Origin of the sequence: Neobacillus drentensis, from assembly GCF_036965645.1 — a bacterium.
In the GTDB taxonomy this organism is placed as follows: domain Bacteria; phylum Bacillota; class Bacilli; order Bacillales; family Cytobacillaceae; genus Neobacillus; species Neobacillus drentensis_D.
The window spans coordinates 1-57,671 of record NZ_JBALPZ010000049.1 but is presented as its reverse complement, the minus strand read 5'-3'; the positions used below and the strand labels follow the sequence as shown (position 1 = coordinate 57,671).

The 57,671-nt window shown below is 40.5% G+C and carries 51 protein-coding genes (1 of these 51 running past the window's edge); 9 read left to right on the top strand and 42 right to left on the bottom strand.

Annotated features, from left to right (window positions below):
- From V7266_RS10335 to V7266_RS10295, 9 genes are all read right to left on the bottom strand, one after another.
- A protein-coding gene (locus V7266_RS10335) for a sugar phosphate isomerase/epimerase family protein (protein ID WP_335467804.1) crosses the window boundary here: on the bottom strand, positions 1–583 show its 5' portion. 386 nt of this gene lie to the left of the window's left edge; only the first 583 of its 969 coding nucleotides appear in the window; its start codon is at positions 581–583; its stop codon lies off the left edge, out of view.
- Positions 580–1,758 carry a Gfo/Idh/MocA family protein gene (locus tag V7266_RS10330; RefSeq protein WP_335467803.1) on the bottom strand — a complete coding sequence of 393 codons (1,179 nt, stop codon included), beginning with the start codon at positions 1,756–1,758 and terminating at the stop codon, positions 580–582. The genes V7266_RS10335 and V7266_RS10330 overlap by 4 nt, the downstream gene beginning before the upstream one ends.
- Positions 1,759–2,829, bottom strand: coding sequence for a Gfo/Idh/MocA family protein (locus V7266_RS10325; protein ID WP_335467802.1), 1,071 nt, complete (start codon positions 2,827–2,829; stop codon positions 1,759–1,761).
- A 64-nt stretch (positions 2,830–2,893) separates the two neighbouring features.
- Positions 2,894–3,898 carry a sugar ABC transporter substrate-binding protein gene (locus tag V7266_RS10320; RefSeq protein WP_335467801.1) on the bottom strand — a complete coding sequence of 335 codons (1,005 nt, stop codon included), beginning with the start codon at positions 3,896–3,898 and terminating at the stop codon, positions 2,894–2,896.
- Between the two features lie 45 nt (positions 3,899–3,943).
- Positions 3,944–4,960 carry an ABC transporter permease gene (locus V7266_RS10315; RefSeq protein ID WP_144563621.1) on the bottom strand — a complete coding sequence of 339 codons (1,017 nt, stop codon included), beginning with the start codon at positions 4,958–4,960 and terminating at the stop codon, positions 3,944–3,946.
- On the bottom strand, positions 4,935–6,428 hold the full coding sequence (locus V7266_RS10310) for a sugar ABC transporter ATP-binding protein (RefSeq protein ID WP_335467800.1): 1,494 nt from the start codon (positions 6,426–6,428) through the stop codon (positions 4,935–4,937). The genes V7266_RS10315 and V7266_RS10310 overlap by 26 nt, the downstream gene beginning before the upstream one ends.
- Positions 6,425–7,273 carry a sugar phosphate isomerase/epimerase family protein gene (locus V7266_RS10305; protein WP_335467799.1) on the bottom strand — a complete coding sequence of 283 codons (849 nt, stop codon included), beginning with the start codon at positions 7,271–7,273 and terminating at the stop codon, positions 6,425–6,427. The genes V7266_RS10310 and V7266_RS10305 overlap by 4 nt, the downstream gene beginning before the upstream one ends.
- Before the next feature lie 17 nt (positions 7,274–7,290).
- Positions 7,291–8,136 (bottom strand): sugar phosphate isomerase/epimerase family protein, encoded by an 846-nt coding sequence (locus V7266_RS10300; RefSeq protein WP_144563627.1) that lies wholly within the window; start codon positions 8,134–8,136, stop codon positions 7,291–7,293.
- A 284-nt stretch (positions 8,137–8,420) separates the two neighbouring features.
- The gene (locus tag V7266_RS10295; RefSeq protein WP_335467798.1) at positions 8,421–9,923 is read right to left on the bottom strand and encodes a sugar ABC transporter ATP-binding protein; all 1,503 of its coding nucleotides are present in this window, start codon (positions 9,921–9,923) and stop codon (positions 8,421–8,423) included.
- Between the two features lie 225 nt (positions 9,924–10,148).
- Here V7266_RS10295 and V7266_RS10290 point away from each other — a divergent pair, with 225 nt between their 5' ends.
- The gene (locus tag V7266_RS10290) at positions 10,149–10,958 is read left to right on the top strand and encodes an AraC family transcriptional regulator (protein ID WP_144563631.1); all 810 of its coding nucleotides are present in this window, start codon (positions 10,149–10,151) and stop codon (positions 10,956–10,958) included.
- A gap of 78 nt (positions 10,959–11,036) precedes the next feature.
- Here V7266_RS10290 and V7266_RS10285 read toward each other — a convergent pair whose 3' ends face one another.
- From V7266_RS10285 to V7266_RS10230, 12 genes are all read right to left on the bottom strand, one after another.
- Positions 11,037–12,068, bottom strand: a complete 1,032-nt coding sequence (locus V7266_RS10285; RefSeq protein ID WP_335467797.1) for a zinc-dependent alcohol dehydrogenase — start codon at positions 12,066–12,068, stop codon at positions 11,037–11,039.
- A gap of 190 nt (positions 12,069–12,258) precedes the next feature.
- Positions 12,259–13,149 (bottom strand): AraC family transcriptional regulator, encoded by an 891-nt coding sequence (locus tag V7266_RS10280; protein WP_335467796.1) that lies wholly within the window; start codon positions 13,147–13,149, stop codon positions 12,259–12,261.
- 146 nt (positions 13,150–13,295) lie between these two features.
- On the bottom strand, positions 13,296–14,474 hold the full coding sequence (locus V7266_RS10275; protein ID WP_335467795.1) for a substrate-binding domain-containing protein: 1,179 nt from the start codon (positions 14,472–14,474) through the stop codon (positions 13,296–13,298).
- A 242-nt stretch (positions 14,475–14,716) separates the two neighbouring features.
- Entirely contained in the window at positions 14,717–15,559 is an 843-nt protein-coding gene (locus V7266_RS10270) for a sugar phosphate isomerase/epimerase family protein (RefSeq protein ID WP_026565962.1), read from the bottom strand.
- Positions 15,560–15,615: 56 nt separating this feature from the next.
- Entirely contained in the window at positions 15,616–16,650 is a 1,035-nt protein-coding gene (locus V7266_RS10265; RefSeq protein WP_335467794.1) for a zinc-dependent alcohol dehydrogenase family protein, read from the bottom strand.
- Positions 16,651–16,800: 150 nt separating this feature from the next.
- Positions 16,801–17,772 carry a sugar phosphate isomerase/epimerase family protein gene (locus V7266_RS10260; RefSeq protein ID WP_335467793.1) on the bottom strand — a complete coding sequence of 324 codons (972 nt, stop codon included), beginning with the start codon at positions 17,770–17,772 and terminating at the stop codon, positions 16,801–16,803.
- On the bottom strand, positions 17,769–18,947 hold the full coding sequence (locus tag V7266_RS10255; protein ID WP_335467792.1) for a Gfo/Idh/MocA family protein: 1,179 nt from the start codon (positions 18,945–18,947) through the stop codon (positions 17,769–17,771). Before V7266_RS10255 ends, V7266_RS10260 begins: the two co-directional genes overlap by 4 nt.
- Before the next feature lie 172 nt (positions 18,948–19,119).
- Positions 19,120–20,100: an ABC transporter permease gene (locus tag V7266_RS10250; RefSeq protein WP_335467791.1), complete on the bottom strand. Its 981-nt coding sequence runs from the start codon at positions 20,098–20,100 to the stop codon at positions 19,120–19,122.
- Positions 20,081–21,577 (bottom strand): sugar ABC transporter ATP-binding protein, encoded by a 1,497-nt coding sequence (locus tag V7266_RS10245; protein ID WP_335467790.1) that lies wholly within the window; start codon positions 21,575–21,577, stop codon positions 20,081–20,083. The genes V7266_RS10250 and V7266_RS10245 overlap by 20 nt, the downstream gene beginning before the upstream one ends.
- Positions 21,578–21,642: 65 nt before the next feature.
- Positions 21,643–22,812 (bottom strand): substrate-binding domain-containing protein, encoded by a 1,170-nt coding sequence (locus V7266_RS10240; protein WP_335467789.1) that lies wholly within the window; start codon positions 22,810–22,812, stop codon positions 21,643–21,645.
- 198 nt (positions 22,813–23,010) lie between these two features.
- Positions 23,011–23,886, bottom strand: coding sequence for a substrate-binding domain-containing protein (locus V7266_RS10235; RefSeq protein ID WP_335467788.1), 876 nt, complete (start codon positions 23,884–23,886; stop codon positions 23,011–23,013).
- 199 nt (positions 23,887–24,085) lie between these two features.
- Positions 24,086–24,799 (bottom strand): LytR/AlgR family response regulator transcription factor, encoded by a 714-nt coding sequence (locus V7266_RS10230; protein ID WP_335467787.1) that lies wholly within the window; start codon positions 24,797–24,799, stop codon positions 24,086–24,088.
- 249 nt (positions 24,800–25,048) lie between these two features.
- On the opposite strand from V7266_RS10230, the gene V7266_RS10225 reads away from it, so the two are divergent.
- Positions 25,049–27,601 carry a substrate-binding domain-containing protein gene (locus tag V7266_RS10225; protein ID WP_335467786.1) on the top strand — a complete coding sequence of 851 codons (2,553 nt, stop codon included), beginning with the start codon at positions 25,049–25,051 and terminating at the stop codon, positions 27,599–27,601.
- 229 nt (positions 27,602–27,830) lie between these two features.
- Here the strand turns inward: V7266_RS10225 and larC are convergent, their stop codons facing one another.
- The 8 genes from larC to V7266_RS10185 form a co-directional block, all read right to left on the bottom strand.
- Positions 27,831–28,214 carry a nickel insertion protein gene (gene larC / locus V7266_RS10220; protein WP_335467785.1) on the bottom strand — a complete coding sequence of 128 codons (384 nt, stop codon included), beginning with the start codon at positions 28,212–28,214 and terminating at the stop codon, positions 27,831–27,833.
- A 59-nt stretch (positions 28,215–28,273) separates the two neighbouring features.
- Positions 28,274–29,281 (bottom strand): LarC family nickel insertion protein, encoded by a 1,008-nt coding sequence (locus tag V7266_RS10215; protein WP_335467784.1) that lies wholly within the window; start codon positions 29,279–29,281, stop codon positions 28,274–28,276.
- A gap of 113 nt (positions 29,282–29,394) precedes the next feature.
- Entirely contained in the window at positions 29,395–30,156 is a 762-nt protein-coding gene (gene larB, locus V7266_RS10210) for a nickel pincer cofactor biosynthesis protein LarB (RefSeq protein WP_335467783.1), read from the bottom strand.
- A gap of 35 nt (positions 30,157–30,191) precedes the next feature.
- Entirely contained in the window at positions 30,192–32,000 is a 1,809-nt protein-coding gene (locus V7266_RS10205; RefSeq protein ID WP_335467782.1) for a sigma-54 interaction domain-containing protein, read from the bottom strand.
- 94 nt (positions 32,001–32,094) lie between these two features.
- The gene (gene larE / locus V7266_RS10200) at positions 32,095–32,919 is read right to left on the bottom strand and encodes an ATP-dependent sacrificial sulfur transferase LarE (RefSeq protein WP_335467781.1); all 825 of its coding nucleotides are present in this window, start codon (positions 32,917–32,919) and stop codon (positions 32,095–32,097) included.
- A 118-nt stretch (positions 32,920–33,037) separates the two neighbouring features.
- On the bottom strand, positions 33,038–33,823 hold the full coding sequence (locus tag V7266_RS10195; protein WP_335467780.1) for a 2-keto-4-pentenoate hydratase: 786 nt from the start codon (positions 33,821–33,823) through the stop codon (positions 33,038–33,040).
- A gap of 41 nt (positions 33,824–33,864) precedes the next feature.
- Positions 33,865–34,791 (bottom strand): molybdopterin-binding protein, encoded by a 927-nt coding sequence (locus V7266_RS10190; RefSeq protein WP_335467779.1) that lies wholly within the window; start codon positions 34,789–34,791, stop codon positions 33,865–33,867.
- A 45-nt stretch (positions 34,792–34,836) separates the two neighbouring features.
- Positions 34,837–35,676, bottom strand: a complete 840-nt coding sequence (locus V7266_RS10185) for a hypothetical protein (protein ID WP_335467778.1) — start codon at positions 35,674–35,676, stop codon at positions 34,837–34,839.
- 449 nt (positions 35,677–36,125) lie between these two features.
- On the opposite strand from V7266_RS10185, the gene V7266_RS10180 reads away from it, so the two are divergent.
- The gene (locus V7266_RS10180; RefSeq protein ID WP_335467777.1) at positions 36,126–37,325 is read left to right on the top strand and encodes a LarC family nickel insertion protein; all 1,200 of its coding nucleotides are present in this window, start codon (positions 36,126–36,128) and stop codon (positions 37,323–37,325) included.
- Positions 37,326–37,428: 103 nt separating this feature from the next.
- On the opposite strand, the gene V7266_RS10175 is transcribed toward V7266_RS10180, so the two are convergent.
- The 12 genes from V7266_RS10175 to V7266_RS10120 form a co-directional block, all read right to left on the bottom strand.
- Positions 37,429–38,139 carry an urease accessory protein UreH domain-containing protein gene (locus V7266_RS10175; protein WP_335467776.1) on the bottom strand — a complete coding sequence of 237 codons (711 nt, stop codon included), beginning with the start codon at positions 38,137–38,139 and terminating at the stop codon, positions 37,429–37,431.
- 118 nt (positions 38,140–38,257) lie between these two features.
- A complete protein-coding gene (locus tag V7266_RS10170) occupies positions 38,258–39,640 on the bottom strand; it encodes a UbiD family decarboxylase (protein WP_335467775.1) in 1,383 nt (460 codons plus the stop codon).
- A 286-nt stretch (positions 39,641–39,926) separates the two neighbouring features.
- Entirely contained in the window at positions 39,927–41,492 is a 1,566-nt protein-coding gene (locus tag V7266_RS10165) for an L-lactate permease (RefSeq protein ID WP_335467774.1), read from the bottom strand.
- 147 nt (positions 41,493–41,639) lie between these two features.
- Positions 41,640–43,043 (bottom strand): sodium:solute symporter family protein, encoded by a 1,404-nt coding sequence (locus tag V7266_RS10160; RefSeq protein WP_335467773.1) that lies wholly within the window; start codon positions 43,041–43,043, stop codon positions 41,640–41,642.
- Between the two features lie 26 nt (positions 43,044–43,069).
- Positions 43,070–44,248 (bottom strand): iron-containing alcohol dehydrogenase family protein, encoded by a 1,179-nt coding sequence (locus V7266_RS10155; protein ID WP_335467772.1) that lies wholly within the window; start codon positions 44,246–44,248, stop codon positions 43,070–43,072.
- Between the two features lie 30 nt (positions 44,249–44,278).
- Positions 44,279–45,745 (bottom strand): aldehyde dehydrogenase family protein, encoded by a 1,467-nt coding sequence (locus V7266_RS10150; RefSeq protein WP_335467771.1) that lies wholly within the window; start codon positions 45,743–45,745, stop codon positions 44,279–44,281.
- Positions 45,746–45,772: 27 nt separating this feature from the next.
- Positions 45,773–46,351 carry a UbiX family flavin prenyltransferase gene (locus V7266_RS10145; protein ID WP_335467770.1) on the bottom strand — a complete coding sequence of 193 codons (579 nt, stop codon included), beginning with the start codon at positions 46,349–46,351 and terminating at the stop codon, positions 45,773–45,775.
- Between the two features lie 32 nt (positions 46,352–46,383).
- The gene (locus V7266_RS10140; RefSeq protein ID WP_335467769.1) at positions 46,384–47,745 is read right to left on the bottom strand and encodes an MFS transporter; all 1,362 of its coding nucleotides are present in this window, start codon (positions 47,743–47,745) and stop codon (positions 46,384–46,386) included.
- A gap of 182 nt (positions 47,746–47,927) precedes the next feature.
- A complete protein-coding gene (locus tag V7266_RS10135) occupies positions 47,928–49,355 on the bottom strand; it encodes a hypothetical protein (protein ID WP_144567165.1) in 1,428 nt (475 codons plus the stop codon).
- On the bottom strand, positions 49,355–50,020 hold the full coding sequence (locus V7266_RS10130) for a (2Fe-2S)-binding protein (protein WP_144567164.1): 666 nt from the start codon (positions 50,018–50,020) through the stop codon (positions 49,355–49,357). The genes V7266_RS10135 and V7266_RS10130 overlap by 1 nt, the downstream gene beginning before the upstream one ends.
- 351 nt (positions 50,021–50,371) lie before the next feature.
- Entirely contained in the window at positions 50,372–50,506 is a 135-nt protein-coding gene (locus tag V7266_RS10125; RefSeq protein ID WP_335467768.1) for a hypothetical protein, read from the bottom strand.
- A 148-nt stretch (positions 50,507–50,654) separates the two neighbouring features.
- Positions 50,655–50,960: a hypothetical protein gene (locus V7266_RS10120; protein ID WP_335467767.1), complete on the bottom strand. Its 306-nt coding sequence runs from the start codon at positions 50,958–50,960 to the stop codon at positions 50,655–50,657.
- A gap of 1,614 nt (positions 50,961–52,574) precedes the next feature.
- On the opposite strand from V7266_RS10120, the gene V7266_RS10115 reads away from it, so the two are divergent.
- The 6 genes from V7266_RS10115 to V7266_RS10090 all read left to right on the top strand — a co-directional run bounded on the left by V7266_RS10115 (position 52,575) and on the right by V7266_RS10090 (position 56,134).
- The gene (locus tag V7266_RS10115; protein WP_335467766.1) at positions 52,575–53,561 is read left to right on the top strand and encodes a DUF3231 family protein; all 987 of its coding nucleotides are present in this window, start codon (positions 52,575–52,577) and stop codon (positions 53,559–53,561) included.
- Between the two features lie 256 nt (positions 53,562–53,817).
- Positions 53,818–54,063: a hypothetical protein gene (locus V7266_RS10110; protein ID WP_024030851.1), complete on the top strand. Its 246-nt coding sequence runs from the start codon at positions 53,818–53,820 to the stop codon at positions 54,061–54,063.
- A gap of 16 nt (positions 54,064–54,079) precedes the next feature.
- Positions 54,080–54,448 (top strand): spore coat protein, encoded by a 369-nt coding sequence (locus tag V7266_RS10105; protein ID WP_289983828.1) that lies wholly within the window; start codon positions 54,080–54,082, stop codon positions 54,446–54,448.
- Positions 54,449–54,466: 18 nt separating this feature from the next.
- Complete coding sequence (locus V7266_RS10100) at positions 54,467–55,603, top strand: zinc-dependent alcohol dehydrogenase (protein WP_335467765.1); 1,137 nt, start codon at positions 54,467–54,469, stop codon at positions 55,601–55,603.
- Between the two features lie 18 nt (positions 55,604–55,621).
- Positions 55,622–55,816, top strand: coding sequence for a hypothetical protein (locus V7266_RS10095; protein WP_007083743.1), 195 nt, complete (start codon positions 55,622–55,624; stop codon positions 55,814–55,816).
- Positions 55,817–55,834: 18 nt separating this feature from the next.
- Complete coding sequence (locus V7266_RS10090) at positions 55,835–56,134, top strand: spore coat protein (protein WP_335467805.1); 300 nt, start codon at positions 55,835–55,837, stop codon at positions 56,132–56,134.
- A 150-nt stretch (positions 56,135–56,284) separates the two neighbouring features.
- On the opposite strand, the gene V7266_RS10085 is transcribed toward V7266_RS10090, so the two are convergent.
- On the bottom strand, positions 56,285–57,382 hold the full coding sequence (locus V7266_RS10085) for an L-dopachrome tautomerase-related protein (RefSeq protein ID WP_335467764.1): 1,098 nt from the start codon (positions 57,380–57,382) through the stop codon (positions 56,285–56,287).
- Positions 57,383–57,671 lie beyond the last annotated feature (289 nt).

The following is a 57,671-nucleotide window of genomic DNA, read 5'->3' as shown; positions in this document are numbered from 1 at the left end:
TGGCACCTATATTTTCCCCAGCGTATTCTCTTAATTTTAATAGTGTTTCAGGATTATAGACTATAAAGCCTGGATGCATTTCAAAAGCTACATTTAAACCATGTGACTTGGCATATTGAGCTTCTTCCTTCCAGTATGGAATAACCACTTGGTTCCATTGATAATTCAGCACATCCAAATATTCAGGCGGCCAAGAACATGTAACCCAGTTTGGATTTTTAGCGCCTGCATGGTCACCAGGGCAGCCAGAAAAACCATTCACAACCGGTACCCCTATACGTTCCGCCAACAAAACCGTTTTTCTCCAAACCTGATGAGATTCGTTAGCAAACTTTTTATCGGGATGCAGCGGATTTCCGTGGCAGCTTAAACCACTAATCGTTAACCCTCTGCTTTCTATTGCTTGTAAGAAACCTCTGGCTTTTTCCGGTGACTCCAATAATTCATCCGGATTGCAGTGATGGTTGCCGGGATAATTCCCTGTCCCCAATTCCACTGCTTCTACACCCATCTCAGCTAATTTATCGAGCATGGCTTCGAACGGAAGATTTTGATATAAGACCGTGAAAACTCCTAGCTTCATATAAGTACCTCCTTGCCAGCTTGAACCTTCACCCATTTCTGCTGCTGGTTACTTTCCAAGATAGCATCGGTAATACACATGGAAATGTGGCCATCTTCAAATGTAGCAAAATTAGGTTTGTCTGTTTTCAAGCTCTTGCCATCACGAACAAAAGAATAGAAATTCAACATCATATTTTTCAATGCATCCGGCCAGCCTTCATTATGGCCACCAGGGTGGTGGATTGCAGACCTTGCTTCTGGAGTAAACAGGGAAGGATCTGCTAGCAGAATCTCATTTGCCCGGTCCCTATGTCCGATCCATAGCTTTTCTGGCTCCTCTTGATTCCAGAAAACAGAGCTTTGACTGCCATTGATTTCAAAGCTTAATCTATTTTTCCGCCCAGCACTTACCTGGGATACCGAAAATACTCCCCTTGCCCCATCTTCAAAACGGACAAGAACGGAAGCATAATCTTCTGTATTGATCGAAACATCTTCATACTCTTGTTCCTCTATATTCTGTGCACTAAACGTAGCAATTGTATTTTTGGCTTTCTTTCTGACAGGAACAACCGTTGCTAAATCAGCGAAAACTTCCACAATTCTCTTTCCTGTTACATATTGTACTGTATCGCACCAATGGGAGCCAATATCGGCAACCGCTCGAGATTTCCCGCCTACTTCTGGGGCGAGACGCCAGTTGAAATCTGTTTCAAACAATAACCAATCTTGAAGATAGCTTCCATGAACCAAGTTCACTTTTCCAAGGTCACCGTTTACAACCATTGCGTGTAAGTTTTGTACACTGGCATGCTGTCTGTAATTAAAGTTAACCCCATGGACAACACCGTGTTTTTCTGCTAGTTCTAGTAATTCTGCCGATTCTTCACTATTCATCGCCAGCGGTTTTTCAGATATGACATGCTTACCTGCCAAAATAATCTCTTTATTAATGGCAAAATGCAGGTGATTCGGTGTGCAATTGTGCACGACATGGATATCGCGGTCTTGTAGCATTTCACGATAATTGCCATAGGCTTTTGGAATCCCGAGTTCGGCAGCTTTTTTTTCTGCTGCTTCCTGACTGGTTTCCGCTAATGCAACTACTTCTACAAATCCCAGTCTTCTGATGGCCTCAATGTGAGTTGGACCGATAAAGCCGGTTCCGATGACACCAACTTTTATCTTTTCCATTTATTGTGTAATCTCCTCTCGCTTTACAGCTGCCAGTACATCTTCGATATAAACCTTTTCTCCTGTTTTTGCAGACTTAACAGCTCCTAAAACCATGGCCAAGCTATTCAAATTATCTCTTCCAGATGTTTCAGGTTCTCTGTTTTCATGAATGGATTCAGCAAATTCTTGTAAGCTTGCCAAGCGCTCTTCCAACTGTAAATCTACTAAATCTACTTCTAATCTTCCATTTTTTTCAATTGCACCTTGCATAAATACAGATTTAAAGACGTCATGAGGTGTTACTGTGACCTCATTATTGGCCCAAAAAATTTCTCCTTCTTCACCTTGTATGCGCCAATCTCCATCCCAGGTTGTTTCCCATCCACGTGAAACCCAGCTTCCTGTATAAGAAACTACTGCACCGTTAGACATTTCAAAAACGACTGAAGCAACCGCATTTCCCTTAAACGAGCTCCATGTAGGATTCCATGAATGCGCTTTTACGGAAACGGGCTCAAGACCAAGAATTCCTCTAATTTGATCAAAATGGTGAATAGCCATGTCAATAATCAAAGGTTCGTCCATTTCAGTTCTAAATCCTGTAAAATCAGGTGATTTTTGAAAGTTAATATAAACGCTTCCCAACTCACCAATCACATTTTGTTCAATTACTTTTCTGACTGTTTGAGGTGCTCTTTTAAAACGGTAATTTTGGCTAACCATAATATTACATCCGTTGCGCTCTGCTGCTTCTACGATTTTCTTGCAATCTTCCAAAGTACCCGCTAAAGGTTTTTCTACTATACAATGAAGTCCATGTTCAAATGCCTCCAAGGCGATATTTGCATGATAATCTGGCGGAACCAGGATTAATACGGCATCTGCCTCAACTTCTTTAACGGCCTCTGATAAACTATTAAATGCTGTTTTCGGGTTAATTTGATAATACTGACATGCTTTATTCAGCAGTTCCTGATTAATATCGACCACCGCGGCCAATTCCCAATGAGGTGAGTCCAATACCACTTGAGTCCAGCTCCATCCCCAGCCGCCAAGACCAACTTGAATAATACGTAATGAATTTGTCATAATTTCCTCCTAAAAATGTTATTTTTTAATTGAAAAGGGTGATAAATTATCACCCAATTCTTTATCATTTTTTAAATTTATTCCCCCAAAGATTTGGATCGTCTGCATTTTCTTTTGTGACTAAAGTTGGTGGAGTGTATTGCATTTTTGGAACTTCTTTTCCATTAAGATGATCGACAGCCGTTTTAACAGCTAACGCACCCATTTCAAATGGATCCTGATTAATAGTGGCATCTTGTTCACCATTTTTAATTCGTTTCAATGCCTGCGGAGTTCCGTCAACACCTACGAGCATAATATGTCCTTTTTTGCCTACCTTGCTGGTTTTAGAAATTTGTCTTAGACCGCTTAGAACTCCGCGCTGCATATCATCGTTATGAGTAAAGATGGCGTTGATCTTTGGATTTGCTGTTAAAGAATCAGCTGTAATGCCTTGAGATTTTTCTGCAGACCATTCAGCATTTTTTGTAGAAAGTTTAAAATCGGAAGACTGTCCCATTCCTTTATCAAAACCGCCGCCTCTTAAAATGGCGTGATAGGTTCCTGGTGCACCCGTCAGTTCTAATACAGAACCTTTTCCTAACGTATCCATAATGTATTTAGCGGCCATTTTTCCTGCTTCTTCATTGTTAAAAGCAATACTGCTCACAACATCAGCGCCCTTTGAAACAACAGCATCTACCGTAACGACTGGAATACCAGCTTGATTTGCTTTTTTCACACCTGGAACTAATTCATCAGAGTTAGCAGGTGATAAAATGATTAAGTCAACTTTCTTTGCAATATTGTCTTCAATTTGTCTTAACTGTGTTTGACTGCTTGATTGCCCATCAAGAACTTCAACATCAACGCCCTGTTTTTTTGCTTCCGCTCTAATTCCCTGGTCTAACGCAACCATAAATTCAAAACCACGGCTCCACAATAATACGGCAATTTTCTTTTTCCCATTTTTAGTTTGACTAGAGGAAGCATTTTTTTCAGTACCACTAGCTGATTGATTATTAGAGCTGCAACCTACCAACAGACTAAACATTAAAGCGAATAATAGAAGACCTTTAACAAATTTCAATTGAAACACCCCTTTAATGTGAATGATTTTTCCCATCCTCTTTATTTAGGCACTCTTTAAGAACTTTCGACGGTAGACGTCCAGCAATGCTGCTACTAATATCACGCTGCCTTGAACAAGTGAATCCCATGCAGGCGGAACGGAAAGCAGGTTGATGGCGTTTGATACCAATGAGATTAAAATGACACCTAGAATGGTTCCTAATATATTTCCTTGACCTCCGAAAAGACTAGTCCCTCCAATAACAACGGCTGCAATAACGGTTAATTCAAGACCTGTTCCAGCAGTAGGACCCACTGATTCCAAACGGGCGGATAATAGTAGTCCCCCAATTGCAGCTGTTACACCAGATATCACATATGTTAAGGTAATAATGGTCTTGGTCCGGACTCCTGAAAGTCGGGCAGCCAATTCATTCCCTCCGCTTGCATATACCGATCTTCCAAATACCGTATTTTTCAAAATAATATGGGCAATAATTGCGAATACCGCTACCAGAAGGATTAAATATGGAATCGAGAAAAGACTTCCTGTAGCTAAAGTAACAAAACTATTTGGAACCGGATCGATATTAGCGCTATTTGTATAAATGAGCACGATCCCTCTGGCAATACCCATCGTACCTAGTGTTACAATTAATGGTGATAATTGTAATTTGGTAATAAATAATCCATTGACTAATCCGAATACTGCGCCAATCAACACCATTATGAAAACGCCTACAATTACTGGTACACCATTATAAACAATTAAACCTAAACCAAGGGCAGAAGATACCGCCATTATGGCCCCCACCGATAAATCAATACCGCCTGTTATAATGACAAACGTTACTCCTAGAGCTAATGTGACAAGAATCGTCGACTGCATTAATAAATTAATAAGGTTCGTTTTTGTAAGAAAAACGGGTGACATAAAGCTGAGTACAATACCGAAGGCAACAATGACAATTAAAAGTCCAAGACTTCCTAAATACTGTTTAAGTTTTTTTCGTCCCTGTGTTTTGTCCTTCGAAGATACCAATTCAATCTTTCTATTAACTTGCGTCTGCTCCTGTTGCAAACTTAATCACCTCTTCCTTCGTAATCTTGTCATCTTTAAGTTCTGCAACATTTCTTCCTTCTCTCATAACGATAATTCTATCGCTTAATGCTAATAGTTCCATAAGATCAGAAGAAATAATAATTATTGCTAAGCCTTGCGCAACAAGATTTTCAATCATGGCTTGGATTTCTGCTCTTGCCCCTACATCCACTCCACGGGTTGGTTCATCAAGAAGTAGAATTTTCGGATGAGTGGCCAGCCAACGAGCCAAAACAACCTTCTGCTGGTTTCCTCCACTTAAGGAATTTACAGCCGTTTCCAGACTTGGTGTCTTAATTCGAAGTTGTTCTTTATAGCTTTGAACAATTTCCTTTTCACGGTTTTGATCGATAAAGCCAAATCTCTTAATATTATTTAAGATAGATATGGAGGCATTATCCTTCACACTGGCATTTAACACTAAGCCCTGTGTCTTTCGATCTTCGGTAACAAATCCGATACCATGTTTGATGGCATCCTGCGGGCTTTTGATATTCACCTTTTGCCCATTGATGATGACCTCACCTGTATCAATCGGATCGACACCGAACAAACATCTAAATATTTCTGTCCTGCCCGCTCCGACAAGCCCGCCTACACCTAGGATTTCACCTTCATGTAAGTCAAAGGATATATTTTCAATTGCACACTTACGTGTTAAATTCCGTACTTCAAGCACTTTTTTGCCATGAACCGGCTTTCTTGTTCGTTCCAGGGAAACATCTCTTCCTACCATTAATCGAACAATATTGTTTGGAGTAATTTCTTTTTTCGTTGCGGATTGAACTAATTTCCCGTCTCTAAATACGGTGATCATGTCCGCCAGTTCAAATACTTCTTCTAAACGATGGGAAACATACATAATGGCCATGCCTTTATCCCGCAAATTTTTCACGATTTGCATCAGACGCTGTGTTTCGGATTCGGAAAGAGAAGCAGTTGGCTCATCCAAAATCAGCACTCGTGTTTCCCTTGAAAGAGAACGGGCAATTTCTACTAACTGTTGTTCACCAGTAGATAAGGAAGATACAATCGCATTTGGATCAATATTCGCTCCCAGCATTTTCAATGCCTCTTCTGCCCGTTTCTCTACGTCCTTCCAATTGACCAATTTCCGGTTATTTTTCGGCCAATGTCCCAATGAAATATTTTCAGCAACCGTTAAATGCGGAACGAGCAGTAATTCCTGATGGATAACCGCAATTCCATGATTTTGGGAATCTCTTGGACTGGAAAAAGCAACAGGCTCATTATCGATGACAATTTCACCACCTTGGTCCGGCTTATAAAAGCCGGCCAAGATTTTAATAATGGTTGATTTTCCTGCCCCGTTTTCCCCTACTAAACATTGAACTTGCCCGCCATAAATCGTAAAGCTCACATCGGTTAAGGCTTTCACCCCTGAAAACGATTTACTGATGTTTCTCAGCTGCAGGGTATTAATCATATTAATACAGCCTTTTTGAGAAATTGTAATCCTTCTTCACCCAGAGAGTCTTGAGAAGGCGCTAACGGTCTCCATTGTGAAACAGCGCGTGCGATTTCTTTGATTTCAGTTGTAAATGATTCAATAACAACCGGTCCATCATAGGATATTTCTTTCAATGCCTGAAATACCTCATTCCATGGAATATGTCCTGTTCCTGGCGTACCTCTATCATTTTCACATGAATGGAAGTTGAAAATTTTGCTGCCAGCCAGTTTAATAGCTTCTGCAATATCCTTTTCTTCAAGATTCATATGGAATGTGTCTAATAAGAATCCAACATTATCACAATCCACTAGTTCCAAAAAGTCTAAGCCCTGCTGAACCGTATTAATAAAATCAGTCTCAAATCTGTTTAAAATTTCAACTGCTAATCTAATACTCTTTTCTGATGCATAATCGGCAACAATTTTCATGTTTTCAGCTGCCCAATTCCATTGTTGTTTCTTTTCGTCAGGTGTTAGTAACCGCGTTTTACCAGTTGCCGAATACATTGGTCCGGACACTAACGGTGAACCGAGTTCGGCAGCAATATCGATACAAGTTTTAATATATTCAATGCCTTGTTCACGTATCGCTGCATCCTCTGAGCTGATGTCCCGGTTTGGTCCAAATGCCCCGCACACTAACGCTTGAACACCCGTTTTATTTAAATGATTACGAATCGCAGCTACATCAATCGTTTCAGGGTCTTCAATACAAATTTCAAGATAATCAAATCCAATATTCTTTACTTTATCAATTAAATTCAAGGTTTGGTTGGAAAAGGGAGAGACCCAAATAAACGTACTAGCACCAAATTTCATTCTTCTTCCTCTCCTTCTTATTTTGTGTTTGCGAAAAGGGATTTTTCTAGTGATTTAATATGATCAATTGATTTTTTTGTATAGTCATCGAAGAATTCTAATCCGCCGCCTTTTTTCATAACCCCAAACGGATCAGCAGCAGCCGGTAAAATTTCAAAAGTGATATGTCCTTTGTAATCAATATCCTTTAAAGCTTGTAAGGCTGGAACAAAATCAATATGGCCAAGACCAGGTGCCTTACGATTGCTATCAGCAAAATGAATGTGGATTAATGCATCTCTGCTTTTACGAATCGCTTCTGCAATATTATCTTCCTCAATATTCATGTGGAATAGATCGCCCATGATTCCTACGTTTGGAAGGTTTACTTCTTTCCACATATCCATTGCTTGATCTAATCGATTCAGCATGTAAGTTTCATAGCGGTTCCACGCTTCGATACAAAGGTTAACATTTAATTTGGCTGCATATTCTGCGCCTTCACGAATGCCTTCAATCGCCCATTTCACTTCATCATCAAAATCAGTTAGTGATGCGGTCTTACCATTTGACGTTGGAGCTACGATCATGACTGGACATTCTACTTCAGCCGACATATCTGCTACTCGTTTAACATAATCAATTGCCTGCCTGCGTTTATTTGGATCCGGATGAGCTAGGTCTCTTTCTGCATTATAAATCGAGCAAATGGAACCAACAGTGATTCCGTAATCGCTTACAAGATTGCGTACTCTTTTTGTATCATAAGCATCTGGCTCGCCTACCAATTCAATCGCGTCATAACCAAACTTTGCTACGCGCTCAATACTTTTCTCAACATCTTCTCCAAAATAAACTAGTGAATCAAAACTGTACTTAAACATGCTAAATCCTCCTAGAAATTTTTTAATATAAATCTTTTAAAAGCAGCTAGTTAACAACTTATAGAGTATGAAATACTGTTGTTTATCAACTGGTTTGTAAGATTTCTTGTCTCTAATGTTACTTTGATTCATGCTTTCAAACAATTAACAATATTGAGTCAAAAGTTCACAATCTTGCGGTTGTTAAAATATTTTTTATTTTCAATCTTTAATTCTGTACTAATAGCAAAAAAAAGATCATACGCCGCCTGATGCAGGAGGCTGTATGATCTTAAATTAGTAAATTATGAAGATGTCTTCACACATGGGCTCATTCCATTCATATGGTGAATGATATCTTCTTCAGTGATATTGTCATTCTTAAGGTTAGCAACTATTCTTCCCCTGTACATAACCAAAATGCGGTTACAAAGCCCAAGCAGTTCCGTTGTATCAGAGGAGATAACGATAACTCCTTTTCCTTCTTGTGCCAGCTCATGGATTTTAAGATAGATTTCCGTCCTGCTGCCAATATCCACACCTATTGTCGGTTCATCTAAAATATATAGATCACTTTCCGTGATAAGCCATCTGCCCAGTATCACTTTTTGTTGATTTCCGCCGCTTAAATATTGAATATTTTGATCAATATGATCAACCTTGATATTAAGATCAATCACTTTTTCAAGGGTCTGATCCGCCTCAATATTCCGATTAACCAATTTTAAAATGTTTTGCGTTTCCAAACTGGCAATGGTCATGTTATTGGCTACACTCATATTCATAAATAATCCTGATGTTAAGCGATCGTCATTAACGTAGCCAAATCGGTTATGGACAGCATGAATGGGATGTTTAAAATTGACTTCATTATTTTTCCAGTAGATACTTCCGCTATCTTTTTTACTTTGTCCAAAAATAATCTTTGCAAGTTCAGTTTTCCCCGAACCTGCTAAACCTGCAATTCCAATAATCTCACCTTCATGAAGGATGAGATTGACATCTTCTACATAAGGTTTTTGGGTTACATGCTCAACCCGCAATAATTCCTTACCTGTTGTTGTAATAATTGGAGGATAATAATGTTTTAGATTGTAACCAAGCATTAGATTGGTCATTTCTTTCAACGTGATATCTTTAACTCGATGGGTTGCCACATGCTTTCCATCGCGAATAATCGTCACCTTGTCACATATTTCGTGAATTTCGTTTAATCGATGAGTAATAAAGACGATGCCAACACCTTGATCTTTATATTTTTTGATAATCCTAAAAAGGTTTTCTCTTTCCTGCTCCGTTAAATTTGCTGTCGGTTCATCCATAAATAGAATTTTCGATTTTTGAACAATCGCTTTTGCGATGGATATTAAATAATGCTGTCGTACTGGGATATTGCTTACTTTTTCTTTCGGATTGATGCTGACACCAAGCTCGTCGAGAATTCTTTTGGCTTCTATTTTCATTTTTCTATGATTCACAAAAAATTTAAATTTTTTTGGCTGGTTCCCAAGAAAAATATTTTCCGCCACACTCATGCCCTGGACCAAATTAGGGATTTGATGAATAACAGAAATGCCTTTGCGCTGTGCGCTCTGAGGACAATCAAAGTGGAAATTTTTGTCATTCAATTCGATCACTCCGTAATCCGGTTTAAACACCCCTGATGCTATGTTTATTAGAGTGGATTTTCCCGCTCCATTCCCACCAATTAGAGCATGAATTTCACCGGCTTTTAATTCTAAGCTCATATTATTTAAGACTTTATTATCAAAAAAGGATTTGCTGATATGATTTAGTTTTAATAGCATCCTCCCACCACTTCCTTAAAAAAACTCAAAGATTTCCCTCTAGTTTAGAATACAAATTCTCCCTTGTAAAATTAATTTAATTGTTAGAAAACTATAGATTCTTGTGGGATATTGCTATAGTTATTGAATTTATTAGCTTATTTTTCAATAATATTACTAAATTTTATCACATTTTTGACAAGTTCTATTATAACCCCTTTTAAGGGAAAATGCAGAGGAGGTACTATGGAAAAATTACCAGCATTACTACAAACTCCGCATTTAACCTCGGTCGTTGAACTCAGCCAAGTCCGGAAGCAAAAATGTAATGCATTACATAGGCATGAGTCTGCCGAGATTCTGTTTATCCAGGATGGCACAGCAAACGTTAATGTAAATGGTCAAATATTTACTGTCAATAGAGGTGACCTTGTCCTTATTAATCCTAATATGGAGCATGATACCCTTTCTTGTGTTGATAGCAGTTTGAAAGGATTCTCCTTAACCTTTTCAGGTTTACATTTATCACTGCTTCCAGAGGGATTTATGATAGCTTCGGATGAAAAGCCGGTATTGAACGTTCAAGAGCAGCATATCACTATTCAAAAATACATAGAGGATATTTATGAGGAATTTAAAAATAATGATCCTGGTTCTCAAGAGATAATTTCCTCGCTCTTAAAAACCCTAATCATCAAAATCCTGCGTATTTTGTTCACGACAGATTCTAGTCAAAATGCCACTATTTCGGAAAAAGTAAAAAAATATATTTCTGAAAATTACAACCGTGACGTTTCTCTTAATGAATTAGCCAGCGTAGTTTTTGTAAACCCTTACCATTTGGCCCACACGTTTAAAGATGAAACGGGGATCGCCCCTATTCAATATCTTATTACCTATCGAATTGAGGTAGCAAAAACCTTGCTGTTAAGCACAAATTCGCCGATAAGTGAAATCGCTTCCAAAGTAGGTTATCCGAATGCCAATTATTTTAACTTATTGTTCAAAAAGTACACCGGTTATTCTCCAGGTAAATTTAGAAAAAAATCATCCTAGCGAACTACTACTGTTTTTAAAATAAAGGGAAGGCTGCCACTAATATTCCAAATGGCCGCCTCTTTTGGGTGATGCAGACTAAATCCCTACCATGATTTTAATGACATCTTTATTGTATAAAGCTTCATTTATTCCCTCGATGATTTGCTCCAAGGCAATGGTTTTGGTAATGATCTCATGAGGGTTAAAGAGGCCATTTTTAATTAGTTGTATCGCCTGCTGCCAAGTTCCATAGCTACCTGCATATGAACCGACAATGGTAAGCTCTTTACTAAAAATATCAAAAGGCTTTATATCGATAGCAGCATCTGCCGGCGCAGCTCCATACGCGATTAAGGTTCCACCGCGTCTGACCATTTCAAACGCCTGTCTATAAGTATACGAGGATCCCACCGCCTCAAATACAAAATCAGCCCCTCTTCCTTCTGTTAGCTCCTTTACGGCCTCTATGGGGTTTTCTTGGCCGGCATGGATGACATGGTCTACACCTATTGCTTTAGCCTTTTCAATCCGGCTTTGATTGAGCTCGGTGAGGATGACTTGCGCGGCCCCATTTAATTTTGCCAGCTTTCCTAAGGCCAATCCCATAGGGCCTGCACCAATGATCGCTACCGAGCTGCCTATGGTCATCCTGGCCCGCTCTAAACCGTGAATGGCACAAGCGAGCGGTTCTATATAAGCCGCTTTTTCCCAATCCATTTCATCTGGCAAAGTATAGATATTTCCTTGCGGCACCTTTACATACTCTGCAAAGGCACCGTCCACATGAACACCGATTTGCTTAATAGATTCACATAGTAACTTCTGACCAACACGGCAAAAATAACAATGATTACAACTTATATTTATATCCGCGGTAACTTTGGCCTCAATAGCAACAGATTTTACCTGTTTTCCTACATTTACGATTTCCCCCGAAAACTCGTGGCCCATAATAAGGGGAAACGGAGCTGGGAAGTGGCCCTTAAAAATATGAGGATCAGTCCCGCAAATACCGCATTTTTTCACCCTAATTATAACCTCATCTTCCGAAATTTCCGGGATAGGGACTTCTTCCAACCTTAATTCTTCCTTCTTATGAAGGACAGCTGCCAACATCTTTTGACTCAAATCAATCACCCGCCATAATTTCTCATAACCAGTTACTGTTAATTTCTTTCTATAGTTATCTTATTAAAATTTAAATTATAAGAAAATTAAATATATTGATGTATTTATATACTATATTGGGGATTAATGCATTTTTTATAGCGATTTGACACCAAAAGAGGCTTCTCGAGTGAGAAGCCTTTTTAAAATGTTATTCTACTGTTATGGCATTTATTAGATGACGACCAACAAACATACTGGGTTCTAACGATTGAGATACCTCCCGTTTCGAACTAATTTCACTTTTTCTGTATTTACCTGGTGGAGTCCCTGTCACCTTTTTAAAAAGTAGATTAAAATAATTTGGATTTTCGTATCCAATCATAGCAGCAATTTCTTTTACAGACAGATTAGAATGCTTCAGCAACCGTTTTGCCTCTTCTATGCGACACTGAATCAAATATTGTATAGGAGGCTTCCCCACTTCCTCTTTAAAAATATGCGCTAAATGGTAGGGGCTTACATATACTAGATTGGCTAAATGGTTTAAAGTCAGCTCTTGTCTGAAATTCTCTTCTATATATTTTTTTACATCAAAGCATATCGAAGAAACGGATTGGTGATCTGAATTTTTCAGGAGGCGAGTAATTTTAATAATAGCTGCTTGCAATATGGAAGAAATGACATCTTGGTATCCAGCATGTTGGGTACGATATTCCCTTAATATAATATTTAAATAGTTATTTATCTCCATTTTTTCTTCTTGTAAATGAATAATAGGAAAATTATTTGAATTTGTGAACCAACCCTTATCATTACCATTGATATGCAGATTTGACATATTTACATATATCGCTTTAAAAGATTCATCCGTGTATGGTTTTCTTTCGATAGGACTAAAAGGATGAAGAATAATAAGATCTCCCCCTTGCACGATAAATGGTTTGTTTTCATAAACAAATTCTACACACCCCTGTTGAATATAGATAATCTCTGTAAAATCAGAATCAGATTGTTTTTTATCCCAATTGGTTTTTTTTTCATTTATTTCTTTAATCGTAATTAACCGGGGAGTATTTAAAAGAATTGCAGAGTATTCCATGCCCTTACCGTATGCCTCCTTTCATTTTAAATAACACTAAGTAGTCCTTTTTGACCAAAGGTAGACTTTGACTGCTTTTTAATAAATAAGGAGTTTTTCTAAAAAAAAGAAGCTCTAAAAATTGAGCCTCTTTTTTTCAGCTGTTGTTATTTTGCTGCACCTTGAATAGATTTTGGTGCGTCTTGATGATATACAAGTTTCCATGCGTCTAATACATTTTCTTTCGTAACATTTAAAGCAGGAACGGCTACATAGGCAGGTGCTTCTTTGCCCAGTAAAGAATAACCTGCTAAAATTGCTTCTGAAATTCCCTGGTCATATGGCAGCTGAGCACCTAGACCTTTAATCAGACCATTTGAGGCGATGTCTAAAGCTACGTTTGTCCCTAAATCAATGGTCGTAATGACAAAATCTTTCTTTCCTGCAGTACGGGCTGCTGCTAATGCACCTTCAGCCGGAACGTCCCAAACGACAAACATTCCATCAAGGTCACGATTTTTGGTCAGCATACCTGATGCTACTTTTTCTCCATCGTTAGGGCCAATGATTCCGCCGCGTTCCACGATTTTGATTTTCGGATATTTTTCTTTGATTGTTTTTTCAAAGGCTTCTGTACGCTGTTTGGTTACAAAATAATCTGCATCATGATAAATGACACCTATCTTTCCTTTTCCGCCAAGCTGTTTTGCCATGATTTCCGCTGCTTGAACACCATTCCCATAGTTATCTGCAGATACTACGCTCACATAATCTTTACCAGCTTCTAATCCTTTTGGCTTATTATCCATGAACACAACTTTGACTCCTGCATCTGCCGCTTTCTTAAAAGCGGATGCAGTTGAAACAGGGTCTACTGGTATCCCAACAATAATATCTGGCTTTTTAGCTAAAACCGTTTCAATATCTGATACTTGTTTCTCGGCCTTGAACTGGGCATCAGTAACAGCTACGACTTTAATTCCCATTTTTGCAAAAGTTGCTTTTAAGCCATTGATTTGTGCTGTTGCCCAGTCATTACCAGCATAGTGCATGACAATGGCTGCTTTGTATTTGCCTTCTTTGATCTTTTGTACCTCTTCTTTAGTAAGCTGCAATGTTTTTGCTGAAACAGCGGATTCTCCACTTGGACCTTTACTTAAAATCTCTTGATCAGGAATCTCTTGATTTATAGTGATTGGGCCTGAACTAGCTGTTGTTTCTTCTGTTTTAGTGTTTTCTGTCTCTTTACTTCCCGAGCTAGTGGTGCTGCTATCCTTGCCGCAGCCCACAAGTGCGATACTAGTAATAAATAGAATCATAGTGAAAATAGATAGTAACTTTTTCATAATTAGCCCCCTTTTCGTGCTTGTTATTGATTAATCCTTTGAATGAAATTCTCAAGTATTTGTACCGCTTTTATGTATCACATCCTCTCCTGTCTTGTAATCGATTACATTTTTTACCGAAGTTAATTTTTCCCTTTTTTGACTTTGAAGATGGAATAGACCTTTTAAATAGATTAATTGGGCGAACCAGTTGCATTTAAACTCCCTGTATCCGCCCGGATTCTAATTTTCCAATTAAGTTATTACTTACATCCAATTCCTTTTAACTTTTCTGTCAAGTAATCAATGGATGTTTTTGCATACCAATCAGGATCTGCTTTTCTAGTACCAAATCCAATTTCCATTGAGAGGTAGCCCTTGTAATCAATTTCCTTTAATGCTTTTAATACGGAATCCCAATTTACCGTTCCTTGTCCAGGCGGTAAACGATCGTCATCCGAAATATGAACATGATGCAACTTATCTTTCATTTTATAAACATAATCACTCGGTACTTCATTACGATATAGGGCATGGAACGTATCAAACATCACTTTCACATTGGATTCACCTGATTCTTCTGCCAACTGCAGGGCATCATCTGCCGATTCAATTAAATTACAATCAGCAGCTTGAGGTTCAACTACTAATGTGATTCCAAGGTCTTTCGCATATTTTGCCACATCTTGCAAACCTTCGCGGCTATATTTCCATGCTTCTTGTTTGTTCATACCAAAACCAAACCAGCCGGCAAGCCACATCACAGTTGGGCATTCCCAGTCATGCGCTAAACGAATGACTTCCTTATAATGATTGATCGTAAATTCACGCTCTTCTTTCAAAGCTGAACTTGGATTCACTCCAGGTCCTCCTCCAGGTGCGGGAAGCATAGCAGCTACATTAAGATTATTTCTTTTTAAATGCTGAAGAATTTCCTTACGTCTTTGTGTGGATAGATAATCAGGCCATGCATGCGGACTCGCACAACCTATTTCAATTCCATCATATCCAAATGCAGCAATTCGACTAATCACTTCTTCTAATGGATAAAAGGGCAACATGGATGGAAAAGAATTATAAACCCAAGTATTAAATGAAAGTTTCATTTTTTGATCCTCCTCAAAAATTAAGTCTTAAAGCAAATTTTTGTTATTCAATGCGATTATTCCCAAACAAACACAGCTTTTTCCGTCTTTCTTTCGTCAAACATACGGAAAGCTGTTTCCGCTTCTTCCAATTTAAATTGGTGAGTAACCAACTTTTCTACAGGCAGATTCTTTCTAACAATAAACTCCGCAATTTCATCAAATTCTTGAATTGGGAAGTACCAAGAGCCCATTACAGAAATCTGTTTTCGAATTAATTGCGCACTTGGTTTGATTGTTGTCTCTTTACTTTCCCCAATAAAAGCGACACGTCCATGTGCTCTCACGCAATCTAATGCATCATTCTCACCGTAAGGGCTTCCGGAACAATCAATCGCAGCATCTGCACCAAGACCCTTTGTAATACGAGCAATTTCTTCCTGAACATTCATGGTTTTACCATTGATGGTATAATCCGCACCCAATTCCTTCGCAAGCTCCAAGCGCTCATCCAGCATATCAACAGCGATTACTGTTGCGCCTAAGCCTTTAGCGATCATCACACCCGCACCGCCCATAGGACCCATTCCAAAAATGACCAGGTAGTCTCTTCCGGAAATTCCTAATCTCTTTTGCGCATGGTAAAGGGTTCCTACAGCGTCAGTTGAAACAGCGGCCGTTACGAAACTCATGCTATCTGGCAGTCTCATACAGTTTTCAGCTGGAACCACCATGTATTCTGCGTCACCGCCGTGAGAGTCAAAGCCGATACACTTAAATTCTTTGCAGAACATTTTGTAGCCGCTCTTACAATGTGCACATTCCCCGCAGCCAAGAGCTAAGTAAACAGCAACTCGGTCACCCGCTTTGTAATTGGAAACGCCAGCTCCTACTTCCGTGATAACTCCTGCAGGTTCATGCCCTGGTACCGTGCAGCCGCATTTTGTTCCTTCAAAAACGGAAGTTCCATAATATAAGCTCATATCGCTTCGGCAAATAGCGGAAGCTTTTAATTGAACTAATACTTCTCCTTGGCCAGGTGTTGGGATATCCACCTGACGAATCTCTACCTTTTTATCTCCTGGAAAAAATACTGCATTCATTGTTGTCATCGTACTGCCTCCAATTTAATTGAAATTGTTAAAAATAAGCCACTATATTTCCGGTTTGTCGAAAATGGAGAATCTATCAAATTTCCTTGAGACGGGAGATTTAAGGACCAGCCAGCCATTTGGGAGCATGAGAACCGTCCCCATGCTTCCTTAAGCCCACCACATCTCGGTTATTTGTTCCTTGAACATGGCCCCTTTTAGGAGAGTAATCGCTTTGCTTAATCCCTCGTCGGTGGAAGCCAGCATATCTTCATGTTCGATGGAAATGACATAATCGTATCCGATTGCTCGAAGGGCACTTACTATGTCTTTCCACATTTTTTCGTCCGAGCCGTATCCGACTGATCTAAATGTCCAAGAGCGGTCTAAAATTTGGCTATAATGCTTTGTATCTAAAACACCATTAATCTTGATATTTGCTTGATCTAAATAAGTGTCCTTCGCATGGAAATGGAAGATCGCATTTTCCCTGCCAAGCTTTTTGATGGCCTCGACCGGGTCAATTCCTTGCCAAACAAGATGGCTCGGATCAAAGTTTGCTCCAATGTTTTCGCCGGCATGCTCCCTTAACTTTAGTAGAGTTTCAGGATTATAAACGACAAATCCTGGGTGCATCTCAAAAGCTATTTGATTAATGCCGTGCAACTTCGCGAATTTTGCTTCCTCTTTCCAATAAGGAATAACGACTTCGTTCCATTGCCAGTTCAGCACTTCTAAATATTCCGGAGGCCATGAGCATGTAACCCAGTTTGGATTTTTTGCACTTATATGATCACCCGGACAGCCGGAGAAGCCATTGATTACAGGAACTTCCAAAAGTTCTGCAAGTAATACCGTTTTTCGCCAAACCTCATGTGACTCTTGAGCAATGTTTACATTTGGATGAAGCGGGTTACCGTGGCAGCTTAAGCCGCTGATTGTTATTCCCCTAGTTTCAAGCTCTCTCAGGAATGATTTTCTTTTTTCAGGAGATGCAAGCAATTCATCCGGATTACAGTGATGATTGCCGGGATAATTCCCTGTCCCCAATTCAACAGCCTCCACACCCATGGCTGCCAGTTTATCCAACATTTCTTCAAAAGGCAGGTTCTGATATAAGGGGGTAAATACACCTAATTTCACGCAAGTACCTCCTTGTTAGCCTGAACCTTCACCCATTTCTGCTGCTGGTTACTTTCTAAGATTGCGTCTGTGATACACATCGAAAGGTGTCCATCTGCAAATGTCGCAAAATTTGGCTTGTCTGTTTTCAGGCTTTTGCCGTCACGAACAAACGAGTAGAAATTCAACATCATATTTTTCAAAGCATCCGGCCAGCCCTCATTATGCCCTCCTGGATGATGGATAGCAGACTTTGCCTCTGGTGAAAACAACGCCGGATCCGCTAATAGAACTTCATTTGCTTTATCCCGGTGCCCAATCCATAGCTTCTCAGGCTCTTCCTGATTCCAAAATACTGAAGCTTGATTACCGTTAATCTCAAAGCTTAATCTATTTTTCCGTCCCGCACTTACTTGAGATACCGTAAAGACTCCTCGTGCTCCATCTTCAAACCGGACAAGAACGGATGCATAGTCTTCTGTATTAATTGGTACATCTTCATATTGCCTATCTTCCGCCGTCTGTGCCCCAAAAGTAGCTACGTTTCCTGGCGGTTTCTTTCTTACTGGAACAACAGTTGCTAAATCGGCAAAAACTTCGACAATCCTTTTGCCTGTTACAAATTGGACGGTATCACACCAATGGGAACCAATGTCCGCTACTGCGCGTGACTTTCCGCCTACTTCGGGTGCCAAACGCCAGTTGTAGTCTGTTTCATATAATAACCAGTCCTGCAAGTAGCTTCCGTGAACCAAGTTCACTATCCCAAGATCACCTTCAGTGATTTTCGCTTTTAAGTTTTGTACACTCGCATGCTGTCTGTAATTAAAGTTCACCGCATGGATGACGCCTTGTTTTTCTGCTAACTCCAACAATTCTGCTGATTCATCACTGTTCATAGCCAGTGGTTTCTCTGAGACAACATGCTTTCCAGCTAAAATAATCTCTTTATTAATGGCAAAATGAAGATGATTTGGTGTGCAATTGTGCACGACCTGGATTTCGCTGTCTTTCAGCATTTCTCGGTAATCACCAAATGCCTTCGGAATTCCCAGCTCAGCTGCCTTTTTTTCAGCCATTTCTTGACTGGTTTCCGCCAAACCAGCTACTTCTACAAAACCAAGCCTTCTAATGGCTTCTATGTGAGTCGGCCCGATAAAACCAGTACCGATGATACCAACTTTAATCTTCTCCACCTTTCTTCCTCCTGTTCATGATCGTGTAGTTCAAGAATGGAAATTTATAGACCATATAGGGTCATTCCACTTTTTTTGAAAAGAATTCCGCTTTTTTTATCATTAATTCCGTCAATTTCCGGGGGAATTCCGCAGAATTCTGCTATTATTCCGCGGAAACCTCTATTAAAAATTACCTCTTCAACGCTTTCTTACCAAAAGCCACCGCCAAGATAATGATAACTCCTTTGATAATCATTTGCTGGCTGACATCAAGACCCATGATAATCAAACCATTGTTGATCGTACCAATCATTAAGGAACCAACAATCGTTCCGATGATTGTTCCTACACCGCCAAACAAGCTTGTTCCACCAAGGATAACCGCAGCAATAACAGAAAGCTCATCCCCTTCACCGAAGGAAAAACGTCCGGCATTCATACGGCCCGCATAAAGGAGACCAGCTAACCCAGCCATTAAACCAGTTGCAAGAAAAACCATTAACTTGATCTTCATTGTCTTTACGCCAGAGAATCTTGCCGCATTTTCGTTACCGCCTGTCGCCAATACCTGACGGCCAAAAGATGTTTTACGAAGTAAGATATGAGCAATCACTGTAAATACTAGAGTCCAAATAAGTAGAACTGGAATCGGCCCAATATCCCCTGAACCAAAAATGAAATTGAAATTTGCATCTACAATCGGAACTGGAGCAGTATCTGTAACCCACATCGCAGCACCTTTTACAGCTCCCATTGTTCCAAGTGTTACTAAGAAAGAAGGAATCGCTACTTTTGTTACTAGCAAACCATTGATTAATCCAACCACAAGTCCAGTACCTACACCGCCGATGAGTCCACCAATAATGCCATAGCCCGCTTGGATGGCTAATGCACCGACTAGAGAAGAAAGGGCAGCAATGGAACCAACAGAAAGGTCAATCTCCCCTGTACTAATAACGAATGTCATGGCCAACGCCATCAAAGAAATCGTCGCTGTTTGTCTAACAATGTTTAATAAGTTCCCTGAAGTTAAAAAACCTTCATCACTTAAGGTGATAGAAAAATAGATTAATACGCCCACGAAGGCAAAATAGACAATATAATTACGCCACTCGAATCCTTTCAATGAAGGAGTGGCTGGCTTTTGAATACTAGAAACCTTGGATTGCATATTGTAATTCCTCCTCTGATTTAATCTCCCTGCGGGTCATTTCCTTTTTAATTTCCCCATCATGCATAACGATGACACGATCACTCAAAGCAAGCAGTTCTGGAAGTTCGGAAGAAACCACAAGGATTGCCTTGCCGTTTTCGGCCATGGCTCTAATAATCTCCACAATTTCCGTTTTTGCACCAATATCCACACCAATCGTTGGTTCATCCAACATCAAGACAGTAGGGTCGTTCGCCAGCCATTTAGCTAGAACGATTTTTTGCTGATTACCGCCCGATAACAACCCGGCCTTTTTAAAAATATTATCGGTTTTAATATTTAACTTCCTTACAAATTCATTACTAATGTCATTAGATTTCTTACTATCAATAAAAGCTCCTTTTTTCACCTTTGAAAGAATTGGAAGAATCATATTATCCTTGACACTATGTTCAAGGACCAATCCCTGCATCCGGCGGTCCTCCGGAATCAGTGCAAGTCCGGCTTCTATGGCATTCTTAGGATTCTTAATGGAATGTTTTTGACCATTGATGTAGATGTCTCCACTCTTAATTGGGTCAATCCCGAAGAGATTTCGAAGTAATTCCGTCCGGCCGCTTCCCATTAACCCGGCAATTCCAACGATTTCACCCGGCTGAATTTTCAGATTAATATCCTGGACATGTTCGGCACTTAAGTTTCTTACTTCAAAAATGGGCGGCACGTCCGTTGCGTAGGAACGTTCTTTCCATTCAAAAGCTTGGTCAAATTGCATACCGACTATATGTGAAATTACAGTATCAAGATCAGTTTCACTGCATTTTTCTGTTGTGACATATCGGCCATCACGCATAATCGTGATTCGGTCACATATTTCAAAGATTTCATCCATCCGGTGAGAAATATAGATGATGGAATAACCTTTTGCTTTCAATTTGTTAATAAAACTAAAGAGTACTTCCGTTTCATTTTTGGTTAAGGACGAGGTTGGCTCATCCATAATCAGAATCTTTGCTTCTTGGGAAAGTGCTTTGGCTATTTCCGTCATCTGCCAATAGCCGACCCCCAAATTTTGAACTACATCATTGGGTCTAATATCTACGCCTAATTCTTCTAGCAATTTTTCTGTTTTCTTCTCACAATCCTTATCATCGAGCAGCCCTAATGATGTTTTCTTCTCACGAGTAAGATAGATGTTTTGAGCGACGGTAAGGGTAGGAATTAAACTAAACTCTTGGAAAATCATCGATATATTATTCTTTTGAGCATCATCATAACTTTTAATGCTTACCGGTTTTCCTTCAATTAAAATCTCGCCGCTGTCTGCAGAGTATACGCCTGTGAGGATTTTCATTAACGTCGATTTCCCGGCACCATTTCCCCCCATCAAGGCGTGAACTTCACCTTTTTTGACGGAGAAATGGACATCGTTTAAAACGGTAATCCCATTAAAAGCTTTATTAATACCTCTCATTTCGAGAATCGGTTGTTCCATCCAAGTTCACCTTCTTTTTATGTTAGAGGCTGCTTTCAAAAGCAGCCTTTATCCTTTTTTTAAAATTATTTCATCGCATTTTTTACTGTGTCAGGAGCCTCTGTTCCGTAGATTAACTTCCATTCATCTAATACATTCTCTTTCGTAACTTTGATGGATGGTGAAGCAACATACGCTGGTGCTTCTTTTCCTAATAGGGCATAGCCGGCAAGGATCGCTTGTGCTACACCTTGGTCATATGGCAGCTGTGCTCCAAGACCTTTAACAATTCCATCTTGTGCAATGGAGATCGCTACGTTTGTACCTAAGTCAACTGTTGTAACAACTAGGTCATCCCTGCCAGCCGTTCTTGCTGCAGCCATAACACCTTCAGCCGGTACATCCCATGGCGCGAAGATACCATCAATATCATGGTGTCTTGTCAACATAGCAGATGCTACTTCTTCTGCCTGATTTGGACCAGTAATCCCACTTTTTGCGACAATCTCAATATTTGGATATTTTTCTTTGATTCTTTTTTCAAAAGCATCAGAACGGTTTTTGGTTACAAAGAAGTTTACATCGTGATACACAATGCCGACTTTACCCTTTCCGCCAAGTTTTTCAGCCATAATGTCTGCTGCGGTTGCTCCGTTACCCATGTTGTCACCAGACACAATACTGATGTAATCTTTACCTGCAACTAAACCTTGTGCAGCACCATCCATGAATACTAACTTTACGCCTTGGGCAACAGCCTTTTTATAAGCTGGTGCGGTAGATACGGCATCAACTGGAACAGAAATCATAATGTCCGGCTTTTTCGCTAAAACGGTTTCGATATCATTTACTTGCTTTTCCGCTTTGAACTGTGCATCTGTTACAGCAACGATCTTGATGCCCATCTTCTTAAATGTATCCTTCATCGCACCAACTGCGGCATTCATATAGTCAGTACCTGAGTAGTGCATAACAATCGCCGCTTTATAATGACCTTCTTTAATCTTCTTTAGCTCATCTTGCGTAAGCTGCAATGTCTTAGCTGAAACGGCCTGTTCTCCGTTCGGCCCTTTATCTTGTACCGCTAAATCAGGAATCTTTGGATTGATCGTTAATGGTCCTGAAGCTGTTTCTGAGTAGTTTTCATTCTTTTTCGTGCTCGCTGGTTCAGATGTAGATTTTTTTCCGCCACACCCTGCAAGAAAAACACTTAAAACAAGTAACAGTAAAACTGTAATAGAAAAACTCTTTTTCATTTGATTACCTCCACTATAGTAGTTATTTAGTTGAAGCTCGTTATTTGTCGGTACCACCTTACAATCTATAAGTGTGGCACCACCCCCTTTTCATAAATGTAAGCTTAATAGAATATTACTAGTAATGGATTACATTCATTTAAGTTATAAAACCAGGTTTCTGCGGACCCTAAAAAATGTAATTGATTACATTTTTATCTAAAAAATTTTCACATTCTGATGACAAGACTGTCTTATAATCAACTGTTCAGCTAAAAAAATTTGTTCGTATTTGATTTCCTCTTTGTTGATGAGCCTGAATAGTAATTCCGCCACTTTCTCACCAATTTCAAAAGCGGGCTGGGCAATCGTTGTCAGACCTGGTTCGAATATGGACGAGAATTTCAGATTATCGAAACCGAGAACCGAAATATCCTCTGGCACCTTAAGCCCCTTAGATTTAATGGCTTTAATGACTCCCATTGCCATTTCATCATTGGCAGCGAAAATCGCAGATGGGAGTTGACCAATGGCAAAAAACTTCATCATTAGGTTAAAACCGCTTTCAAAAGATAAATCACCTTCCTGGACTAACACAGGATCCACGATAAGGTTGTTGCTTGACATTGCTTGATAAAATCCTTTGAGACGGTCTCGGTTCAAGACACTATTGAGAGGTCCAATAATGCAGCCAATTCTTTCGTGTCCCAAATCGATTAAATATTCTGTTGCTTTTCTGGCACCGCTTATGTTATCAATCGAAACAGTTGTGATGTTGGAACCTTCCATATACTTACATGCAAGGACCAACGGAAATCTTTGGGCCGCCTCTTCAACGGTTGCTGTATCCGTTTGGGCAGTTAATAAAACCATTCCATCTGCTTTTTTTTGATGCAAAAGGTTTAAAAACCCCTTTTCTCGTTCCAGATCATTGCCCGTATCACCGAGTATAACTTGATATCCATTTGTAAGCGCTACTGCTTCAATCCCCCTAAACACCTTTAAAAAAAAAGGATTTGTAATGTCAGGCACAACAACTAGAATGGTTTTAGCAGAAACTATTTCCTTCTTTGCTACATCTACAATCCCTACCATCTTTGTTATTTGTCCTTTCTTGTTTCTATATTTGAATTGTAATCGATTACAAAATTGTCGTCTAATCATCTTCCGACAAGGTTTTTGTCCAATTGAAATCGTTTTCTATCCTTTTGGACATAATCATCGTTCATTCGGACAATAAATCATAAATTTTTTAAAAAAACAAAAAAAATTGAGGTCCGGTAGATCCCTGACCTCACAACGATTTATTTTTTTGTAATTCTGCTAACTTATTCTTGGAAACTTTTGCTGTCTCCTCATAATTTTTAAAATATGCTTTGTATGTTTGCCCTGCCGTTTCAATCCTCTTTAAATATTGCAAATTAATAATATAGGAACGATGGGAGGCTACAAAACGGGAATCAAGAAGTTCTTCAAGATTCGTTAACGCCTCATTTACCTCTATTTTTTGATCAATTGTATGAATGACGGCCTTCCGGTCCGCTCGTTCAATAAAAATAATGTCATCTAACGGTATAAAAGAAAACTGATTGGACTGTTTAACCATTAAATCCTTCTTAACGGTTTGGCGCCCGCTTTCAGCCACAGGCTTGGCAAGTGCAGCTGCTCGTCCTAACGCTGCATAAAGACGGTCTCGGTCAATAGGTTTGACAATGTAATCGATTGCATTTACACTAAAAGCTTCTAAGGCAAACTCATCATGCCCGGTGATAAAGATAACTTGTAATGACGGGACTACTTTTTTACAAGACTTCACCGCTTCCATCCCATTCAACAATGGCATATTAATATCAACCAAAATGATGTCTGGCTTTTCTATCATCACCTTGCAAATTAAATCCTCACCATTAACCGCTTCTCCAACCATTTCATAACTCAGCAAGGGTTTAATGAGATGCTTCAATAGTTTTCTCGATGGTGAATGGTCCTCTGCAATTAAAACTCTCAAAAGATCACCTCATATAAAAGCTTTTATTTAAACATTAATATAAAAATAATAGATAACATACTACTATTTGAAATCGCCGTCAAACTAACTACTTTCAGTATAAGGCAGTTTAAGCAGGATAGGAAGTATTTTAATATTAAATAGATATGGTGGTTTTTTGCAGTTTTAAAGAAGAATTACTATGGACTATACTAAAGCTACAGCTTCAGGAAAATGCATGTCTATTCTTTCGGAAGGCAGGGTATAAAAGTGGAAATTACCCCTAACGAAAATTTATATAAAGAAGTTTTACAAACCATGTCTGAATGCGTGATTATTCATAAAAAGTCGGGTAGAATGATTGCGCTTAATGAAAATGTTGAAAAGGTATTAGGTATTAAATCAGATTTATTAACAGAATCCAATGTAAGCCAATTAGAATATGTAAAAGAAGATGGATCCCCCCTATCCTATTCGGAATTGCCAGGAATTATCACCCTCGAACAGGGCATTCCTTTCCATGATTATGTCTTGGGATTAAGCGATCGATATAATGGGACTAAATGGCTTTCCATTACTTCAAAACCACTTAAATTACATAAAGACGGGGAACAAGCTGCGCTTGTGACCATATCGGATATTACCGAAAGAAAAAAAATGGAACAAACAATCATTCAGGCAAAAGAAGCGGCGGAAAAAGCAAACCTAACCAAATCGGACTTTCTTTCCAAAATGAGTCATGAACTCCGGACCCCTTTGAACGGAATCCTTGGTTTTGCCCAGCTATTAGAAATAGATGAAACCTTAAATGAGGAGCAGAAGGACTTTGTCCAAGAAATCTTAAGCGGAGGGAAGCATTTATTAAGCTTAATTAATGATATTTTAGATTTATCCAGAATCGATACAGGTCAAATAAAAGTTTCAATTGAAGAGGTAGATCTGCTGACCATTATCAATGATTGTATCCATATCGTGCAGCCTCTTGCCATGAAAAAAAGAATTACAATTCATAATCAAATGGACCATTCACAAACCGTAACCGTTCTTGCCGATCCGATTCGCCTTAAACAAATCCTACTTAATCTTCTCGATAATTCCATTAAATATAACCGGGAAGACGGCAAAGTCATGATTTTCTCGTATATGAAACAAAACGAGGCTGTTATTCATATCGCGGATACAGGAGTTGGGCTTTCTGTTGAAGAATATCAGAAAGTGTTTGTCCCATTTTATCGGATTGAAGGAACACAAGAGGAAGGTACGGGCATTGGATTATCTTTAGTAAAGCAACTTGTCCAACTTATGAGTGGAAAAATTAGTGTAGTGAGCCAAAAAGGAATCGGCAGCGATTTTCGCTTTAGCCTCCCCCTTCCCCTTGATTTAACGACCGCGATCCAATGGGGGGAAGAAGTGATGGATTTACCAACAAAGAATCCTAAGTCAGATCACTATGGTTTGCTGTATGTGGAAGATAATGAATCTAACTTACACCTGGTGAAGAACATCCTGAAATCTCAGCCATCCTATACGATCTTAACTGCTCGTTCCGGAAAAGAAGGATTGGCACTGGCTAGGACTGAAAAAGTAGATTTAATTCTACTAGATCTTAACCTCCCAGATATGCATGGCTATGAGGTGTTTGACCTTATAAAACAGGATGAAAAAACGAAGGATATTGCGATTATTGCTGTCAGTGCCAATGCCATGCCTCAGGACATCCAGCAGACATTAGGCAAGGGGTTTGATAATTATCTGACAAAACCTGTTAATGTAAAGGAGTTCTTAACAACTATATACGAAACTTTAACTAGTACAATTAATCAAAATATACCCGAACATAAAATTTTAAGTACCGGACCAAATGGAGAGGAAGCTGTATCTGCCAAAACACTTCAGTTGTCTTTGAAAGATTTGAAAAGGCTTAGAGAAAAGAACTATACAGCTGCTATTGCCATGCACTATACCGGGAATAATTGGGCAAGAGCACAAATCGAAGGATTGAAGACAACTTTTAATAAAATGGGGATTAGGGTCGTGGCTGTAACTGATGCCGAATTTAACTGGGAAAAGCAAGTTGCAGACATTCAAAAGATATTAGCAATAAAACCGGATATTATTGTTAGTCTTCCCATCGATCCGTTATTAACCGCGGGTGCCTTTCAAACCGCAGCTCAATCAGGTGTTAAGCTGGTTTTTATGGACAATACACCATACGGGTTGGAACCGGGTGAGGATTATGTAAGCGTCGTTTCAGCCGACAATTATGGAAACGGGGTCTATTCCGCCGACATCATGGCAGAAAAAATAGGTTTTAAAGGCAAGATTGGGGTCATATACTACGATGCTGATTTTTTTGTAACGAAACAAAGATTAACGGCTTTTGAAAGGAGGATTAGAGAAAGTTATCCTGAAATTCAAATCATAGCCCGCAGCGGTTTTACTAGTCCGAATAATGGGAAAGAGATTACAGACGCTATGCTTTCTCAACACCTAGATTTGAAAGGAATCTTTGTTGTCTGGGATTTGGTGGCGGAAGGTGCTATGGCCTCCGCCCGTGCCGCAGGAAAACATGATTTAGTTATTACGACAATTGATTTGGGTACCAATGCTGCCGTAGAAATCGCAAAAGATGGACTTATCAAGGGCTCGGGTTCGCAGATGCCCTACCATCAAGGAGTGGCCGAGGCGATCTTGGCCGGTTATGCACTGCTCGGCAAACCAGCACCGGCTTATGTAGCTGTACCGGCTCTAAAAGTAACGAAAGAAAATCTCCTTGAAGCATGGAAACTCGTGTATAACCAAGATCCCTCGGAAATTAAATAGGTACATAAATCTTATTAAATAAACCCATGAAGCAGCCAAAGAAAAAACCAACTTTCATTTATAATTAGAATTAGGTTGGTTTTTTCTTTATATTTGTTACTGGATGGAGCTTACCATATATTCAAAAAAGCACCCTTTCCTTCAAAATTTTGAAGGAAAAAATGCTTTTCAAATATTTTAGAGACTTTTTCAGTGCCCTCATCATTCCATGCGCCTCTTTTAAAATCTTTTATTTCATTGCGGACTGATATATTTGTTGAAAGGGAACCTGGTGTTCTCTTGCCGCTTTTGCCACATCTTCATATTCAGGGGCTTGGTGCAGCATCCTATTCTCCATAAACGCCTGCTTCACCTTTATCTTTCCATAAGGTGTGTCAGCAATAAAAAACTTTCTTTCCAGAATTTTACGGCTCCAATGACTTCTTCGGACCCCAAGAGTCGTGGTTTCAACCAACAAGATTTCTTCACAGAGATCGGCTGATTCTATGGATGCCAAGACCGTCACAAGCGTACCTGGCCGATTTTTCTTCATGTAAACCGGTGTATAAAATACATCAAGTGCACCCGCTGACAAGAGTCGCTCCATCGTATACCCAAGACCTTCCCCTGTCATATCATCCAGTTGCGCCTCCAACACAAAAATTGATTCACGTTCATGTAAATCTTCGGCTTTTAATGTTTTTTTTTTAAGTCGGATGCTGTAATAAGCATCACTCTTAATACATTCGGATGATCAAAATCTTTCTCCCCAGCACCATACCCAATCTCTTCTACAGTAAATCCACCCGGAAGGATAAATTCTTTCACAAGTGCTCGTAAAATTCCTGCGCCAGTTGGGGTTGTTAATTCCCCCTTTACGTTTAGTTCAGCTAGCGGAATTCCCCTTAGTAATTCCATCGTCGCTGGGGCGGGGATTGGATATAAACCATGGGCCATCCACTTTTTTCCTGACCCTGTTGGTACAGGTGAGGCATAAATGTCGTCAATACCAAGACTTTCAAGTGCTAAACAGACACCAATTGTGTCAATAATTGAATCCATTGCTCCCACTTCATGGAAATGAACATCACTAGGATGGACTCCATGAATTTTTCCTTCAGCAATCGCGATTTCTTTAAAAATTGCCATACTTCGCTCTTTAACCCTCGACGGAAGATCACTTTGCTCAATCATTTCCAAGATCATCGCTGCACTTCGATGGACATGGTCATGACTGTGGCTATGATTTTTCTCATGAACATGATCATGGCTGTGACTATGAACATGTTCATGGCTGTGACTATGACCATGCTCGTGAACATGGTCATGGCTGTGATTATGTCCAGGTTCGTGAACATGGTCATGGCTGTGATTATGTCCAGGCTCGTGAACATGGTCATGGCTGTGATTATATCCAGGCTCGTGAACATGGTCATGGCTGTGATTATGTCCATGTTCGTGACTGTGCTCATGACTATGGATATGTTCACTATTTTTTGAAGGTGATGGAAAATTGATTTCCAATTTGGTTGCATTGATACCAAGTTTAATGATTTTATGTACTTTAATCTCAAATGGATCCACTGGTAATTGCCTTAAATGATCCACTATATATGATAAATCCGCCCCCATATCGATTAGCGCACCCAATGTCATATCCCCTGAAATCCCAGAAATACAGTCTAAATAAATCGCTTTCATTATGATTTCCTCCTAGGTCGGCATTTATATAAACTTACGGTATAGCCAGGGAACAAGATGGGACAAGATTTTTCTTGTCCCATCTTGTTCACCCTCTAGCTCAAAGAAGAGACTTAATCCCTCTGATCGCCCAATGGTCCTTCCTTTATGGCTTGCTGAATCATGGAGGCGGCCACGGCAGCACCAAATCCATTGTCAATATTCACCACCGTTACACCAGCGGCACAAGAAGTAAGCATTGAAAGCAGCGGTGTCAATCCAGATAAATGGGCACCATAACCAACGCTGGTCGGAACAGCAATCACAGGGCGACGTACCAAACCACCCACGGCACTTGCTAATGCCCCTTCCATTCCAGCGACAACTATGACGATGCTGGCCTCCTGAATCCGCTTCCGCTGAGCAAGCAGTCGATCAATGCCTGCTACACCAACATCATAAATACGATCGACTTCATTTCCCATCCATTCAGCAGTCTGGGCAGCTTCCTGGGCAACTGGCAAATCCGCTGTTCCTGCTGAAAGAACCGCAACCTTACCTGCAAATCGTTTTTCTCCATGACCGATTGTAATTAAACGTGACATCGGATCATAATTGGCATCAGGGAAATCCTGATGAATGATCTCGGCCATTTTTTCAGTAGCTTGCGTAACCATAGCCTTGCCGTGCTTTTGATAGATGCGGGAAAAAATAATTTGAACCTGCTCAATCGTCTTTCCTCTTCCAAAAATAACCTCAGGAAAGCCTGTCCGGGATTCCCGGTCATAGTCAATTTTCACAAATCCCAAATCTTCAAACCCCTGTATCTCTTGTTCAGCTTGGTCAACTGAGATTTCCCCGTTCTGAACTCTATGTAATATTTCCTGTAAACTCATGTTGTCTCCTCCTTTTGTCGTTTAAAATTCGTACACTATCTCGTAATGCCATACTTTTTCATTTTTTTAATCACCGTCGTGTGGGAGACTCCTAGAGCCTGTCCAACCTTGCGAATGGAACCATATCGAGTGAGTGATTCAATAATCAAATCACGTTCTAATACATTAAAGGCGTTATAGTTATCGGATTCAGTTATTTCCATCATTTGAGGATTAGTAGCAGCAATGGCATCTTCAAAGTTTCCCTTTGGCATTGGTGGATGGTACACTGTCCTTGCCAACGGGCCTTCAAATGTCATAACATCCTCAGGGAGATGATGCAGTAGTATGGTAGGTTCAAATATCGTAACTACCAAACGCTCAATTAGATTAGACAACTGACGAACATTACCCGGCCACGAATAATTTTTTAGCGCATGGATCACTTGCGAGTCAATCATTTTTTGGATTCCATGTTTTTGATTGTAGCGATTTAAAAAGTACTGAATCATCGCTGGAATGTCTTCATGTCTTTCCCGTAATGGCGGGATATGAATCGGCACCACGTAAAGCCGGTAGTATAAGTCCTCCCGGAATAATCCCAGCTGAATTCTTTCCTGCAAATTCCGATGGGTTGCTGCAATAATCCGGCAATTCACCTGAAGCGGCTCAACCCCTCCCACCCGGGTAAACTCCTGTTCTTGGAGGACGCGGAGAACTTTTACTTGAAGGGAAGTCGACATTTCACCGATTTCATCTAAGAAGATCATGCCTCCTTCGGCTGCCTCAAATAATCCTTTTTTTCCGGATCTGCTGGCACCCGTAAAAGCCCCTGCTTCATAACCGAACAACTCTGATTCGAGCAAATCCGGAGGAAGAGCGCCGCAATTGATTTTTACAAATGGCCCCTTCGAACGCCGGCTATTCTTATGAATAAAATTTGCGAGAACTTCTTTTCCGACTCCAGACTCTCCCAAAATCAAAACAGTAGAATCAAAATCGGCTACCCTTCCTGCTAAATCAAACACGCTTACCATTTTTGGAGAGACGGCAATCACTTCGTCGGAAAGGACTTGCTTACGAAGCTTCAATATTTCTAATTGATACTCCTGGCTGCGTTTTTGCACAAAATTCAATTCTTCCCTCAGCCTGGCAAGCTCAGTCATATCTCGGACTGTCGCAACTGACCCCTGCACTTTTCCAAACTCATCAATAATGGGCACAGCGCTTACAATATGTTCTTGACCGGTCTGATATCGCTGCAGTCCAATTATTTCTCGTTTTTCCTGTAACGCTTTCCATGTAATCGAAGGTTCCTTAAAAACCCCTTGGCTAAACAGTTCAGTCAAATGCCGGCCGATAAAACGGTTTTCTAAAATGCCAGAAAAACGGGACATGGCTGGGTTGACCCTTGTCACCACACCAAGTGCATCAGTAATCAAAATTCCATCATACGCAGAATCTATAACGGCATCAAGATGTTTGTGCTGCTCAAATACTTCCTTATATTTAGCCCAAATGACTCTTTTCTGTTCGACTATTTTACTTGTCTCTGCTATCCCTATAAATTTATTATTTTTATCAACCACGCCAACTAGACTTGACTTGACAGGAAGTTTTATATCTATTATCTCAGTATCCTCGTAGAAGAAGGGGGTATCCTGAGACCATAATCCCATTTCTTTCCCTGAAGGAAATGAATTTGAAAACAATTGAAATACACCGGCCCAGCATCCTTGATCAATGACCGGTATTACCTCAGTGGATAACGTTTTCATCTTCGCTACAATTTGGTCGTATTCATGCTGAAGCATGCTCGACTCAACCATAAATGCAGGTGTTTGTGTTATATCTGAGAGAAGCATTGTTTCCCCCTCCATTTACTAAAATAAGCGGTTAATTTAAAAATTAATACTTATTTTATTTATACCTTAAAACACAGACGCTGGAAACCATTTATTAAACCATTGTTAATTTAGGTGTTTTGATTGTTTCATTTAAACTACCGGAGCGGTAACCTTGCAAATCAATGGTGATATACATATATCCGAGACTCTTCAGTTTGCTGACAATCATTTCGTTGAAACCAGCCAATTTCTGGATATCTTGTGGTACAACTTCGATACGTGCTAATTTCTCATGCTGTCTCACCCTAACTTGGCGGAAGCCGAGGTCCATAAGGAATTGTTCCGCCTTATCTATCATCGTTAACTTCTCTTGCGTGATCTTCTCACCATATGGAATTCGAGAAGACAGACACGCAAATGAAGGTTTATCCCAAGTACTTAAATTCATCTGATAGGATAAAGCACGAATGTCTGCTTTCGTTAGCCCCTCTTCCTGCAGAGGTGCACGAACTCCTTTTTCCAATGCTGCCTTAAACCCTGGGCGATAGTCACTCAAATCATCAGCAATGGCTCCGAAAATAACTTGATTAAACCCACGTTCTTGGGCAACCGGAATCAAATTTGTGAAAAGCTCCTGTTTGCAAAAGTAACAACGATTGATTGGATTTTCTGCATAGCCGGGAATATTCAGTTCGCTTGTGTGAATAACCACATGCTCGCAGCCAATTTCTTTTGCTAAACTCATAGCTTCTTTTAGCTCGCGCTCAGGATAAGTCTCAGCATCAGATGTTACTGCAAGGACATTTTCTGCTCCTAAAGCTTCCACTGCTGCCTTAAGCAAAAAAGTGCTGTCAACGCCACCTGAAAAAGCGACGGCAACGCGGTTAAACCCTTTAAGATTCTCTAGTAACTTTTCATATTTTAATTGATGTGACATGCTGAAACTCTCCCTTTTTAAAAATTATTTTATATTCATGCAATTCGAAAATGCTTAACTCTAGTGAGGCTCTATGATCCCAGCATTTTTAAAACGAAATTAGCGTTTTTGTAAAAGCTTACCTTTCCTTAAAACCAACTTGTACCCTGCCAACACCGCCGAAATGGGCTGTATAAACATCTCCCGGCTTCGCCTCATAGGCTTTTGTAAAAGAGCCCGAGAGAACGATATCTCCTGCTTTTAATCCTTCACCAAATGCAGCTAGCTTGTTACACAACCATGCCACGGCTGCCGCCGGATGACCGAGCACCGCTGCGCCTGCCGCTGTATCGATGACTTCACCATTTTGCTCTAAAACTAACCCAATCGTCCTTAAATCCAAGTCATCCACCGGAATACCACGGCTCCCTAATACTAATGCTCCATATGAAGCATTATCAGCAATCGTATCTTGAATCTTAATTTCCCAATTTCTGATACGGCTATCAATAATTTCAAAAGCGGGGACGATATAATCCGTTGCCCGGATCACATCATGGAAGTGTATCCCTGGTCCCTTTAAATCATGTTTCATTACGAAGGCCAATTCTGCTTCTACCTTTGGCTGTAGAAATTGCTGATAGTCTACAAAACTTCCTTCCGGTAAAAGGGTATCATCGAACAATGAACCAAAATCTGGTTCAGGAACGCCTAGAGCATTCTGCATGGCCTTTGAAGTTAAGCCAATCTTATGTCCAATCACACGACTTCCGGAATCGAGTTTCCAAGCCTGGACTTGCTTTTGAATTGCGTATGCATCTTCGAGCGTAAGATTAGGGTACATTTCTGTCAACGGCGCAATCGGATCTTTATTATTATCTGCTTCCCATAATTGTTTCACTGCTTGTTCGATTATCAGACTCATCTAGACTCTTCCTTTCTATCCTTCTATAAAAATAGTAGTTTTTAATTTGTATGGTTCCCATGATGACTATGATGTGCATGACCGTGCACGCCCACTGTTCTCATCCACCGCTCCCGAAGAAGATTGGCCAACTGTTCTCCGAGTACTTCCGGTTCGGGCTGCTGGCTGATACTCTCCACAAGTACATCTGTACAAAGTTGCACTTCTTCATTCGGTCCGGGAAGTGTAACCACATAGCTTAATCCTTCCTTGGCGACTCCAATCCGAATCCCATCCTTTACGTGCCTTCCATGTCCACGAGTAAATTTTGCAATATAAGGGGTTGCTGCTTCCGGACAAACCTTAAGCAAGGCTTCAACTGAACAATCCTTATCTTCTGCTCCCACTCCGCCGGTGGTAACAATAAGGCCAAATCCTTGTTCAAGTGCCTGCCTTAATGCGCCTGCAATTTCGTCAATATCATCCGCTAACGGCCGATGAGTTTGTACCTTGCATCCTGCTTCCGTAAACCGTTTTTCGAGGTAAGGTGTATTGGTATCCTCGATCATGCCCCTTCCAACTTCAAATCCAGTAGGGAATACCTTCACACGGCGGCGAATCCGGTTTTGAATTTCGTTACCCATCGCTGCACTCTGCTCAACCACCTTTTTCCCTTCTATTGGAGATAATGCGATCATCCCCAATACCCCTTCGGAATGAATGTCCGGTTCAGGACCAAAATTTACACCTGGAAGCGAACCTACGGCTTTTAACAATTCTTCTTTCTTTCCTACAAACTGATCATCATTTATGGTCTGAACGAGTAAATCCAATGCGATATGATCCTCGCGAACATCGATAACAAATACCCGGTCCCTTGGGAGCTTTAGCACCTCAGCCACTGTATTTGAAATTTCAGATAAATCACAATCACTTAGATATACATCGGTTAAACGGAGTTCTGTTTTATTTAAAAGACTATATTCCACTCCTTTTCGCCTCCCTCAATTTTTATGACTCTCTTTGCAGACTGTTTATTCGGACAATTTAACCTCTAGACGCATATCGAGTAGGGGAGCGTTTAGAATCGAAGCACCGACATCGACCAAATCAACCGGAACATCACGAAGCAAAAGCAGTGTCTCTTCTGTTACGCTGCCCGCAAAAGCTACCTTTACCCGATGGCGGGCATTAAGCTGATCCAAGATTTGTAGAACAATTTTAAGATCGTTCAACGACCCTGTATCCACCATAAGGACATTCGCTCTTCCATGAACCGCGGACTCTGTCTCTTCAGCGATAGATTGCAATTCCCCTCGGATTTGAATGACGGTCTTATGGTCAGGAAACTGTGCAGCCGCTTGAAGTGCTTGGCCGACTCCTCCAAACATCGAAACATAATTTTTATCGATATAGACAAACGGACCTTCAACCATTCGCATCCCTATCCCCCCTGCCGCCAGTGCAGCGTGTAGACCCGGCTTGGATTCCTGCGGGAGTTTCTTCCATCCCCCGCACACCACCTTCAAATTGTATCCTGCAATAAGCTGTAATTGTCGTGCCCGAGTGGCATAGCCAGACGGAACCATCATCGACCCAAGCACCCGGTCTTCAGCTATAGCAACACTTTTCGGCGTACCTCGAAAGGTTAAGATGACATCCCCCGGCTTTACTGCCGCGCCATCTTCTAAACAAGTTAATAGTTCAAGGCCAAGTTCATATACAAACGCAACAGCACGCATGCTGTTTGCCAATATCCCATAGTTCGTAGCTACCACTTGAGCTGTAAATAGGCGTTCTTGAATGGGTATAAACAATGTATCTCGCAAATCATATACAGCTGCTTCTTCTTTGTGCCGTGTTATTTCCAACATGTTTCTGATCATCCTCCTACTCTCATAGATCTCTGTGTGCGATATCGATGTACTTTTTGAATTGGAATTTGTTGGGATTTACACCACCATCATCCATTTCAGCAGCTGGTTCAATACCCTTTTTTGTGACGGTATTACAGCCGATCATGATTGAAGCGCACCATTTTAATTAACGCCAGTTGGAATTCCTTCACTTTTTATAATTGCAAGATTTGTGCCAAGTGTAAATATAGGGATTAATACGATTCCATGGAAACCACCTAGTTCCATTTATCAATCAGTGGTTTCCACAATAATGGAAACCATGTGTTTCCATCTTAGTATGCATGGCAACTTTAAATGATGCCGCATTGGAACTCTCTTCGATTCGTTATATTTTTCCTATACTTGACTGCTTCCTATTTATGCTACAATCGAAAGAAAATGGGACATGAAAGGAGAGGGCAGCAATGACAGTCGCATATATTGAATGTTTCGAAGGGGTGGACAACGAAAGGTTATTAGGTGCTTGGTTCGATTTGGGATTACCCGAAAATGAATGGCGTTCGTATATGGGTAAAATTGGTGTACATGAAAACGATCTTGAGGTTCAGCGAATGAAAGTGAAAGGAATTGCGGCAACGTCTGCCTGTATTTATCCATTTAAACTGCATGGTTCTATGAATCTATCCGATATGGAAAAAATAATCGATAACTGGGAGCTGCCACAAATAGTAAAAGAAAAAAGCAAACTGTTTTTCCAACACTGGGGTGCGGCCGAAGCAGTTGTGCGTGATACGAACCCTAGCTTCATACCTTTTGATCAAGAGAATTCTGCAGAAATACTCTGTTACACGGTTGGAAACATCTTGGCCTGGCATTTGATTGGAGAACCGGAATGTTATGTTTCCACCATTAATCTGGGAAGCGGGTGGAACCAATATGACGAGGGGTGGAAAGTATTTCCTGAACCAGCAACCGTTCAATTATTACTAGGATACCCTACCTTAACTTCCGGAGCGGCTGGAAGAATAACCAGCACCGCAGCTGTTGCTCTCATTCGAACCTTAGCTGTACCTGCTCCACAATCGGCATTTATTACGGAAAAAGTAGGATATGGAGCCGGACCAGAATATGCTTCCACGAACATTCTGCGAATTCAGCTTGGAGAGTGGTGCACCTCTTCTCAAACGGAGAAATCCTCAAATCCCCAAAAAGGAACGATTGTGATTGAAACCAACATTGACGATATGAACCCTGAATTAGCAGGCTATCTCATCCAGCGCCTTTTATCCATCGGGGCAATGGATGCGTACATTATTCCAATCATCATGAAAAAGGGACGCCCTGGATTGCAGCTTCGGGTAGCCTGTAAGACTGAACGGCAAAAAGAAATCCAAGAGGAAATAGTACGTCAGACAACCACCATCGGGATGCGTCATTATACAGTCACTGGTTGGGCCGTTCCCCATAAAATTGTCCAGGTTAAAACATCTTTTGGTGAATTGCCGGTCAAGATTGCTTTCTTGGACGGAGAAATTGTAAATGTGGCTCCGGAATATGAAGCCTGTCGACAAGTAGCTGAATCCCTTGGAATTTCAGGAAAACGAGTCTATCAGACTGTACTAGGCGAGGCTCTGGCACAATATCCATTCACATCTAAACAATAACCCATACATAAGAATAGGGGTTGACTAGCTTGTTTTAGCTGGTCAACCCCTACTTTATGAAATATAGCTTATCCTGTTTCTCAATATGAGATCAGATGTCAATTTACTGCATCCAAATTTTAAATAAGCCCTCTGTTACTACTAAGTTATACATATAGTAAAGTCCAAATGCGGTACTGATTAGCCCGGTAATTCTTGTCAGTTTTAAATTCACACTTTCCTTTTTCGCACTAAGGACAAACGGAATGCCAATAATCGTTGTAAATCCAAGCATACCAATGGTCGTTCCCAGGCCAAAGATAAGAATATATACGGCCCCTTCCCAAACGCTTGTAACTGAACTCATGGTTAATAGCACCATTGCTGCACTTCCGCCAAGCCCATGCACTAAGCCAATCAGCAAAGATTTACGATAGGAAATCTTTTTATGCTCATGCAAGTGTGGAGCACCTTCAGCGCGATGATGAAAATGATCATGAACAACCTCATTATGATGATGTTCATGATGATGGACTTTTTTAAAGGAAAGAATACTTGCTATGCCTAAATAAACTAGCATAATCCCAACTAAAAACTCAAAAGACATCGCCCACTCTTCCGGTATGTTCCCCTTCATAATAATCAAGATGATTCCAACTAAAAATAGTGTTGCAGTATGCCCGATTCCCCAAAAAACCCCTGCCAGAGAAGAACGCCATAATTTTTTACTTTGACTAGCAATTGTAGAAACCGCAATGACATGATCAGGTTCAATTGCATGTTTGATCCCAAGAATAAATCCTAAAAATAGTATAGATAGTAAGCTGCCTTCCATTTTTCCCACTCCTGTCTTAAAAATATGTCTGGCCCGGCGAGTCTTCAATCATTTAAAGGGTGCTCTCTGCTGCGTAGTTGATTGCTCGTTAGACATCACTAGTTTTCTATTCTTTTCACTATTCTAGATGTTCAGCTTTAATAGAGGCCTTAAAATCAACATAATCCTCTGTTTTCACTTCATTGTATCCCGGAATATATACTGGTAAATAACGCATCGGTTCACTATTCAACGGAACAGTACAATCCAATCCCATCTTTGACCCTACACCATCCTCTGTAGAAGGGTCCAGTTTCGATCCCTGGGACTCGTGGATGAGTACCAAATCTTTTTGGGCTTGAAAGCGGGTGGCAATCACCCACTCCACTTCCTCCATGTTAAAAATATCAATCTCTTCATCAACGACTATCACATGTTTAATGTCGAAACTGTTCGCAAAGGCGGCGATAATTGCATTTTTCGCCTCTCCCTGGGTTCTTTTCTTAATCGACACTATAGCATGATAGCGGCAGGTTCCTCCTGGGCTCATATGGACGGCCTTAACGCCTGGTACCGTTTGACGGATGCTTTGAAACAAGCTTGCCTCCCGAGGAATTCCTCCCAATAAAAAGTGCTCGTAGCATGCAGGGACAATCGTATAGAAGATCGGGTTATTTCGATGCGTGACCGCACTAATTTGAACAACTTCCTTATTACTGCGTGGTCCATAATATTTGGGGAATTCTCCAAAAGGTCCTTCCGGCTCGCGAACATGGGGCAAAATCTTGCCCTCTAGGACAATTTCAGCAGATGCAGGTACATCAATATCAACCGTCTCGCAGCGAACCACTTCCAATGGTTCTCCGCGCAGGCTGCCAGCAATCTCTAATTCATCCACACCATACGGCGTGCTTGCTTGCGATGCTAGTAATGTAACCGGGTCTACTCCGATAGCAATGGCACATTCCAATGCCCTTCCCGCCTCCTCTGCCTCTTTAAACAGATGAAACGTGTGGCGTGGAAGGAGTAAGACGCCAAGCTTGTCCTTTCCTGAAACCTGTAGACGATGAATGGCGACGTTCTGCTTGCGGGTTTCAGGATCCCGAACAATAAACAGTCCAGCTGTAATATAGTTGCCTGAATCTTTCTCGTGATGAACGGGAATCGGAAGCAGCTTCATTAAGTCGATATCTCCGAGAATGATATTTTCCTTAACGGGAGCCTCCGCATCATTCACCAATCGACAGGGTGTCGGCGAAGCCACCGCTTCATTAAACTTATGGATAATTCCGTATTGATCAGTTTCGAGTGCTTCAGCAAAATCTTCACGGCTGGAACAAATGCCAGAAACAACTGGTATCGAATAATCTTCTACATTTGTAAAATAAGTGGCCTTTTTTCCATCCAATTTTTTGCTTACTGCGGCAATCTCATACTGTAAACTGACGTTTCGATTAATCACAGCCAGACGGCCTTCGGTCTGAAGGTGCTGCAACCATGTCCTGAATGTTTTAGCTCGCATACTAGCATTTCCCCCTATTATATAAAATCAATGTTAGGTAACTCTATTTATTTTTTATATTTTAGAAGTTCAAAATTACTTCTAACATATTTTTACAGCCATTACATTTGTAATTGATAGTAACAGCCTATAAATTAATAAGCGCATTCTTCCGCTCCTCTGAGCTTAATTTCACAAGTCAATTAATTTAATGCAAGTATTGTGCCAATTGCTATATGATTACAGACGACGATAAACTGGTCACTTTAATGACCAGTTTTGGTGCCTATCACTTCCAAAATGGAAACTATTCTGTCCCAAAAAGTTTCCACATCACAATCACTACGATGGATAAACAGGGAACCAACAAACTAAATACGATCAGTTTTCTGAGCAGCTTCGCCTCGGAACTGGAATCCATACCGGAAGATTTAACAGCAACTTCGAGCGCTTGAGGAGCTATCATTTTCCCGCCGACCGCCGCAACTGCAAAGCAAGCCGCAATTCCAACAGCGGGCAGACCGGTAATTTTGGCCGCATAAGCCTGCATACCGCCAAACAGGGCAATTGAAGCTGCATTACTGCCCGTTAAAAAGGTTCCAAGCCAGCCCATTAGTGGAGCCACCACCATATATCCAGCGGCTAAATGTCCAAATGGATAGGCAAGCGTACCAGCAATACCACTATAAACCATTAAAAACCCAACAGATGAGATCATCGATAAATTAAATGCCACCATTCCAACAGAACGTAAAGAAGAGAACAGCATCCGAATCCAATTTAGCAAGCCCATACCAGATGTTAACGCAGTAAACAAAGAAGCCAAAATGATTGCTGTTCCCGGTGAGGCAAGAAAATTATTTTTCCAGGATACAGATATCACACCATGTCCAAATGGATCCTCTGTCATAATGTGTTGATCTAATAAGGGAATGGGCCAGCCTTGCCCTACCATTCCCAAAATAGATTGGAGAAATGGGAGATTCCAGACGGAAATAAACACGGTTAGGAGTACAAACGGCCACCAGCTTTTAATCCACATTTCCGCTGACAAATTTCCAGTAAAAATCCCTTGCCTTTTTCCCAACAGGAAAATGACAACAACATACACACCTGCACCGACAATCGCTCCTAAATAGGGAGATACAAAAAGTACACTTAACAGAGTAGCGGCTGCATAACTGAAGCCTCCAATGAAGATCTGTTTAAAGAATTTCCGGGTGGATGAAATGCCGCAGGTGGCTGCACAGGTAATGAAGGGGGCGGCCATGGCAGGAATTATATCGAAAAAAGCAACTTGTCTAATCGTTTCCGCCAATGACTGTCCAGTCACTTGTGAGAGCAGGATCACTGGAACTCCAACTGCACCAAATACAGCCGGTATCGCACTGGAAGAAAGCGTGGCGATCGCACTTTTTCTTGGTTCAACGCCTAATTGCACCAGAAGCGCAGTAACAATCGCGACTGGCGCCAAGAATCCAGCTGTGCTATCAATAAAAGCAGTCAACCCAAATCCGACGAGAAGCACTTTCCATTCTATTCCCTCTTCTGCCGTCTTAAGCGTATTTTTAATGCGATTAATATACCCGCATTTGTCGGCCACATGAAACAAAAAGATTGAACTCCAAATCATATAAAAGAGTGGAAAAAGTGCAAAAAGAATCCCATAAAACACGGTACTTGTGATCATCGATACTGGCATTTTCCAAACTGTCCCTGCCAATCCTGCGGTCAGAAGCAAAACCAATCCATAGATAATGGCTGGTTTTAACCATCCGATCACAAGCAGGATGCAAAGGATAAATAAGGGTAAGATGCCCAAGAGTACCGACCAGCCGATTGGGACGATGGGAGTATAGGTTTGTACGAACATGGTTGATTCACCTCAACTCACAATTAAAATCTAATTTGATAGAATTTGATAAAGATAGGAAAAAGCAATACCAACAAACTTGTTGATATTGCCTTTTAATAAGATTTACATATTAAAGATTCCATTTGGTTCTAGTACAAGAATCTCTTAAACATTTTCCTTCTTTTCCCACAAGATGATCTCCTGGTTTGGCTGCTTAAAAAGGTGATCAATTAACATGACAACCAATGGCGTAAGGCCTGCAATATAAATATTATCGATTCCCAACGGGTTCCCTCCCAAATACCAAGCAGTGGTTATGATTACGGCAAGAATCATTCCCCAGGTTGCCCCTCGGCCGCTGCTGAATTTCGGGAAATAGAACATCAGCACAACGATTACCGCGATCGTTGTCCGCAATGCTCTAGCAAAAAAGATTGTCGTTAAAATTTGCGGAGCAAATATTGCAAAAGGAATCGGAAGCAGCCCCATCACGACAGTCGCAATTCGGGAAAACCGCAGCTTCTGCTTTTCGGTTGCATTTTTGTTGAAAAAGGGAATATAAAAATCCTTTAGTATTAAAGCTGCTGAACCAATTGTACTTGCCGCAACAGTACCAAAGACCGCCGCAATCAAACCAGCTACGACCAATCCACCCAGAACAGGATTCATCAAAGTAGTCATGATCGGCATAGCCTGAGCTGAAGGAATAGTTGGAAACAGGCTTTTTGCAGCCATCCCAATCACCGCCGCAATAATCCCAACAGGAATAACCAATAGGCCTGAATAAATACTAGCTTTTTTTGCCTTTGCCTGATCTCTAGTGGAACATACCGCTTGAATGATATATTGAGTTGAAAAAACCGACCCAATATTGGCAATGGTCCACGCAATAATCATAGGCCAACCAATTCCGGTCCAGCTAAACATTTGGGGTTTAAGATCTAAAGATACACCAGCAAACCCTCCAGCTGCCGCCAATCCAAATGATACGGCAAGGATTAATCCCAAATACTTGAAAGCCACATGGATTAAATTTGTATAAGCTACGGCAAACATTCCGCCGGCAGTAACATACACCACTGTGATCAATCCTACTAAAATAGCTGCTAATGAATGTGGTATTCTAAGAATCGTAGATAAAGTTGCAGCACCACCTGCATACATAGAGACGTTTACTACACATAATGCATAAATCATAATAAGTGAAGTAATAACCATGGCGCTCTTTCCATATGATTTGGAAATAGCACCGGAAATGGTATACTCTCCACGCTCATGAAACTTCTTAGCGAGAGTATAAGCAAAAAGAATAAAAGCAAGCGCTAGAGTTATTAGATTCCACGATGCGGAAATCCCCTTGTCGAAAGCGGTTTGTGCCGTCCCTAGAGTTGAACCGGTACCGATAAACTCGGACATCATTAAAAGACCAATGATTAAGGGGCCAAACTCTTTTCCACCTGTCATATACCCATCAGAACTTTTAGAAAATTTCTTGGTGTAGAGACCTATGCCTGTTGTAATTATTATATAAAGTAAAGCAATGCCCAAAATAATCGTACTTGCAGCCACTGTCGAACCCTCTTCCCCATATAGAATCACAATATATCTTTTAATAAGGATAAAATTTCATCGTCAGAAGGCTGACGCGGATTCATTTTCATCATGCCGCTCTTGAATGAATCCCTCGCAATATCAGCAAGCTTCTCCTCCGTTACCCCAACATCTCTTAGTCTTGTTGGAAGCCCAATTGACTTAACAAGGCTGGCAACAGCACGACCCGCTTGAGACGCTAACATCTCCTGGTTCTCCCCCTTCACCCCCATCTGTTCAGCAATTCTTGCTGCTTTTTCCGGAAGAGCAATCGCATTAAATTCAATTACACTTGGGAGTAAGAGTCCAATTGCAACCCCATGTGGAACATGACAGTGTCCGGACAAGGCGCTCCCAATCGCATGGGTTAATCCTAAAAATCCGTTATTAAAAGCCATTCCTGCTAATAAGCTGCCATGTGATAGGCCAACGCGTGCTTCCACTTCATGCCCTCGTTCGACTGCACTGCGAAGATGTCCATTTACCATATGGATAGCCTCCATCGCAAGTGCATCCGATGCAGGGCTGGATAGAATTGAAAAGTAGGTTTCAATTCCGTGAGCCAAAGCATCAATTCCTGATGCGGCGGTCATTTTTGCCGGTAAACTCATTGTCAAGGCAGGGTCAACAATCGCAATTGTTGGTGCCATATAGGGACTGGTCACCGTTACCTTGACATTATTTTGCCAGTCCGAATAAACGCCGAACATGGTTACCTCACTACCAGTACCAGATGTGGTTGGGATGGCGATAAGCGGAATCGTTGGCGCAACAGGAACCCTGCTTACCCCGGCATAATCACCGATACTGCCTCCATTTGCTGCAACAACCCGAATCCCTTTCGCCGTATCAATTGGACTTCCACCGCCGACTGCGACAATACAGTCATACACTTTTTGCCCAAAAATTTCATAACCATTGTTGATGGTCTCAAGACTCGGGTCGGGTTCTACCCCTGTAAAGATATCGAATAAAATCTCTGATTTTTCCAATGATCCAGTTAATCCTGCAAGCAACCCAGCTGATTCGACCCCTTTATCCGTTACTAAAAATACCTGTTTAACTCCAAGCTTTTGAAGCCGTTGTCCCAACTCAACAGCCTTTCCATACCCGAATTCAATTAGAGTAGGAAGATTAAACGAGAATTTAAAATCTGCTGCCTTTACTAAGTGTCCTGTTGTCACGGTATCCCCTCCTTTGCATCCCTGTTTTAATTAATCGATTTCAAAATGAATGTGTTTTGTCTCACAATATTCATTTAATCCATCAATACCGCGAGTACGTCCTTGACCACTTTGCTTATAACCGCCAAATTCAGCTTCTGGGAAGTTCCTGTTGTACGTGTTAATCCATACGGTACCTGCTTTAATTGCTTTCGACATTTTCATGGCTCGGTTTAAATTGGTTGTCCAGACACCAGCAGCGAGTCCAAAATCGGAATTATTGGCCATGGCGAGTGCTTCTTCATCATTAGAGAAAGACTGAATTGCTAAAACCGGTCCAAAGATTTCCTCCTGCACGACTCTAGAGGAAGACGACAATTCATCGATAATCGTTGGTGCTAAAAAAAAGCCTTTATCGTATTCCCCACCAGTTAAGCGGTAACCGCCTGTCACGATTTTTCCTTCCTTACGTCCGATTTCGATATAGTCTGTCACGATATCCAACTGACTTTGCGAAATAACTGGCCCCATATCCGTTGTTTCATGAATTCCATTCCCGACCTTTAAATTCTCCGCATATTTTTTTAAGCCGGCAATCACTTCATGTTTAATAAATTCATGGACTAACAATCGAGAACCAGCCATACAAATCTGTCCGGCGGTGTTAAAGATCGAGCGGCCTATCAGAGGGATTGCCTTCCTTAAATTTGCATCTGCAAATACAACATTGGGCGATTTTCCACCTAGTTCTAATGCCAGCTTCTTTATATTGCTTGTTGCCATTTCCATGATCGTCTTACCTGTGGAAGTATCTCCAGTGAAGCTGATCATATCGATCTTCTTACTTGTTCCCATCGCTGCACCTATTGATCGTCCAGGGCCAGTCACAATGCTAACTATCCCTTTGGTGAAATCAGGAACTTGGTCAATGAGTTTGAAAATTTCCACTGAAATAGCCGGTGTGAGACTTGCCGGTTTAACAATTACACCGTTACCAGCTGCCAAAGCAGGAGCTAATTCCCGAACCATCAAAAGGGCCGGCCAGTTCCATGGGCTGATAATTCCAACTACGCCAATCGGCTCTTTTGCAATGACCCCAAAATTTTGCGATTCAAGCTGAATCGAGCGCCCAAATACGGTCCGGGATGCACCGGCAAAGTATTTTAATGTATCAATACAACCGGCAATCTCGCCTCGGGATTCATTGATGGTTTTCCCTTGCTCGATCGTTAAAACTCTAGCAAGATGTTCCTTGTTCTCTTCCATTTTTTGTGCTAAACCTAACAAAGCGTTGTAGCGCCGCTTCGGATTATAGCCCCAGTCACTAGTGTTAAACGCATGAAAAACGGTATCAATTGCATATTCCACATCCTGAACCGTTGATTTTTGCGCGTAGCCCACCACTTCGCCAGTAGCCGGGTTTTTTGATTCCAATAATTCTTTTGAAGAAGATTCCGTCCATTCCCCATTGATGAAATTGTAATATGTAGTCTGTTTTTGATCGATTAATGTAGACATATCCCTACTCCTCTCATGTCCGTTCATTTATCCTTTTTCTATCGAATGTTCCATTCCTGACCATCGCGTAAATAAATTTGCTTCAAGATCAAATTGATCAAGTGCTTTCTGAACACTTTGATTTACAATATCGTCAATTGTTTTAGGTAAATGATAGAAAGACGGAACCGGGGGAAGAATCACTCCTCCCATTTGGGTAACGTTCATCATATGTTGAATATGCCCAAGATGTAAGGGCGTCTCACGTAGAAGAAGTACCAGCTTTCTGCGTTCCTTTAACTGAACATCTGCCGCTCTGGTCAGCAATTCATTATTAAAACTATTAGCGATACCGGCCAGTGTCTTTATTGAGCATGGTGCGACTATCATTCCTTTTACTTTGAAAGAACCGCTTGAAATAGCGGCCCCCAAATCACGATTTTCATATACCTCTGAAGCCATTCTATAAACATCTTGAAAACGATATTCTGTTTCGTACTCAATTGTTTTCCTGGCAGTTTCACTGATGACAAGGTGAACTTCCACCCCCAGCCGGTACAATGCTTCCACGGTGCGAACGCCATATATCGCACCGCTCGCACCGGAAATACCCACGACCATTTTCATGTTTATTCACCTCCGGATATGTTTAAACTATTTTAGAAGTTTCCTTTTGTCTCTGGGATAATGATGCTTCCAATTATAAAAATCAAATAAATTACTGCTAGGAAACAAGCCAGCGCAACCGGAATGCCGCCAGTTACACTACTAACCAAGGAAACGAATGTTGGCATGATCCCGCCAAGTGCAAATCCTGTGTTCCAAGAGATACCAGTACCACTGGAACGAATAGCTGTTGGGAAGCGCTCATTCAAGAAGATCATAACAGGTGCGTATCCGGCATTCCCTAATCCTGAAAACACAATCGCATAAAATGCAATAGCAGAGATACTTGTTGCATGCCCTAATCCCAATCCCAGCAGGGGAAGTGCAATAAGGTTGATAACCCCGATAATTAAGAAGGTTTTCTTTCTTCCAATTTGATCGCTTAAGTATCCCAATGCGATCGGTGTAATAATGGCGACAACACTAGCTCCCATTAGAATGAACGATGCGGTTGTAGGATTAATTTTGTTAACCATCTTCAAAAGTGTAGGCAGGTATCCAGATGTTAAATAGTAACCGGCACCCCCTCCAAAAACAATCATCAAGTTGACAAAAAATACGGAGCGATATTTTGTAAAAATGATCTTAACAGGCGATTTTTCATTCTCTGGCTGTATTTGTGCAGTCTTCTTGGTTTCCTTTTCTTTCTTCAATTGTTTCCATAGTGGAGATTCTTCGAGTGATTTAAATACGAAGATTCCCATGACTGAACTTAAAATTCCGGAGAAGAACATGACTCTCCAGCCCCAGCCGTTAAAGGCTTCACCTGGAAAAAGCTGTGTAACAATAAGATAGACAATCGATGCAAATAGCGCTCCCAAACCTGCACCACCGCCGCCGATTAGACCAGACATCGTTCCACGCCACTTAGCTGGAACAGATTCAGTACCGATTGTATGTGTAGATGCAACAACGCCACCGACAAAAACCCCTTGAACTATACGGAGGACAAGGAAAATGATTGAAGCGGTAATACCAATTTGATCAACAGTAGGCAGAAGACCGAATGAAGCAGATGCCAGTCCTACACCAATAAACGCTACAGTCATTGCACCCTTTCTTCCGTGCTTATCAGCATAAGCACCAAAAATGGCGGAACCAAGCGGACGAACAATTAATGTTACCGCAAAAGATGCGTAGACAGCCGCCAGTGAAAGCACCGGGACATGGGAAGGGAAAAACACTTGACCAACAACAGGAGCGACATAAAGAAGAATAAATAAATCAAAAAGATCGAGTGACCATCCTAAAACAGATGCAATAGAGGCCTTTATCATCTGACTATTACTAACACCAGCCGGTGGATCTGATTTTGGACTACTTGCTAAACTTGAAGAGCTAGAAAAATTAGACATGTTTTCTCCTCCATATTTTTATCATTTTTCTATTACTATTACAGAGCAATCCTATGAATCCGGTTTCATTTTTACGAAAACTTGTCGGAAAAGATGTTTAAAAAAGGCACACCCCCAATAGATAATAAATGAACATTTACTTTATATTGGGGGTGCGGTCGACCCTTTGTTTTTGAATATTCTTATGCGTTGACCAAAATGCCTCTTTGCTTTAGCCATTTCGGCATAAGGATGTTATCGACTTTGTCGCTGACACTTGGTGCGACTTCCATCAGATGATCTGCCAAGGAGCGGCTCACATTGATCCCGCCAACGGCACCGTCAAATACGATTACTTTGTCTGTTCCTGTTGTTTTATAGGCAAAGTTCATTGAATCATGTAAGTTATCCGCTACCATCGCATATTTCATATACTCGATGTTTTGCGAATCATGTTCAAACAGGTCGGCTTGTTCCTTTCCAACTACCAGCGTTGGTACCTGCTGAGAGAAGAATGCACTCGGATATCCAATCCACGCGTAATTATGAACGACCATCTTAATGGCGGGATTGACTGGTTTTACGTCTGAAACGAGCGGTTTTCCGTCTCTGCCGTACATTGCTTCCGCATACCATGTATACGGTGCGAGTCTCTCATCGAGGTCAAACAAATCGCAGTTGGCCCCGACAAAGTTACAGTAAATAACCCCTGCTGAGAATACATATGGCACTGGACATGGGAAGTCCAGACCAACGATACACTCATCAATTTCACCTAACAGCTGGAACACCTTACCGTAATGACGCAAGCCACTTAGGGTAATGACATCGTTAATCTTGTAGAGGTCATTATCTGCCTCGACGCTGATGACACCACTTGGAGACATGTTAAGGAACACAGCTCCAACGAACTTGCTTTGTACAAACTCTGATTCAAAGATAGCCCGAGCAGTGAAGTTAGCACCGCGCGGTCCTAGGTTTTGATGGTATGTCGACCGAGTTTCAATCCGCGCATAAGACATCCCAAACGGCTTCACCGCACGGTCTACTTGGCGGTGGAAGTGGACTTCACGAACGTCACTGTTATGAACGTGAATAATCCAAGTAGCATCATACGTCCATTTCAAGCCGTACAGCGTCCCAATTTCCGTTTCGATCGGAATCCCTTCATCAATTGGAGCCATTCCTCTTGCTCTATCAAAATGCTTATTCAACTCAAAACGTTTAATATATTCTTCCGTCTCTCTAAAGCGCAGCCCCACGCCTGCACGTAAACGAACTTCCCTGGCGCCTGTCCGCTGCTTAACTACGTCATAGACCGTTTTTAATAATTCGGCATACGGTTCTCCGCCCAGAAGCGTAAATCCATGGTGTGAAGCCAGGATATTGACCGTGTGATTTGGCTGGATCATCGACAGATCAACTTTTTCGAGTGCTGCCTCAGCGTGGCGGCGAATCGAGTAGATTCCTTCTGAACTTGGATAAATGACATCTGGAACGTCCGGGAACAATTCGTTTAGCATCAGTGAGGTCATCTCCGGAAGCTCAGCAAAACGATTTTTCACCAATGATGGGTCGATACCATACCGTGATGGACGTGGATTAAGTGGTTTAATTGGTGCTGGGTACATTACTTTTCCTCCCCTTTCACTTGTAGTTGGCAAGTTGCACTAGATAACGGAGCGTTACGCAGCTTCTCTAGGAATTCAATATCCTCATCGAAATGGAAACCGCGTTTCGAATATTTCTCTTTTACTTCGTCCGGAATACTCCAAATAGTCGGTGTTTCTCCATACCACTGGTAACGGCCTTTAGGAGCTTCAAGTTCAATACCCGCTGATTTCAACATGCGAATAGCCGGCTGGAGGCATTCTACCGTACAACCTGTACGCAAGCCGGTTCTTTGTGAAATTTTATCCGGTGTATCCGCTCCTTGAAGAATGGCCGCAGCTACCTCGTCGGCACGTGTACTAGTACAATAGCAAACAATTTGCTCCGGATGTAAATGGGCATCATAACAAATCTTTTGTACTTCTTCATAGTTTGATAGACTAATATCCACGCCGATCATACGAGACTCTTCCAGATTGGTCATCTCAATCGCATCGAACGGACAGCGTTGTTCACACGCCGTACAGCCCGTACAATTTTCCTCCTCGACCACAGCCAGCTTTTTATGCTTGGTTCCTGGCACAGGTTCCATGGTAATTGCTAAAGTCGGACAAACTTGAGAACAAATTTTACAGCCGGTACATTTGTCATTCAGAATTACCGCCAACGAATTAATTAAACGCATACATTTCACTCCTTTGGGATTTACATCACAATGTCACTTATATACTTGCAAGTATTGTGCCAATTTAGATTTATTTAAAATATGCGACGATTGGAGATTCCATCCCTGACAATGGTGCCGTAAGGTTCCAATATGGAAATTTTTTCGTTCCAAAAAGTTTCCACGTTTCCAATACCGGATAAGGTTAAACACGTAGCTTAGGAGAGTAGGAATCTTGCAGGAGTTGGTATAGGAGAAGATAGATTCTGGCTAAGGAAATCTCATCTATGAATTCAACCTTATTAAAATAATATTAAAAAATTAACAATGAAAAGAGACGCATGAACATTTTCATGCGCCACTAATTACTTCTTATTGATTACTCACCTGATATAAATAAAAGTCATCTAAACTTCCCCAGGCACCATCATCAGCCTTTATACACGCTCCAATCGTAATCGTTCCATCCTCTTTAACAAGTATGTTAGCGATCTGAGGGTACTCCAATTCATCCAGCCATTTACGGCAGTATCCACTTTATATTCTTGACCTCCAGCTTTTGCAAACAGATACATCTCGGACTTATTTGCATCTCCGCCTTATAGACACGTGGATAGATTATAGTACCTTGGTTTTAAGCCTGAAATGGTCTTCTCTACGTTAAAGTTAACCGCAGTAGAGTCATTTCGTTACTAGCCTCATAGTCTTGAATTTCGTCAGGATTCAACCCATACTTTTCAAAATACCACTTCTTATTCCAAAGACGAAGTTCTTCTTGTGTAAGATCTACCCTGATAAAAGCACGTTGAGATCCATATGTAATTAACGCTTGTCCTTGTCGTTTTGCCCTTAATAAGGAAATTTCTTCATCAGAAAATGATAGATTAATTTTTTTTACAACATCTTCTACAACCTTATTCTCTAAAACAAAGAACACCTTTGTATGACTGTTTTCAATCATCGCAGCACAACGGTATCGAGAACATCTATAATTTGTTGCGAACCTGCAATCGAACCAGCATTGTATTTCCTAAAACGTTTGTACGCTTGATAGAACAACCTCATGAATCAGGATTTTTTGATAAGAAATGAAATTCTTCGATAAATAGATAAATTAACTCATCTTTTGTTTTTGTTACTTCATCCCATAAGAAACCAAAAATGTTAAAGTAACAAGCCGTCTGTACATCTACTTCATTTTGTAGGGACTTTAAATCAAAGGAAAATAACGAATTATTAATATTCACATTCGTGTGGCCATTAAATAATGAGTTAGAACACTAGACATAACTCTCTAATATAAAATTAAAAATCTTTAATTTTTCCGTTCGATATCTCTTTTTTTAATCCCCCTTACTCCTTGTAAAAGTCTTCAAGAGTAGGATATTCAGTAGATTTCAGTTTTTAAATCCAGTTGTCTAAAATACTGGATTCCACCTGTGTTAAATCGGCTTTTAACACTTTGAAAAAGGCCTTAACGCTGATATTATCCCCTTTAAGTAGACAGTGTAAAAAGCCCGCTAATAACACAAGGGGGTTACTGGTCGGACCATGCTTGACCCCTGTCGAAGCCCTTTACAACACAAAAAGACCGAAGGTCTTAAGAGATCTTCGGTCAGGATTTCGGTCATTTATCTCGTTTTTGTCCCACTTCTTCTCCCGCATTCGAAATTTTTTTAATTCCGTAGAAGTCGAGTTTAATCGGGGGTAAATTACTTATCCCCTAACCCTTAAAACAAAAAGGAGAAAAAACGATTAATTTTTCTCTTTTTTGTCTCTACTATGTTCAGTAATAAAATAAACGTTCACACATTCCCTACTCAAACCCGAATTCCTTCGTTCGCTGTCATAATAAAGTTTTCCGAAATCTCTTGCTTTATCCTCTTTTTCTTCTCTATTTTACACATTTCCTCGCTCTTTTTTCACGCTTTTTTTCACGGTTTTTCTCGAATTTGAATAAAGTTTTCCTAGTACTAAAAAAGAAGAAAGGCTTATCCCGTATGGGATAGCCCTGTGTTTTTCACGTTTTTTCAGGAAATCTTTTTTCTCACTCCAAGGGGAAATCGGAAAGGTTTATTTTAACGGGTTAGTGAGTTTATTGGTTAGTTACATTTTAAAACTATCTGCGAGACGAACTCAAAGTGTGCGGAGTGTATGTGGCAACACATGAGATGTTGGTGGGTTTAATTAGTAATAAATTATTGTATATAATCTGCTTATTTATGATTGATGCATTTTTCACTATAGCCCTGATAGTTTCTGTAGTGCTTACCAAAGTAAAATGGCTTAAGTACATTTCTTCACTATCTTTTTTTGATTTGAAAAAAGTTGTATTACCTTCTTACAAATTTATTTCCTTGACTTAGTTCTGTTACCTAAGATGTTGCGTCCGGATAAAATTGATGTGCCAGCGGAGAAACACCATGCCGACTGACTTTAGTTGGATGACAAATTTTGTGACTAAAATACATAAAAACCAATAAAAAATAGAAGCCTAACATTTTTAAGTACATTTCTGTAAAACTGCGTTGGTTATTAGCATGAATTAGATTTTAAAAAATTGTGGAGGATTGCAATGGAGAAAAAAATAGTTGCACTCGATGTAACGAATTTATGGACTCCTTATATGACTAATACGATGGCTCTATGCGTAAACAAATATGCATTGCAAACTATTCAAGATCCAGAAATTAACGCTATTTTTGGCAAAGCTTTGAATTTATCAGAAAACATTGTTCAAAAAATCGCCGCCATATTCAATCAGGAACAATTTCCGATTCCCCATGCATTTACAGAGGAAGATGTCCATTTAGATGCACCGAGATTGTTTTCAGACGAACTCTGGCTGTTCTATTTGCACCAAATGTCGATACACGGATTGACTTCTTATTCTCTTGGGATCACCGCTTCCCGCAGGCTGGACATTCTTCAATTCTATTTCGAAACGCACAAGGGATCTTATGAATTATACGAAACTACATTGGGAATGCTGCAATCGAGAGGTCTCCTGGAACGTCCGCCCACCATCGTGCTTCAAGAAAAAATTGAATTTGCGGAAAAGCAAAGCTTTTTAACCGGCTGGTTCGGGGAACGCCGCCCATTGAACACAATAGAAATCTCTAGTCTTTATTTTAATTTGCAGAAAACCATCTTGACTAAAGACTTGACTCTCGGTTTTAGCCAAACCGCTAAATCGAAAGAAATCCGCCGGTTTATGGAAGAAGTGGTAAAACTGGCAGCAGAACATATTGAAATTTTTACTACCATCCTTCATGAAGACTTCATCAGTTCTGCCATCACATGGGACACCCATGTTACAGATTCTCAGATTGCGCCATTTTCGGATAAATTGATGATATTCCATTGCGCATTTTTGATTCAAGCAGCAATGGCATATTATGGAACCGCCTTGTCCGGCTCAATGAGGCGCGACCTCGGGCTCAAATATTCGTCTGCCATCTCAAGGGATGTGAAGCTTGCGGAAGACTGCGCAAACATCATGATTTCCAATGGATGGTTTGAAGAACCGCCAAGTTCCGTTGATCGACGAGAATTATCTTAGTGAAACTTCACCATAACTGTGATTTTACGAAGTAGACAAAACCCCTTGAGCACCAAGGGGTTTTTACTCGCGTTCTTATCGATTATCCAAGCAAGTACATATTGCTGAATTAGTGTTTTAGTGCTGAATGAATTTTCTCCACCTCACAAATATCCCAAACATTCAAAATACTTTACCTATCCTTTAAGAAAATTTTAGAATGTTTCCTCCTATACTTGGAACAATACCATTGTAGTAAAAAGGAGGGTAATTAGAAATGGATATTCAAAAATTAGCCGATCATGAGTCATTGGATCTACATGAAGTTATTAATTTTAAAACCCTTTGCTTAGCGAAATCAAAACTAATGCAAGGACTGGTATTTGATCATGATTTGAGAGCATTAATGCAAAAAGATGTTGAACAATCCATGCAAGCACTTGGAGAATTACAGGCAATTTATCAACGTGCACCTTTTGAAGCGCCTGTTCCTCAAAACCGGCCAACACCAATAATAAATTGAAAGGAAGGCAAATTCATTGAACAATGACTATTTAGACCCTATAAACTCGCTACACGTACCAGAGCTAGCAGATACCACATTTGCGATGGATTTACTTCTTCGTGCCAAAGAAGGTGTGCGCAATATTGCGGTCGCATTAACGGAGTCCGCATCACCTGATGTTAGAACCCTCTTACGAAACCAGTTAATGCAAGGGATTGCCATGCACCAAGAAATTACAGAATTAATGATTAGTAAAAAATGGTTTCATCCATACGAATTAAATGAACAATATCAATTAGACCAACTCTCTGCCAACAATACTTTAATGATTGGCAAAATGAATCTATTTCCTGTTGAGACCAATAGAAAAGGTATGTTTGACCGGACACCTGATGAACACTAACACTGGAGGCTGTAACCAATGAAGGCGGTAACGTATCAAGGTATTAAAAATGTTGTAGTCAAAGAAGTTCCAGATCCAAAGATTGAAAAACCAGATGACATGATTATTAAAGTAACGAGTACAGCTATATGTGGTTCTGATTTACATTTAATTCATGGCATGATTCCTAACCTGCAAGAAAACTATGTTATTGGCCATGAACCAATGGGAATCGTCGAAGAAGTTGGTCCAGGTGTGACTAAACTAAAAAAGGGAGATCGAGTAATTATTCCCTTTAATATAGCATGTGGTGAATGCTTTTTTTGTAAAAACCATTTGGAAAGCCAATGTGATAATTCTAATGATAATGGTGATATGGGTGCCTATTTCGGATATTCTGGTTCAACGGGTGGCTATCCAGGTGGGCAAGCTGAATATTTAAGAGTGCCGTTTGCCAACTTTACTCATTTCAAAATTCCAGAGACTTGTGAGGAACCAGATGAAAAGTTAGCAGTTATTGCCGATGCGATGACTACTGGTTTTTGGAGTGTTGACAATGCAGGCGTAAAGGATGGAGATACCGTTATTGTTCTTGGCTGTGGTCCGGTTGGTCTTTTTGCTCAAAAATTCTGTTGGCTAAAAGGAGCAAAGCGTGTCATTGCCGTAGATTATGTAGACTATCGTTTGCAACACGCCAAACGTACCAACAAAGTTGAAATTGTAAATTTCGAACACTTTGAAAATGTGGGAATGCATTTAAAAGAAATGACGAATGGCGGCGCTGATGTTGTCATTGATGCAGTTGGTATGGACGGTAAAATGACTGATATAGAGTTCCTTGCTAGCGGAATGAAACTTCATGGGGGAGCGTTTAGCGCGTTTATCATCGCTTCACAGGCAGTTCGAAAAGGCGGAAACATCCAGGTCACAGGCGTTTATGGTGGAAGATATAATGGATTCCCAATGGGTGATATTATGAACCGAAACGTCAATATACGCACTGGACAAGCACCTGTGATTCATTATATGCCATATATGTTTGAATTAGTTTCAACCGGAAAAATTGATCCTGGAGATGTCGTAAGTCATGTACTTCCACTTAGTGAAGCAAAGCGTGGCTATGAGATTTTTGACACAAAAATGGATGATTGTATAAAAGTCGTGTTGAAACCTTGAGGGAAGGAGGTATAAAAAATGAACTACGCCTTACATGAAGTTCTTGAGGTCCATGAGATGGCTGCATTTAAGACCACTTGTTTAACTAAATCCAAAACGATGAAAGCGTTAGTTACAGATCAGCTATTAAAAGATATTATGCAGCAAGACATTGATGTATCTACGAGACAATTACAAGAATATGCTTCTATCCTTTCCAACGCTAAGCAGTAAATTAGGAGATGAATGAACATGAATCAAATCATTGAAACTTTAACTGGCATGGACGGACTATCGGATCAAGTCGTTGCAATGGATCTACTCATTTCAGCTAAAAGTGGAATTAGAAATTATGCCATGGCAGCTACGGAGGCAGGAACACCGGAAATTAAAGATATGCTCACTCGCCATTTAGTGGAAGCTCTTGATATGCATGAACAAATATCCGCATATATGGTAGAAAAAGGATGGTACCATGCTTGGGATACAAACGAACAGATCAGTTTGGATTTAAATAATATCAATACAGCATTGAACTTACCGACATTATAAAAAATTTCCAGGAACAGTTTAACACTCACCAAATAAACTGTTCCTATTAAACCATTTTGAGTTTATTTGGCAGAAGTAAATAAAGTTAATACTTCTTGCTTACTCGTTTGTTTTACACTATAAAATGAAAACATTAATTGACTATTTTTATTATGAAAAGGTAGGAGCAGGAAATTCATAAATTTTGATACGAAGTAAACTATAAGGTTTCTGTCGTAAGTCCTTTCCATAATGAAATCTAGGCTGTCGATGTAATTGGTTCACAATGACATACAAATATTGGTCCGGACCAATTGAAAAAGTATCCGGCCACAAAATTCTCGGATCATGTGCGATAGTTTCCATTATACCATTTGGCAATATCTTACGGATACTGTTGTTTTCATAATCTCCAGCGTAAACAGTTCCCTTTGCATCGGTGATCATTCCATCAGACGCACCTTTTTCTCCCCAATACTCCACATGATAAGGTAAATCCATGTCTGGTATCGTTCTGTCTCTCAGGGCTTTTGTTGAGATCGAGAACAAATGACGACTGGTTAGTGGAGCAAAAAATAATTCCTTTCCATCCGGAGAAATCGCAAGACTATCAGACGCCAATCTAAATGGAGAAGTTGAACCGTCTTTGTTTCGATTCATTAAAATTTGACCTTCTACTTTCGGTGAAAAATAGGGATCGGGTGAAGTTGAATTTGCCCCATTTAACCGTCTAAACGCGTTTCCATTTGATAAATCTACGACGATAATGGCTCCTGGTCCTCTTGAAGAAGAATCCGTTATATAGGCATAACCTGCTTTTCCAACACGAAAATCAAAACGGACATCATTCAGATAAGTTGTAGGCAGGACAACATCTTCTGTAAAGGTATATACTTTTCTTATTGTATTGGTTTCTAAATCAACAGCGACTAATTTTGCCCCCCCTTTAATAGGTTTAGAAAAATTGGGTGCCGCTGTATCTAATATCCAAAGCGTTCCCCTTCCATCAGCAACTACACTTTGGACACTGATGAAAGTCATTGTGATATTCTCGGGGTTAACCAAATTGGTTTGTAAATTAGGATAAGGCTGCAATTTATCCTCAACAATTTCCGCTACCGTAAATTTAACATCGTCTCCCCATTTCGGAAAGCAAATGAAAATACGACCGGTTTCTGAAACAGTAACACCTGTAGGCATAGCCCCATAAAATGCATAAACTAATTCTAAATTACCGAAATATTTTTCACTAGGTAACATAGGTTTCATAATATCCTCCTCAAGCATTCAAACGGGATATCTCCTATATATGATTTATATTTTTTCTAGTGCATGTTTCTTAATAAGTTTATCTATACGAAAAGATGATTGAATTGATTGTTTCGAATTTTAATAAGTCTGTCAGTAGAAAGGAAACATTTAACTTAAAGGTCTCCAGATGAAGTAGAATTCAATTAGCAGATAGCTAAGTTCAATATTCCCGAATCAACGGTAAGCTGTTATAAATAAAATTTGCTTTTTTAACTTTGTGAAGAAATGTACTTAATTAAGCTAAACT

Bases quoted from the DNA above. Each gene is read 5' to 3' on its own strand.
- V7266_RS10215 (WP_335467784.1), bottom strand. From the start codon at position 29,281: ATGAAAGCGATTTATTTAGACTGTATTTCTGGGATTTCAGGGGATATG.
- V7266_RS10195 (WP_335467780.1), bottom strand. From the start codon at position 33,823: ATGAGTCTGATAATCGAACAAGCAGTGAAACAATTATGGGAAGCAGAT.
- V7266_RS10115 (WP_335467766.1), top strand. From the start codon at position 52,575: ATGGAGAAAAAAATAGTTGCACTCGATGTAACGAATTTATGGACTCCT.
- V7266_RS10120 (WP_335467767.1), bottom strand. From the start codon at position 50,960: ATGATTGAAAACAGTCATACAAAGGTGTTCTTTGTTTTAGAGAATAAG.
- V7266_RS10135 (WP_144567165.1), bottom strand. From the start codon at position 49,355: ATGTACCCAGCACCAATTAAACCACTTAATCCACGTCCATCACGGTAT.
- V7266_RS10165 (WP_335467774.1), bottom strand. From the start codon at position 41,492: ATGTTCGTACAAACCTATACTCCCATCGTCCCAATCGGCTGGTCGGTA.
- V7266_RS10310 (WP_335467800.1), bottom strand. From the start codon at position 6,428: ATGATTAATACCCTGCAGCTGAGAAACATCAGTAAATCGTTTTCAGGG.
- V7266_RS10295 (WP_335467798.1), bottom strand. From the start codon at position 9,923: ATGCTATTAAAACTAAATCATATCAGCAAATCCTTTTTTGATAATAAA.
- V7266_RS10145 (WP_335467770.1), bottom strand. From the start codon at position 46,351: ATGAAAATGGTCGTGGGTATTTCCGGTGCGAGCGGTGCGATATATGGC.
- V7266_RS10180 (WP_335467777.1), top strand. From the start codon at position 36,126: ATGACAGTCGCATATATTGAATGTTTCGAAGGGGTGGACAACGAAAGG.
- larC (WP_335467785.1), bottom strand. From the start codon at position 28,214: ATGACAGGGGAAGGTCTTGGGTATACGATGGAGCGACTCTTGTCAGCG.
- V7266_RS10250 (WP_335467791.1), bottom strand. From the start codon at position 20,100: ATGCAATCCAAGGTTTCTAGTATTCAAAAGCCAGCCACTCCTTCATTG.
- V7266_RS10095 (WP_007083743.1), top strand. From the start codon at position 55,622: ATGAACTACGCCTTACATGAAGTTCTTGAGGTCCATGAGATGGCTGCA.
- V7266_RS10185 (WP_335467778.1), bottom strand. From the start codon at position 35,676: ATGTTGGAAATAACACGGCACAAAGAAGAAGCAGCTGTATATGATTTG.
- V7266_RS10130 (WP_144567164.1), bottom strand. From the start codon at position 50,020: ATGCGTTTAATTAATTCGTTGGCGGTAATTCTGAATGACAAATGTACC.
- V7266_RS10300 (WP_144563627.1), bottom strand. From the start codon at position 8,136: ATGTTTAAGTACAGTTTTGATTCACTAGTTTATTTTGGAGAAGATGTT.
- V7266_RS10290 (WP_144563631.1), top strand. From the start codon at position 10,149: ATGGAAAAATTACCAGCATTACTACAAACTCCGCATTTAACCTCGGTC.
- V7266_RS10325 (WP_335467802.1), bottom strand. From the start codon at position 2,829: ATGACAAATTCATTACGTATTATTCAAGTTGGTCTTGGCGGCTGGGGA.
- larB (WP_335467783.1), bottom strand. From the start codon at position 30,156: ATGAGTTTACAGGAAATATTACATAGAGTTCAGAACGGGGAAATCTCA.
- V7266_RS10175 (WP_335467776.1), bottom strand. From the start codon at position 38,139: ATGGAAGGCAGCTTACTATCTATACTATTTTTAGGATTTATTCTTGGG.
- V7266_RS10330 (WP_335467803.1), bottom strand. From the start codon at position 1,758: ATGGAAAAGATAAAAGTTGGTGTCATCGGAACCGGCTTTATCGGTCCA.
- V7266_RS10110 (WP_024030851.1), top strand. From the start codon at position 53,818: ATGGATATTCAAAAATTAGCCGATCATGAGTCATTGGATCTACATGAA.
- V7266_RS10140 (WP_335467769.1), bottom strand. From the start codon at position 47,745: ATGTCTAATTTTTCTAGCTCTTCAAGTTTAGCAAGTAGTCCAAAATCA.
- V7266_RS10305 (WP_335467799.1), bottom strand. From the start codon at position 7,273: ATGAAATTTGGTGCTAGTACGTTTATTTGGGTCTCTCCCTTTTCCAAC.
- V7266_RS10270 (WP_026565962.1), bottom strand. From the start codon at position 15,559: ATGAAACTTTCATTTAATACTTGGGTTTATAATTCTTTTCCATCCATG.
- V7266_RS10245 (WP_335467790.1), bottom strand. From the start codon at position 21,577: ATGGAACAACCGATTCTCGAAATGAGAGGTATTAATAAAGCTTTTAAT.
- V7266_RS10280 (WP_335467796.1), bottom strand. From the start codon at position 13,149: ATGGAATACTCTGCAATTCTTTTAAATACTCCCCGGTTAATTACGATT.
- V7266_RS10275 (WP_335467795.1), bottom strand. From the start codon at position 14,474: ATGAAAAAGTTACTATCTATTTTCACTATGATTCTATTTATTACTAGT.
- V7266_RS10090 (WP_335467805.1), top strand. From the start codon at position 55,835: ATGAATCAAATCATTGAAACTTTAACTGGCATGGACGGACTATCGGAT.
- V7266_RS10170 (WP_335467775.1), bottom strand. From the start codon at position 39,640: ATGCGAGCTAAAACATTCAGGACATGGTTGCAGCACCTTCAGACCGAA.
- V7266_RS10205 (WP_335467782.1), bottom strand. From the start codon at position 32,000: ATGCTTCTCTCAGATATAACACAAACACCTGCATTTATGGTTGAGTCG.
- V7266_RS10100 (WP_335467765.1), top strand. From the start codon at position 54,467: ATGAAGGCGGTAACGTATCAAGGTATTAAAAATGTTGTAGTCAAAGAA.
- V7266_RS10150 (WP_335467771.1), bottom strand. From the start codon at position 45,745: ATGTCTACATTAATCGATCAAAAACAGACTACATATTACAATTTCATC.
- larE (WP_335467781.1), bottom strand. From the start codon at position 32,919: ATGTCACATCAATTAAAATATGAAAAGTTACTAGAGAATCTTAAAGGG.
- V7266_RS10240 (WP_335467789.1), bottom strand. From the start codon at position 22,812: ATGAAAAAGAGTTTTTCTATTACAGTTTTACTGTTACTTGTTTTAAGT.
- V7266_RS10265 (WP_335467794.1), bottom strand. From the start codon at position 16,650: ATGACAACAATGAATGCAGTATTTTTTCCAGGAGATAAAAAGGTAGAG.
- V7266_RS10085 (WP_335467764.1), bottom strand. From the start codon at position 57,382: ATGAAACCTATGTTACCTAGTGAAAAATATTTCGGTAATTTAGAATTA.
- V7266_RS10235 (WP_335467788.1), bottom strand. From the start codon at position 23,886: ATGGTAGGGATTGTAGATGTAGCAAAGAAGGAAATAGTTTCTGCTAAA.